The sequence below is a fragment of the Gracilibacillus dipsosauri genome, from assembly GCF_003176895.1.
Taxonomy (GTDB): domain Bacteria; phylum Bacillota; class Bacilli; order Bacillales; family Amphibacillaceae; genus Gracilibacillus; species Gracilibacillus dipsosauri.
Genome location: NZ_QGTD01000004.1, coordinates 401,593 through 459,263, shown reverse-complemented (window position 1 = coordinate 459,263; position 57,671 = coordinate 401,593). Strand labels below are relative to the sequence as shown.

Annotated in this window: 51 protein-coding genes and 1 pseudogene (2 of these 52 only partly in view); 37 read left to right on the top strand and 15 right to left on the bottom strand. The window is 37.3% G+C overall.

What is annotated here, in order from left to right; all coding sequences use genetic code 11:
* The 11 genes from pdxS to dnaA all read right to left on the bottom strand — a co-directional run.
* A protein-coding gene (gene pdxS, locus DLJ74_RS04010) for a pyridoxal 5'-phosphate synthase lyase subunit PdxS (protein WP_054860841.1) crosses the window boundary here: on the bottom strand, nucleotides 1-404 show its start. The gene continues 481 nt to the left of window position 1, outside the view; only the first 404 of its 885 coding nucleotides appear in the window; its start codon is at nucleotides 402-404; its stop codon lies beyond the left edge, outside the window.
* Nucleotides 405-523: 119 nt separating this feature from the next.
* Nucleotides 524-1,861 (bottom strand): serine hydrolase, encoded by a 1,338-nt coding sequence (locus tag DLJ74_RS04005; RefSeq protein WP_109983449.1) that lies wholly within the window; start codon nucleotides 1,859-1,861, stop codon nucleotides 524-526.
* A 210-nt stretch (nucleotides 1,862-2,071) separates the two neighbouring features.
* On the bottom strand, nucleotides 2,072-3,544 hold the full coding sequence (gene guaB, locus DLJ74_RS04000) for an IMP dehydrogenase (RefSeq protein ID WP_054788578.1): 1,473 nt from the start codon (nucleotides 3,542-3,544) through the stop codon (nucleotides 2,072-2,074).
* A gap of 399 nt (nucleotides 3,545-3,943) precedes the next feature.
* Nucleotides 3,944-5,011: an HD-GYP domain-containing protein gene (locus DLJ74_RS03995; RefSeq protein ID WP_245902252.1), complete on the bottom strand. Its 1,068-nt coding sequence runs from the start codon at nucleotides 5,009-5,011 to the stop codon at nucleotides 3,944-3,946.
* Between the two features lie 25 nt (nucleotides 5,012-5,036).
* Nucleotides 5,037-7,508, bottom strand: a complete 2,472-nt coding sequence (gyrA, locus tag DLJ74_RS03990; protein WP_109983448.1) for a DNA gyrase subunit A — start codon at nucleotides 7,506-7,508, stop codon at nucleotides 5,037-5,039.
* A 127-nt stretch (nucleotides 7,509-7,635) separates the two neighbouring features.
* On the bottom strand, nucleotides 7,636-9,558 hold the full coding sequence (gyrB, locus tag DLJ74_RS03985) for a DNA topoisomerase (ATP-hydrolyzing) subunit B (RefSeq protein WP_219987216.1): 1,923 nt from the start codon (nucleotides 9,556-9,558) through the stop codon (nucleotides 7,636-7,638).
* A gap of 102 nt (nucleotides 9,559-9,660) precedes the next feature.
* The gene (remB, locus tag DLJ74_RS03980) at nucleotides 9,661-9,948 is read right to left on the bottom strand and encodes an extracellular matrix regulator RemB (protein ID WP_109983447.1); all 288 of its coding nucleotides are present in this window, start codon (nucleotides 9,946-9,948) and stop codon (nucleotides 9,661-9,663) included.
* 13 nt (nucleotides 9,949-9,961) lie between these two features.
* Nucleotides 9,962-11,074, bottom strand: coding sequence for a DNA replication/repair protein RecF (recF, locus tag DLJ74_RS03975; protein ID WP_109983446.1), 1,113 nt, complete (start codon nucleotides 11,072-11,074; stop codon nucleotides 9,962-9,964).
* Nucleotides 11,075-11,191: 117 nt separating this feature from the next.
* Nucleotides 11,192-11,416: a S4 domain-containing protein YaaA gene (gene yaaA, locus DLJ74_RS03970; RefSeq protein ID WP_054860838.1), complete on the bottom strand. Its 225-nt coding sequence runs from the start codon at nucleotides 11,414-11,416 to the stop codon at nucleotides 11,192-11,194.
* A 289-nt stretch (nucleotides 11,417-11,705) separates the two neighbouring features.
* Nucleotides 11,706-12,848: a DNA polymerase III subunit beta gene (dnaN, locus tag DLJ74_RS03965; protein WP_054860837.1), complete on the bottom strand. Its 1,143-nt coding sequence runs from the start codon at nucleotides 12,846-12,848 to the stop codon at nucleotides 11,706-11,708.
* A 182-nt stretch (nucleotides 12,849-13,030) separates the two neighbouring features.
* Entirely contained in the window at nucleotides 13,031-14,383 is a 1,353-nt protein-coding gene (gene dnaA / locus DLJ74_RS03960) for a chromosomal replication initiator protein DnaA (protein WP_109983445.1), read from the bottom strand.
* Between the two features lie 516 nt (nucleotides 14,384-14,899).
* Here dnaA and rpmH point away from each other — a divergent pair.
* From rpmH to serA, 17 genes are all read left to right on the top strand, one after another.
* Complete coding sequence (rpmH, locus tag DLJ74_RS03955) at nucleotides 14,900-15,034, top strand: 50S ribosomal protein L34 (protein ID WP_054788573.1); 135 nt, start codon at nucleotides 14,900-14,902, stop codon at nucleotides 15,032-15,034.
* A 123-nt stretch (nucleotides 15,035-15,157) separates the two neighbouring features.
* Nucleotides 15,158-15,511: a ribonuclease P protein component gene (rnpA, locus tag DLJ74_RS03950; RefSeq protein WP_054860836.1), complete on the top strand. Its 354-nt coding sequence runs from the start codon at nucleotides 15,158-15,160 to the stop codon at nucleotides 15,509-15,511.
* A 97-nt stretch (nucleotides 15,512-15,608) separates the two neighbouring features.
* On the top strand, nucleotides 15,609-16,400 hold the full coding sequence (gene spoIIIJ, locus DLJ74_RS03945) for a YidC family membrane integrase SpoIIIJ (protein WP_054860835.1): 792 nt from the start codon (nucleotides 15,609-15,611) through the stop codon (nucleotides 16,398-16,400).
* Nucleotides 16,397-17,017 carry an RNA-binding cell elongation regulator Jag/EloR gene (gene jag / locus DLJ74_RS03940; protein ID WP_054860834.1) on the top strand — a complete coding sequence of 207 codons (621 nt, stop codon included), beginning with the start codon at nucleotides 16,397-16,399 and terminating at the stop codon, nucleotides 17,015-17,017. The genes spoIIIJ and jag overlap by 4 nt, the downstream gene beginning before the upstream one ends.
* 457 nt (nucleotides 17,018-17,474) lie before the next feature.
* The gene (mnmE, locus tag DLJ74_RS03935; protein ID WP_109983444.1) at nucleotides 17,475-18,851 is read left to right on the top strand and encodes a tRNA uridine-5-carboxymethylaminomethyl(34) synthesis GTPase MnmE; all 1,377 of its coding nucleotides are present in this window, start codon (nucleotides 17,475-17,477) and stop codon (nucleotides 18,849-18,851) included.
* Nucleotides 18,852-18,872: 21 nt separating this feature from the next.
* Complete coding sequence (gene mnmG, locus DLJ74_RS03930; protein ID WP_109983443.1) at nucleotides 18,873-20,765, top strand: tRNA uridine-5-carboxymethylaminomethyl(34) synthesis enzyme MnmG; 1,893 nt, start codon at nucleotides 18,873-18,875, stop codon at nucleotides 20,763-20,765.
* A 24-nt stretch (nucleotides 20,766-20,789) separates the two neighbouring features.
* On the top strand, nucleotides 20,790-21,506 hold the full coding sequence (rsmG, locus tag DLJ74_RS03925) for a 16S rRNA (guanine(527)-N(7))-methyltransferase RsmG (RefSeq protein ID WP_109983442.1): 717 nt from the start codon (nucleotides 20,790-20,792) through the stop codon (nucleotides 21,504-21,506).
* Nucleotides 21,507-21,738: 232 nt separating this feature from the next.
* On the top strand, nucleotides 21,739-22,614 hold the full coding sequence (gene noc / locus DLJ74_RS03920; protein WP_109983441.1) for a nucleoid occlusion protein: 876 nt from the start codon (nucleotides 21,739-21,741) through the stop codon (nucleotides 22,612-22,614).
* Nucleotides 22,615-22,820: 206 nt separating this feature from the next.
* Nucleotides 22,821-23,582 (top strand): ParA family protein, encoded by a 762-nt coding sequence (locus DLJ74_RS03915; RefSeq protein WP_109983440.1) that lies wholly within the window; start codon nucleotides 22,821-22,823, stop codon nucleotides 23,580-23,582.
* Nucleotides 23,575-24,417, top strand: coding sequence for a ParB/RepB/Spo0J family partition protein (locus tag DLJ74_RS03910; protein ID WP_109983439.1), 843 nt, complete (start codon nucleotides 23,575-23,577; stop codon nucleotides 24,415-24,417). The genes DLJ74_RS03915 and DLJ74_RS03910 overlap by 8 nt, the downstream gene beginning before the upstream one ends.
* Nucleotides 24,418-24,550: 133 nt before the next feature.
* A complete protein-coding gene (locus DLJ74_RS03905; RefSeq protein ID WP_109983438.1) occupies nucleotides 24,551-25,561 on the top strand; it encodes a hypothetical protein in 1,011 nt (336 codons plus the stop codon).
* A 48-nt stretch (nucleotides 25,562-25,609) separates the two neighbouring features.
* Complete coding sequence (locus DLJ74_RS03900; RefSeq protein ID WP_054788572.1) at nucleotides 25,610-25,807, top strand: DUF951 domain-containing protein; 198 nt, start codon at nucleotides 25,610-25,612, stop codon at nucleotides 25,805-25,807.
* Between the two features lie 202 nt (nucleotides 25,808-26,009).
* Nucleotides 26,010-27,110, top strand: a complete 1,101-nt coding sequence (gene ychF, locus DLJ74_RS03895; RefSeq protein ID WP_109983437.1) for a redox-regulated ATPase YchF — start codon at nucleotides 26,010-26,012, stop codon at nucleotides 27,108-27,110.
* A gap of 183 nt (nucleotides 27,111-27,293) precedes the next feature.
* Entirely contained in the window at nucleotides 27,294-27,584 is a 291-nt protein-coding gene (gene rpsF, locus DLJ74_RS03890; protein WP_054860830.1) for a 30S ribosomal protein S6, read from the top strand.
* Nucleotides 27,585-27,599: 15 nt separating this feature from the next.
* Nucleotides 27,600-28,100, top strand: coding sequence for a single-stranded DNA-binding protein (gene ssb, locus DLJ74_RS03885; protein WP_054788570.1), 501 nt, complete (start codon nucleotides 27,600-27,602; stop codon nucleotides 28,098-28,100).
* Between the two features lie 27 nt (nucleotides 28,101-28,127).
* Nucleotides 28,128-28,358 carry a 30S ribosomal protein S18 gene (rpsR, locus tag DLJ74_RS03880; RefSeq protein ID WP_054788569.1) on the top strand — a complete coding sequence of 77 codons (231 nt, stop codon included), beginning with the start codon at nucleotides 28,128-28,130 and terminating at the stop codon, nucleotides 28,356-28,358.
* Nucleotides 28,359-28,796: 438 nt separating this feature from the next.
* On the top strand, nucleotides 28,797-30,383 hold the full coding sequence (gene serA, locus DLJ74_RS03875) for a phosphoglycerate dehydrogenase (protein WP_054788568.1): 1,587 nt from the start codon (nucleotides 28,797-28,799) through the stop codon (nucleotides 30,381-30,383).
* Nucleotides 30,384-30,533: 150 nt separating this feature from the next.
* On the opposite strand, the gene DLJ74_RS03870 is transcribed toward serA, so the two are convergent.
* Entirely contained in the window at nucleotides 30,534-31,310 is a 777-nt protein-coding gene (locus DLJ74_RS03870; RefSeq protein WP_109983436.1) for an HAD family hydrolase, read from the bottom strand.
* 149 nt (nucleotides 31,311-31,459) lie between these two features.
* Here DLJ74_RS03870 and DLJ74_RS03865 point away from each other — a divergent pair, with 149 nt between their 5' ends.
* The 19 genes and pseudogenes from DLJ74_RS03865 (at nucleotide 31,460) to DLJ74_RS03770 (ending at nucleotide 54,206) form a co-directional block, all read left to right on the top strand.
* Nucleotides 31,460-32,401 (top strand): YybS family protein, encoded by a 942-nt coding sequence (locus DLJ74_RS03865; protein WP_054860828.1) that lies wholly within the window; start codon nucleotides 31,460-31,462, stop codon nucleotides 32,399-32,401.
* Nucleotides 32,402-32,431: 30 nt separating this feature from the next.
* Nucleotides 32,432-34,411, top strand: coding sequence for a DHH family phosphoesterase (locus DLJ74_RS03860; protein WP_109983435.1), 1,980 nt, complete (start codon nucleotides 32,432-32,434; stop codon nucleotides 34,409-34,411).
* Nucleotides 34,408-34,854: a 50S ribosomal protein L9 gene (gene rplI / locus DLJ74_RS03855; RefSeq protein WP_109983434.1), complete on the top strand. Its 447-nt coding sequence runs from the start codon at nucleotides 34,408-34,410 to the stop codon at nucleotides 34,852-34,854. Before DLJ74_RS03860 ends, rplI begins: the two co-directional genes overlap by 4 nt.
* Before the next feature lie 38 nt (nucleotides 34,855-34,892).
* Nucleotides 34,893-36,254 (top strand): replicative DNA helicase, encoded by a 1,362-nt coding sequence (gene dnaB, locus DLJ74_RS03850; RefSeq protein WP_054788566.1) that lies wholly within the window; start codon nucleotides 34,893-34,895, stop codon nucleotides 36,252-36,254.
* A gap of 176 nt (nucleotides 36,255-36,430) precedes the next feature.
* Complete coding sequence (locus tag DLJ74_RS03845; protein WP_109983433.1) at nucleotides 36,431-37,717, top strand: adenylosuccinate synthase; 1,287 nt, start codon at nucleotides 36,431-36,433, stop codon at nucleotides 37,715-37,717.
* Nucleotides 37,718-38,022: 305 nt separating this feature from the next.
* Nucleotides 38,023-39,450 carry a peptidoglycan DD-metalloendopeptidase family protein gene (locus DLJ74_RS03840; protein ID WP_109983432.1) on the top strand — a complete coding sequence of 476 codons (1,428 nt, stop codon included), beginning with the start codon at nucleotides 38,023-38,025 and terminating at the stop codon, nucleotides 39,448-39,450.
* A 246-nt stretch (nucleotides 39,451-39,696) separates the two neighbouring features.
* On the top strand, nucleotides 39,697-40,401 hold the full coding sequence (gene yycF, locus DLJ74_RS03835; protein ID WP_109983431.1) for a response regulator YycF: 705 nt from the start codon (nucleotides 39,697-39,699) through the stop codon (nucleotides 40,399-40,401).
* 6 nt (nucleotides 40,402-40,407) lie between these two features.
* A complete protein-coding gene (walK, locus tag DLJ74_RS03830; protein ID WP_109983430.1) occupies nucleotides 40,408-42,234 on the top strand; it encodes a cell wall metabolism sensor histidine kinase WalK in 1,827 nt (608 codons plus the stop codon).
* Complete coding sequence (locus DLJ74_RS03825) at nucleotides 42,231-43,586, top strand: YycH family regulatory protein (protein ID WP_109983429.1); 1,356 nt, start codon at nucleotides 42,231-42,233, stop codon at nucleotides 43,584-43,586. The genes walK and DLJ74_RS03825 overlap by 4 nt, the downstream gene beginning before the upstream one ends.
* On the top strand, nucleotides 43,567-44,508 hold the full coding sequence (locus tag DLJ74_RS03820; protein ID WP_181397424.1) for a two-component system regulatory protein YycI: 942 nt from the start codon (nucleotides 43,567-43,569) through the stop codon (nucleotides 44,506-44,508). The genes DLJ74_RS03825 and DLJ74_RS03820 overlap by 20 nt, the downstream gene beginning before the upstream one ends.
* The gene (locus tag DLJ74_RS03815; RefSeq protein WP_109983427.1) at nucleotides 44,498-45,289 is read left to right on the top strand and encodes an MBL fold metallo-hydrolase; all 792 of its coding nucleotides are present in this window, start codon (nucleotides 44,498-44,500) and stop codon (nucleotides 45,287-45,289) included. The genes DLJ74_RS03820 and DLJ74_RS03815 overlap by 11 nt, the downstream gene beginning before the upstream one ends.
* Nucleotides 45,290-45,313: 24 nt before the next feature.
* Complete coding sequence (locus DLJ74_RS03810; protein WP_109983426.1) at nucleotides 45,314-46,549, top strand: S1C family serine protease; 1,236 nt, start codon at nucleotides 45,314-45,316, stop codon at nucleotides 46,547-46,549.
* A 1,170-nt stretch (nucleotides 46,550-47,719) separates the two neighbouring features.
* Nucleotides 47,720-48,937 carry an MFS transporter gene (locus DLJ74_RS03805; RefSeq protein ID WP_109983425.1) on the top strand — a complete coding sequence of 406 codons (1,218 nt, stop codon included), beginning with the start codon at nucleotides 47,720-47,722 and terminating at the stop codon, nucleotides 48,935-48,937.
* Between the two features lie 101 nt (nucleotides 48,938-49,038).
* On the top strand, nucleotides 49,039-49,995 hold the full coding sequence (gene manA, locus DLJ74_RS03800; protein WP_109983424.1) for a mannose-6-phosphate isomerase, class I: 957 nt from the start codon (nucleotides 49,039-49,041) through the stop codon (nucleotides 49,993-49,995).
* Nucleotides 49,996-50,169: 174 nt separating this feature from the next.
* A pseudogene (gene tnpA / locus DLJ74_RS03795) lies at nucleotides 50,170-50,641 on the top strand (IS200/IS605 family transposase).
* 207 nt (nucleotides 50,642-50,848) lie between these two features.
* Nucleotides 50,849-51,157, top strand: a complete 309-nt coding sequence (locus DLJ74_RS03790) for a nuclease-related domain-containing protein (RefSeq protein WP_109983423.1) — start codon at nucleotides 50,849-50,851, stop codon at nucleotides 51,155-51,157.
* Nucleotides 51,158-51,913: 756 nt separating this feature from the next.
* A complete protein-coding gene (locus tag DLJ74_RS03780) occupies nucleotides 51,914-52,462 on the top strand; it encodes a sigma-70 family RNA polymerase sigma factor (protein ID WP_054860817.1) in 549 nt (182 codons plus the stop codon).
* Between the two features lie 3 nt (nucleotides 52,463-52,465).
* Nucleotides 52,466-52,915 carry a PadR family transcriptional regulator gene (locus DLJ74_RS03775; protein ID WP_109983421.1) on the top strand — a complete coding sequence of 150 codons (450 nt, stop codon included), beginning with the start codon at nucleotides 52,466-52,468 and terminating at the stop codon, nucleotides 52,913-52,915.
* Nucleotides 52,896-54,206 carry an FtsW/RodA/SpoVE family cell cycle protein gene (locus DLJ74_RS03770; RefSeq protein WP_109983420.1) on the top strand — a complete coding sequence of 437 codons (1,311 nt, stop codon included), beginning with the start codon at nucleotides 52,896-52,898 and terminating at the stop codon, nucleotides 54,204-54,206. Before DLJ74_RS03775 ends, DLJ74_RS03770 begins: the two co-directional genes overlap by 20 nt.
* A gap of 23 nt (nucleotides 54,207-54,229) precedes the next feature.
* Here DLJ74_RS03770 and DLJ74_RS03765 read toward each other — a convergent pair whose 3' ends face one another.
* The gene (locus DLJ74_RS03765; protein ID WP_109983419.1) at nucleotides 54,230-54,760 is read right to left on the bottom strand and encodes a DinB family protein; all 531 of its coding nucleotides are present in this window, start codon (nucleotides 54,758-54,760) and stop codon (nucleotides 54,230-54,232) included.
* Nucleotides 54,761-54,780: 20 nt separating this feature from the next.
* Nucleotides 54,781-54,993, bottom strand: coding sequence for a hypothetical protein (locus tag DLJ74_RS03760; RefSeq protein WP_109983418.1), 213 nt, complete (start codon nucleotides 54,991-54,993; stop codon nucleotides 54,781-54,783).
* A 275-nt stretch (nucleotides 54,994-55,268) separates the two neighbouring features.
* On the opposite strand from DLJ74_RS03760, the gene DLJ74_RS03755 reads away from it, so the two are divergent.
* Nucleotides 55,269-56,993 carry a methyl-accepting chemotaxis protein gene (locus DLJ74_RS03755; RefSeq protein WP_109983417.1) on the top strand — a complete coding sequence of 575 codons (1,725 nt, stop codon included), beginning with the start codon at nucleotides 55,269-55,271 and terminating at the stop codon, nucleotides 56,991-56,993.
* A 36-nt stretch (nucleotides 56,994-57,029) separates the two neighbouring features.
* Here DLJ74_RS03755 and DLJ74_RS03750 read toward each other — a convergent pair whose 3' ends face one another.
* Nucleotides 57,030-57,671: the 3' portion of an HAAS signaling domain-containing protein gene (locus DLJ74_RS03750; protein ID WP_109983416.1), read on the bottom strand. It continues 369 nt past the right edge of the window; 642 of the gene's 1,011 nt are visible here — the last part of the coding sequence; its start codon lies off the right edge, out of view; it ends in the stop codon at nucleotides 57,030-57,032.

The following is a 57,671-nucleotide window of genomic DNA, read 5'->3' as shown; positions in this document are numbered from 1 at the left end:
GCCTCGCCTAAATTACGACAACCACATACAAATGGAACGGTATATTCCTTTTTATTTAAGTGGAAAACTTCGTCAGCCGGTGTTAATACTTCACTTTCATCAATATAGTCAACACCCATCGATTCTAACACACGAGCCTCTACGATATGGCCAATACGCGCCTTTGCCATAACAGGTATAGTAACAGCATTCATTACCTCTTCTACAATTGTTGGGTCTGCCATACGTGCTACTCCGCCAGCAGCTCGAATATCAGACGGTACTCGCTCTAATGCCATTACCGCAACAGCACCAGCTTCTTCTGCGATCTTCGCTTGCTCTGCATTGACAACGTCCATAATAACGCCGCCTTTTTGCATTTCTGCCATACCTCTTTTTACTCTATCTGTTCCTACTTTAGACATGATTGTTTCCCCCTAATAAGATTTGCCTATCCTTAAATTTCATCCATACGAATCAGTTTATACTTCTTTTATTATATAACAAAAATTTAACAAATGCCAAGTGCTTAAGTTGGGATACTTTAACTAAAGAGACCTTTTACAAAATCGACAATAGTTGAAAAGATATTTCCAAAGAAGTCACCGATCGCCTCTAATGTGAGCATGAACCAATTAGACTTCTCTACTGCTTTTGAAGCGACCAAATCTACTGTTTGTTCATTATCTCCTTGTAGATAAGCATTTTCCCCTTCTCCCTTATATTGGAGAACTACTTCACCAAGCTTTTCTCCTTTCTTGATAGGGGCAGTCAACGAACCATCTTTATTTAATTTCTTTTCATCTAATTGATAAGTAACCTCATATAGGTCTTCTTCGCCTTTTTTAATCATAGAGGTAATACTATCTTTTGCCTCTACCTCTACTTGATCTTTCTTCCCTTTTTCAACAGGAATAACCGATTCTCCTTCGATTTGATAGCCTTTAGGGAATAGCTCTACTTGATCGAATTGAGTGAAACCATATTCCATTAATTTTTTCGTTTCAGCGAATCGTTCCCCTTCACTGCTTGTCTTCATCACTACCGTAATGACGCGACGGTCACCTTGCTGAGCTGTTCCTGTAAAGCAGTATCCTGCCTCTGTGGTATACCCCGTTTTAAGACCGTCTACTCCTTCATAACCATATTGCGTAAAGTTATTATCCTCCCATGGTAACATCCAATTGAGGTTTTGCAATGGTCTTCCATCTAATTCAGAGCGCATTTTACTAGAGAATTCCAATGCTTCTGGATAGTCATTGATGAGATGATAAGCTAGCTTTGCTGCCGAACGAGCTGACATTAAATTATCGGCATCAGGCTTTGTTCCTTCTGGATAATTTTCTCCTAAGTCGGCATTGGATAGTCCAGTGGAATTAACAAATTGATATTCCGGAAGCCCCAATTCCTCCGCTTTTGCGTTCATCATTTTTACAAATTCTGATTCTGACCCTGCAATTAATTCTGCTAGGGCGATCGTTGTAGCATTATCGGATATAATCGACATTCCTTCATACAGTTGGCGAACGGTATATTGCTTATCTTGAATGAGTCCGATTCCAGAAAAAGTTGGGTTTGCTGATATACTATATGGATAATCACTAATCTGTGTAGTTGTCTCCCAAGTAATCTCTCCATTATTAATCGCTTCTAATACTAAGTATTCTGTCATCATTTTCGTCATACTTGCAGGAGGTAACATTTGATCTGCATTTTTTTCATACAGTATTTTTCCTGTATTGGCATCAACGACGATGGCAGACTCTGCATTTACTTCCACGGTTCCAGCTGCTTGCGTTTCAAAAGGTTTTATAGCAAATGTAGCCATTGCTATGGTTACAATCATTAATAGTATACTAATTTTTTTTGACAAATTTCTCACTATTTCTACCTCCAACAATTTTTTGCACGAAAACATTTTACCACAACTCGTACAAATAGAAAATAACGCTATATAATCATTCTTGAAATAGACACAATCAAAAACAAAAAAAACCTGTTTCCTTAGCAATATGAAACAGGTGTTAATCGTCGGTAAGCCCCCTCTAATGGAAGTCTCACTTAAGATTAGTTTTTTTATAGCAATGAGGAACTAGGATATGGAATAATTTGGTGATTCCTTTGTTATTTGTACATCATGTGGATGACTTTCACGAAGTCCTGCACCTGTCATACGAATAAACCTTGCATCTTTCCGCAATGCTTCTAAATTCTCCGCACCACAATATCCCATTCCAGAGCGTAAACCACCTAATAATTGATGCACTGTATCCGCTAAAGGACCTTTATAAGCTACCCGTCCCTCAATTCCTTCAGGCACTAGTTTTTTAGTATCATCAGATTCTTGGAAATAGCGATCTTTCGAGCCTGATTTCATGGAGGTAATAGAACCCATTCCACGGTATACTTTGTACCTACGTCCTTGATAAATTTCCGTTTCTCCAGGACTTTCAGATACACCAGCAAATAGACTACCTAGCATAACGGCATGTGCACCTGCGGCAATAGCCTTTGCTATATCTCCAGAATACTTAATTCCACCGTCTGCAATGACTGGGACATTATATTTAGCCGCTTCTGTTGCACAATCATTAACAGCTGTAATTTGAGGTACTCCTACACCTGCCACTACGCGAGTCGTACAAATAGAACCAGGACCAATTCCAACTTTAATAATGTTCGCACCTGCTTCGATTAATGCTCTTGTTGCTTCAGCTGTAGCAACATTACCTGCAATGATATCTAACTCTGGATATTTCTCACGAATCACCTTTACCTGATCAATAACCCCTTTGGAATGCCCGTGCGCTGTATCTACGACGATCACATCCACACCAGCTTCCACAAGCTTTTCGATTCGTAACATGGAGTCACCCGTTACCCCAACAGCTGCACCAGCCAATAATCTACCTTGCTTATCCTTTGCAGAGTGTGGGAATTCAATCACTTTCTCAATATCTTTAATCGTAATAAGCCCTTTTAAGACTTTATTTTCGTCTACTAATGGTAATTTTTCGATTTTATGCTTTTGTAGAATTTTACTTGCTTCCTCTAAGGTTGTCCCAACTGGAGCTGTCACTAAGTTCTGACTTGTCATTACATCTGCAATTTTAATTGAATAGTCCTCTATAAATCGGAGATCACGATTCGTTAAAATACCAACCAATACTTGATCTTTTTCATTATTTACAATAGGCACACCAGAAATCCGGAATTTAGCCATTAAATGCTCTGCATCAAATACTTGATGCTCTGGTAGTAAGAAAAATGGATTGGTAATCACACCACTTTCAGAGCGCTTAACTCGATCTACCTTTTCGGCTTGCTCCTCAATCGACATGTTTTTATGAATAATACCTATTCCGCCTTGTCTTGCCATCGAAATTGCCATTTTTGCTTCTGTTACAGTATCCATCCCTGCACTGATAAATGGAATATTCAATGTAATGTTATCCGATAGCTTTGTTTGAACAGATACCTCTCTTGGTAGAACATTAGACTCTGCTGGCATTAGCAATACGTCATCAAACGTTAGACCTTCTTTAACAAATTTGTCTTCTCTCACAGATAGACCTCCTTCTTTTAATTGGGAATTCTATTAGAAAAACTCGCATTCGCTCGTCTTTTAGCGAATGCCTAGTTTTTCTTATACTTAGTACCTTAAAATCTCTGCTACATCGAATTTCTACTGCGTAGAGATTTTTATACTTTCTTAACGTATAAAACGAGGAAAAATCAGTTTTCCCTTTGATAGAAACTAGTGAAAACTAACGGTAATTGAGGGTTTTCTTCCTAAACTATTGTTATTTACAATACGACATGTTCATACGTTTTTCAAGCCTTTTTTCGGGTGAATAATCACCATAAAATTTAAAACACAACAAAATCAATGATGTAAGAGTTTACATGTTTGAATAAAAAAATAGAGCTGATCATAAAATCAACTCCTTACTCTTCCTTGTCTCTATTTTAATATCTTTTCAATAAATAACGTTGGTTTGTCTTTTAATGAAATGATTTTTGCATCCTCTACAAGTTGAACCACTGGTCTAACAGGTGTGTCTCTTTTGATCGATACAATGAGAGCTTCCTTCCCATTGGATAATAAGACCCTTGTTCCAATGGAATAGTAAAAAAAAGAATCTACGAATACTTGTAAAATAGTCGCATCCAATTTATGCTGCGAAAGCTTTAGCATTTCCTCCACCACTTTGAATGGTGACTGCTTCCTTCGGTATAACCGTTCCGATGTCATCGCATGATACGTATCAGTTATCGCAATTATTTTAGCATATAGATGAATTTCATCACCCTTGACACCTAATGGATAACCACTTCCATCCCCCCGCTCATGATGCTGTATGATTCCAAGCTTCACATCCTCACTTAATGAAGTTATATGCTCCACTAAACGATAGGAGAGTCTCGGATGATGCTTCACCTCATCGTATTCTTCTACAGTTAGCTTATCTTCTCGATGAAGAAAAGCTGGATTCAATTTGGCCATTCCACAATCTGCTAGTAAACCGGCAAGTCCGACTTTGTCCCATTCTTCTTTATATCCTAATTTTTTGGCTAAATAGGCTGAAATTAGTGCGATAGATATACCATGATGATAGAAATAATCTTTCTTTGAAGCATATTCATACAATAAAAAGAGATCCAAGGTTATTTTATCTACAAGCTCAAACAATGGTGTCATAAGTGTAGTTAATTCCTGTATATTAATCGACACACCAGTTTGCCAATTCGTAAAAAATTGCTTATAATGCTTCACTGCTTTCAGGTACAGTCTTTCAAAAGCCATTTCTTCTCTCTTTTTTTCTAATTGCTTTTCCCCTATCTTCTCTGGTTGAAAATCTAATCCTGTCACTAACTTGCTTGAGACTTCCACAGTAGAGATTCCAAAGTTTTTTAGTAACTTTATGTGATGTTCCTCAATGACTGTGTTACTTTCAATAATCGGATGATCGGATTTACCAATTACCGGCTCTAATACTATACATCCTGGGACTAACTGCTTTGGATGCACCTGCAATCGGATCACAACCCTTATCTTAATTTTCTTCTTGCACTTCTCCTTCTTCTTCGGAATCTTCCTCAGGGTCAATCTTTGCAACAGTTGCTACTTTTTCTTCTTCCTGTAAACGAATTAATCGAACCCCTTGTGTATTTCTTCCAGTTGTAGAGATACCCTCGACCTGCATTCTGATTAAAACACCAGAAACCGTCATAATCATAATATCTTCTTCGCCTGTGACTGTTTTAACGGCAATTACCTCTCCTGTTTTATCTGTAACATTACAGGTAAAAATTCCTTTACCGCCTCGGTTTGTTCTACGATAATCCTCTACAGGTGTACGTTTTCCATAACCATTTTCGGTTACATTTAGGACATAGTAGCCATCCTCAATAATTTCCATGGATACTACCTCATCATCATTTCGTAGAGAAATACCTTTCACACCTGCTGCGGTTCGCCCCATAGATCTTATTTGTTCTTCCTCAAAGCGAATAACATAACCATTTCTCGTACCGATTAAAATATCCTTCGTTCCATCTGTTAATCGAACCGAAATTAATTCATCATCATCCCTTAAATTTAAGGCAATTAAGCCACCTCTTCTAATATTAGAAAATTGTGTTAAAGAGGTTCTTTTGGATATACCGTGTTTTGTCGTAAAGAAGAGATACCAATCTTCATGGTATTCTGATACCGTAATCACTGCATTAATCCATTCACCTTGTTCAATTTCTAATAAATTAATAATCGGAATTCCTTTTGCTGTTCGATTAAATTCTGGGATTTCGTAGCCTTTTGCTCGATAGACCTTCCCTTTATTAGAGAAAAATAGCACAGTGTCATGAGTAGAGCATGATACTAGATGCTCGACAAAGTCATCTTCATTTGTGCCCATCCCTTGGATACCTCGTCCACCTCTTCGTTGTGCTCGATAGGTTGATGCTGGGAGACGTTTAATATAGCCACGATGGGTCAAGGTAATGACAATATTCTCTTCAGGAATTAAATCTTCATCCTCAATTAAATCAATGCCACCACTGACAATTTCGGTTTTTCTCTCATCATTATAGCGTTCTTTAATTTCGATTAATTCCTCACGAATGATTTCTAAAATCTTTTCTTCATTGGCCAAAATAGCCTTCAATTCTTCAATTAATGCTTTAATCTCTTGATATTCTTCTTCGATCTTTTCTCGTTCTAAACCAGTTAGACGTTGCAAACGCATATCTAAAATAGCCTGAGCTTGTTTTTCAGAAAGCTTAAATTCATTCATTAAGCCTTCTCGAGCTATTTCTGTCGTTTGAGATTGGCGAATTAACGCAATGATCGCATCAATATGATCAAGTGCAATACGTAACCCTTCTAAAATGTGGGCTCTTGCTTCCGCTTTGTTTAATTCATATTGTGTTCTTCTTGTGATGACTTCTTTTTGGTGTTCTAAATAATATTGTAAGCATTGCTTTAAGTTCAACACCTTTGGTTGTCCATCCACAAGTGCTAGCATATTAATACCAAAGGATGTTTGTAATGATGTTTGTTTAAAGAGATTGTTTAATACCACATTCGGATTGGCATCACGTCTTAATTCAATCACAATTCGCATCCCTGTTCGATCCGATTCATCGCGTAAATCAGTTATTCCCTCAATGCGCTTATCTCTTGCTAAGTCGGCAATCTTCTCAATTAGTTTCGCTTTATTCACCTGATAAGGAATTTCTGTCACAAGGATTCTAGCTTTCCCATTCGCTTGTTCCTCTATTTCCGTTTTGGCTCGAAGCGTGATCGCACCTTTTCCTGTTTCATAAGCTCTTCTAATTCCGCTTCTCCCTAGAATTTGCCCTGCTGTTGGAAAATCTGGCCCATGAATATATTCTTCCATTAATTCAGAAATAGTGATTTCAGGATTCTTACTGATGGCAAGAATAGCATCAATCGTTTCTCCTAGTTGATGTGGTGGGATATTCGTTGCCATCCCAACTGCAATACCTGATGCACCATTCACTAATAAATTCGGAAATTTAGCAGGTAACACCTTTGGTTCTTTTTCTGAGCCATCATAGTTATCCATATAATCAATCGTATTTTTATTAATATCTCGAAGCATTTCCATCGATATCTTGGACATACGTGCTTCTGTATAACGCATCGCCGCTGGAGGGTCACCATCTACCGATCCAAAGTTCCCGTGACCATCCACTAACATATAGCGAAAGCTAAAATCCTGTGCCATTCTAACCATCGCATCATATACAGCAGAGTCCCCATGTGGGTGATATTTACCTATAACATCTCCAACAATACGAGCAGATTTTTTATAAGCTTTATCTGCATGCATACCTTGGTCATTTAGTGCATATAATATTCTACGATGGACTGGCTTTAACCCATCTCTTACATCAGGAAGTGCACGGGACACAATAACACTCATCGCATAATCTAAAAAAGATGTCCGCATTTCTTGTCCAATATTTATTTCTTGTACTTGTGGACGTATATTATCCACCATAAATCATTACCTCCTATTCATTGCAGGAACAAAAGCATAGAAGCGCTAGGCTAACTCTTCTTCTCATTCCTTAGCGCTCAGAGTTGGATATGATCACCACCATCCAACATCTCGTTATTGCTAAACCTTAAATATCTAGATTTTTGACATATACGGCATTATCTTGAATAAAATTACGCCGCGGCTCTACCTTATCACCCATTAACATATCAAAAATTTGATCGGCATCCATTGCATCCACTAGATTGACTTGAAGTAATGTCCTTGTGTCTGGATCCATCGTTGTATCCCAAAGCTGTTCTGCATTCATTTCTCCAAGACCTTTATAGCGCTGGATTCCTGGCTTCGGTTGTCCTGGTAATTCCTGCAATAATTGATCCAACTCCCTGTCACTATATGTGTAATGAACCGCCTTTCCTTGTTTTACCTGATAGAGTGGTGGCTGTGCAATATAAACATAGCCATGCTCAATTAATGGTCGCATAAAACGAAAGAAAAAGGTTAACAATAGTGTACGAATGTGAGCACCATCAACGTCAGCATCTGTCATAATGATAATTTTATGGTAACGAGCCTTCGTGATATCAAATTCCTCACCAATACCTGTCCCTAATGCAGTAATAATGGTACGAATTTCATTATTGGATAATATTTTATCTAGTCTAGCTTTTTCCACATTGAGTACTTTCCCTCGTAATGGGAGAATTGCTTGGAAGTGTCTATCTCTTCCTTGTTTAGCTGAACCACCTGCCGAATCCCCCTCTACGATATAAAGCTCACTGATCGAAGCATCTCTAGAAGAACAATCCGCTAATTTACCTGGAAGATTAGAAACCTCTAATGCCCCTTTTCTTCTAGTCAATTCTCTTGCTTTCTTCGCAGCAATTCTAGCTCGTGAGGCCATCAGACCTTTATCTACTATTATTCTCGCGGTATTCGGATTTTCAAATAGAAACTTACTAAACAGTTCACTAAATGAAGCATCTGTAATGGTCCTTGCTTCACTATTACCTAATTTAGTCTTTGTTTGACCTTCAAACTGTGGATCAGGATGCTTAATCGATATAATGGCCGTTAAACCTTCTCTCACATCGTCTCCAGACAAGTTCGGGTCATTTTCCTTAAACAAATTATTCTTTCTTGCATAGTCATTAATCACACGTGTTAAACCTGTTTTAAACCCAGATTCATGGGTACCACCCTCATGTGTGTTAATATTATTCGCGAAAGAATAGATGTTACTAGCAAATCCTTCATTGTATTGTAAAGCAACTTCTACTTGAATGTTGTCTTCTTCTTTTTCTGCATAGAATGGTTCATGTAATACTTCTTTTGAACGATTCAAATGCTCGACATATGATTTAATTCCACCTTCATAATGGAATGTTTCCGTTTCTTTATCTTCTTCTCGATTATCTTTAATCGAAATAGTTAAGCCTTTATTTAAGAAGGCTAATTCTCTTAAACGAGTGGCTAGTATATCATACTGATAAACCGTTGTTTCCGTAAAAATCTCTGGATCTGGCTTAAACCTAGTGCGTGTCCCTGTTATATCTGTATCGCCAATAACGTGAAGATCTTCTTTTGGTTTCCCTTGGCTAAAGCTTATATAATGGATTTTTCCATCCCGATGCACATATACCTCTAGCTCCGTCGAAAGTGCGTTCACAACAGAAGCACCTACCCCGTGCAAACCACCAGAGACCTTGTAGCCTCCACCACCGAATTTACCACCTGCGTGTAGTACGGTCATAATGGTTTCTACCGCTGGACGACCTGTCTTCTCATGCAAGCTTACAGGAATCCCACGACCATTATCGACAACCGTAATACTATTATCTTTCTCAATAAAAACCTCGATATGATCACAGTAGCCTGCAAGTGCTTCGTCTATACTATTATCTACAATTTCCCATACTAGATGGTGAAGACCTCTTTCATTCGTAGAACCAATATACATACCAGGTCTTTTTCTAACTGCCTCTAGCCCTTCTAATACTTGGATCTGATCGGCATCATATACTTGTTGTCCTGTACTTTTTTCTTCCATTGTCATATCCATCACCCACATTCCTCTAATTAATAATGGAAAAATATTACTTATCATCACGATCAGTGGGAATGAAGAACACCCACTGATGAAAATCTCACTTTATGATTCTTCGTAGTTTTCTGAATAATCTTCTAGTTTGCTAATGGTAGAGATCATACTCGCTCTCTTTTTTAGTGTTAAAACAGAGAGTGGACTGTAATAAACTTTATTTGTTGTAATAACAATCGCTTTCGTTAGATCTTCCTCTGTTGCAATAATTTCTTTTTCCCTTCTCAACTCTTGTAGCATTTCCTCATTGATGGTAGATGAAGTGACTAAGCTATAATCTATAATGGCAATAACATCTTTAGATTGAATAACATGGTCGTCTCCAATATGAATAAACATTTTATCCCCACTTTTATCTCGTTATATTTCCATCATGAACCTTGAATATTTCCGCTTTTTTCAATGTTTGGTGATCAATGCCATCCACACTCGTCGTGGAGACAAACGTCTGAACCTTCCCTTCAATCGTATCTAATAAATGGGACTGGCGGTAATCATCTAATTCACTTAACACATCATCTAATAATAAAATGGGATAATCACCAATTTCTTGATGGATCAATTCAATTTCTGCAAGCTTTAACGAAAGGGCTGTTGTTCTTTGCTGACCTTGTGAACCAAAGGTTTGTACATTTTTACCATTGACGAAAAACGCTAAATCATCGCGGTGCGGCCCTATTAAGGTTGTCCCACGTTCGATTTCTTTGGATTCCATTTTTTCGAACGTGCTCAGGTAATGCTGTAAAATTTCTTCCTTTTGGTCGGAATTCGCTAAATCAATGGTGGCCTGGTATCGAATATCTAAATGTTCAAGGTTACGACTGATTCCACTATGTATATCAGCAGCCCAATTTCTTAAACGTTCAAGGAAATGGATTCGTTTTTCGATAATCATTCCTGCATGTTCGATCAGTTGGTCTGTCAATACATGTAGCATCGTAATGTCTACCTTTTGCTTTTTTTGCAATTGTTTTAATAAATGATTTCTTTGTTTTAAAATTTTGATATATTGCCCAAGATGATATATATAAACAGGCTGAATTTGCCCGATTTCCATATCAATAAAACGCCTTCGTATTTGTGGACTTCCTTTTACTAAATTCAAGTCTTCCGGTGCAAACATGACAATATTTAAAGCCCCAATATAATCACTAAGACGTTTCTGTTCCAGATGATTTAATTTTGCTTTTTTCCCTTTGTTCGTAATCGAAATCTCTAACGGAAATTGGCGGTTTCGTTTATAAACACTACCCTCTATTTTAGCATAATTTTGCTCCCATTGGATTAATTCTTTATCTTTTGTTGTACGATGAGATTTCGAAAATCCTAACACATAGATAGCTTCCATCAAATTAGTTTTACCTTGAGCATTTTCTCCTATAAAAACATTAACTTTATCATCAAATTCTATCGTTAATTTGGGATAATTACGATAATTTAATAATTGAAGTGATTGAATATACATACGAGTTTCCTTTCTAAAGAAACATGCTAGAAAAGCGGACGCCGTCCTTTCAAACAATAGCAAATGGACTGAAAAACGGAGATTATATACTTTATTTACACAGCGAAAATGATGGCACTAGTTTTCCTCTGCTGCAACAATAAAGGTTCCAATATCCTCAACATAAACCGTATCTCCAGGATATAATTTCCTACCTCGTCTGTTTTCTAATTCGTCATTCACATAGACTCCAGTTTCTTGAAGGAACACCTTCACCATTCCACCAGAATCTAAAATATTGGCAAGCTTTAAAAATTGCCCTAGCTGAATGTATTCTGTAGAGATTCCGATTTTTTCTTCCATCTTTCATTCACCTTCTTTTCCTACAATAGATAGCTCGAAACGATTCTACTATCGTTTTGTTAACTTGAATTGAATCTACCGTTAACTATTATAGCCCTTCTATCTATATTACTAAACATTTGGCTGTAAGAAAAGGAAACACTAATAAGTGGGGCATTTCATAGACATTTTTCCACAGGGTTATCGTTAAGGTTATCTATTTACTAAAGAAAGGTAATTATTTTTTTATCGTGTACAGCTGTCCAAAAAAGAAAAAGGAACAATTTAAACATTGTTCCCTTAAATCTCTTTAAAAGGTTCTTACAGGTAAAATAAGCTGGAGGATATGGTCATTATCCACAGGCTTTAGGATAAATGGCCTCATCGCACCAGTAAATTCAATTTTTATTTGATCTGTTTCCATGATCTTCAGGGCATCAATCATATATTTCGAACTAAATGAAATTTTTAAGTCTTCCCCTTCGATCGTATTTACCGTTAGATCTTCTTCTACATTTCCTATTTCCGGTGAATTACTAGATATTTCTATAGTGTTATTTTCTTTTGTTTGAAGACGAATCACATTATTTTGATTTTCTCTTGCTAACAAGGATGCACGATCGACAGTTTGTAAGAGTTGCTTTGTATTAGTATGAATTATTGTTTTACTTTCTTCTGGAATTAATCTAGACGTTTCTGGATATTTTCCATCAAGTAATCTTGATAAAAAGTATAGATTTTCCGTTTGGAAAGCTATTTGGTTATCAGAAATACTAATCGTAATTTTTTCCTCTGTATCCTCTAGTATTTTGCTTAGTTCATTTAAGCTTTTCCCTGGAATCACCACCTGATTAGAAGGAAAAGTATCGATGGGAGATTCCAACGGGATATTACTTGCAGCTAAACGATGAGAATCCGTAGCAATAAACTTTAACAAATCCTCTTCTGCACGTAAGTTCACTCCAGTTAAAATCGGTCTAGTCTCAGAAGTGGAGACAGCAAACACGGTTTGTTTAATCATATTCTTCAATAGGTTGATCGGTAATTCAAAGCTAGAATCTGTCTGTAATTGAGAAATTTGTGGATATTCCTCAGCGTCTTGTCCATTCAAATGAAATTCTGCACTACCTGAATGGATGGTTACTTGTAAATGATCATCCGTCTCAATTTGAACGGTATCCTGTGGTAATTTCCGAATAATCTCTGGAAAATACTTAGCATGAACGACGATTTCTCCTTGTTCAATTTCGTCAATAAATTGAATTCCTTCTTCTTCCATTGGTATGTAAGATTCTATCGTTATATCAGAATCACTACCTGTTAATTTTAATCCATTTTGTGTTGCTTGAATTTTCAAACCAGACAAAATAGGAATAGCTGTCTTGGAAGAAATGGCTTTGGTTACATGTTGTATGCTTTCCAATAATTTGGCTTGATTAATAATTACTTTCATTCTTAATCCTCCTTGAGGAAGTATATTATATATTATTAATAATAAAATATAGTAATAATAGTAATAGGGGCTGTGAATATGTGGATAACTGCCGTTTTTCCGAAATGAAATGAGTTATCCAGATGTGAATAAGTTGTTTATAGTTGTGCATCACTTATCCACAAAATTCACAATGATAGATTTTAAATAGATTTAAGCTGTTCTTTAATCTCGTCTATTTCTTTACTCAATAAGGAGTCTGTTGCAATCATTTTTGATATTTTTTCATGTGCGTGAATCACGGTAGTATGATCTCTACCACCGAATTCTTCCCCTATTTTAGGTAAAGAAAAGTCAGTTAGCTCTCTTGATAGATACATAGCTATTTGTCTTGGAAAAGCTATGGATTTTGTTCTTTTCTTGGCAGCAAATTCTTCTAATTTCACTTGATATCTCTTACCTACAGCTTCTTGAATATGATGGATCGTAATCACTTTCGGTTTCGATGCAGGAATGATATCCTTCAGTGCCTCTGCTGCTAAGGATGCATCTATATCTTGATTGATCAAGGACGAATATGCGACAACACGAATAAGTGCACCTTCTAGTTCGCGAATATTCGTATCAATTTGATTGGCAATATAAAGCATAACTTCGTTTGGAATATCAAGTCCATCTGCTTTGGCTTTTTTTCTTAGTATAGCAATTCTTGTTTCAAGATCGGGTGGGGTAATATCTGTAATAAGTCCCCATTCAAAGCGTGATCTTAAACGGTCTTCCAGTGTCGGAATTTCCTTTGGCGGACGGTCACTTGAAATAATAATCTGTTTGTTTTCTTCATGTAGAGTATTAAAAGTATGGAAAAATTCTTCCTGTGTTTGTTCTTTTCCAGCTAGAAACTGAATATCATCTATTAGAAGCACGTCGACGTTTCGATATTTATTACGAAAATTGACGGCCTTATTATCACGAATAGAATTAATAAATTCATTCGTAAATTTCTCGGATGATAGATAGACCACCTTTGCAGATGGATTATGATCGAGAACATAATGTCCAATTGCATGCATGAGGTGTGTTTTTCCTAAACCAACGCCCCCATAGATGAAGAGTGGATTATATGCTTTTGCTGGCGCCTCAGCAACGGCTAAAGATGCAGCATGAGCGAACCGATTACCAGAGCCAATAACAAATGTTTCAAAGGTATATTTATCATTGAGCATTGATTTTGGCGAAGTATGATTTCCCTGGGAAGAGATGATCGCCTTCTTTTTCGTTTGAGTTTCTTCTGCATTTAATATTTCTGCAGATTCTGGAATGATAAATTTAACAGATAGATCAGCACCTGTAAGCTCATAAAGCACTTCTTTTACAATTTTCGTATATTTAGATTCCAACCAATCACGAGTGAACTCATTTGGTGCCGATATAATAACAGTATCTTCTTGGATTTGGTCAATTAATGTGTTTTTAAGCCAGGTGTCATAGCTAGGCTTACTCACTTTTTCCTTAATCATTTCTAGCGTATTCTGCCAAAGATCCTCTATATTCTCCATTTGGAACCTCCTTTCCTTCATTTAAGAATAAGTTGTGGATAATATTATGCCGATAAAAAAGCGGAAAACTTTGAAATTCAGTTTTCCACATGTATGTGTATAATGTAATATACAATATGTGAATTATTGTCCACATTTTATCCACAGTTTGTGGATAAGGAAGGAATCTTATTTAGATATTAACAGTATAAAACAAATATATATTATCAAAAAAGGGCAATAATTGCAATGTTTTATTGTAGGTTATCCACAAGTTAGACAATTTGTGAGTATTTTCTTTCCCCAGGGTATAAACTTGTGAATATTTTGTCGACAAAAGTGGGAAGAAGTAGGAAAACGTAAAAATGTTATCCACAACCGGGTGTTATAGTACAAGAATAACAGAAGTTTGTTGTATAACAGATTGCGAGGAGAAAAAGGAAACAAAATATTGACTAGGTTTCTATTTATCAGTATAATGATTAGGACTGTCTATTCGGTTATGATTTTTAGTTTCCTCAGGGAGGTGCATATAGAATGAAACGTACATTTCAACCAAATAATCGTAAACGCAAAAAGGTCCATGGATTCCGTGCACGTATGAGCACGAAAAATGGACGTAGAGTACTTGCTCGTCGTCGCAAGAAAGGTAGAAAAGTATTATCTGCATAGGCCACTGACATTTCAGTGGTCTTTTCTACTATAAGGAAGTAATGTTATGCTAAGAATAATAAAAATGTGATGAGCAAGTGGAATCTGATCTGTTTGTTAGATATGATGGAGGCGCAAGTTGTTATGAGGAAAGCTTTTCGAATAAAAAAAAATATCGAATTTCAAGATGTTTTTAAAAAAGGCGCTTCTTTTGCGAATCGACAATTAGTGATATATTTTTTACATAAAAACGATCAAAGGCATTACCGAATAGGATTATCGGTAAGTAAGAAGATAGGTAATGCAGTAGTTCGTAACAAGGTGAAAAGATATTTAAGACAAGCTTTTTTAGAATTAGATGAGGAGATTAAATCGTCCTATGATATTATTATCATTGCGAGGAAGCCTGTGAAGGATCTGGACTATCATCAGGTAAAAAAGAGTGTCCAGCATCTTCTTTATAAAACGAAGCTTTTAAAAAATGCTCGAGCTAATTAATAAGTTTTTATGAAACCTTGCTAAAATTTTAGCAGTATATAATAATAACATGATAAAATACTTTTTAGGATATGTTATGAGTTTAAGGAGGAGAAAGATGCGTAAAAAGCTCCTAGTATTAATCGGCCTAATCGGCTTAGTACTATTCTTATCAGGTTGTACAGAAATCGATCAAGAGATTACAGCGGAAAGTGATGGAATTTGGAACAAGTATTTTGTTTATCCATTATCATGGGTAATTGTGAAGGTTGCCGAGTTTTTCCATGCAGACTATGGATACGGTTTATCGATTGTCATTGTTACACTTATTATTCGTTTAATTTTATTACCTTTAAATATTAAACAATTGAAAAGCTCTAAGGCAATGCAACAAATTCAACCAGAATTACAAAAAATTCGTGAAAAATATAGTTCTAAAGATCAGCAAACACAGCAAAAACTGCAACAAGAAACGATGGAATTATTCCAGAAGAACGGAGTAAACCCATTAGCAGGTTGTTTGCCAATTATTGTTCAAATGCCAATATTAATCGCCTTTTACCATGCGATCATGCGAACAGGTGCATTAGATGGTCACCATTTCTTATGGTTCCAGCTCGACCAACCAGATCCATATTACATCTTACCAGTATTAACGGCTGGATTTACCTTTTTACAGCAAAAGCTGATGATGGCTGGAACGACAACACAACAAAATTCAATGATGCCACAGATGACGATGATGCTTTATATCATGCCATTTATGATCGGGATATTTGCTATCTTTTTCCCATCTGCATTGGCACTTTATTGGGTAGTAGGTAATATCTTTATGGTATTACAAACATTACTAATTAAAAATCCAATGATGAGAAATAATGATGCAGCCACAGGAGGAACGAAAAAGTGAGACAAGTAACTGCTACTGGACAAACGGTTGATGAAGCGATCCAATCAGCATTAAAGCAGTTAAACATCACAGAGGATCAAGCGAGCATCGAAATAATTGATGAGGGTAAAAAAGGATTACTCGGTTTATTCGGATCAAAGCCTGCGATTGTTAAGGTTGTGATACAGAAGGATCCAGTTGAGAAATTGGAGCAATATATTCAAAATATTTTGGCAGAGTTTGACGAAGAATTAGACGTAGAAATAACGGTTGCTGATAATGTCATTAACTGTGAATTAAGTGGGGAGAAAATTGCCGTATTGATTGGAAAAAGGGGACAAACCTTAAATGCCATTCAATATTTGGCGCAATTAGCGATTCATCAGTATGCGGATAAATACTATACTGTCATTGTGGATGCTGAAGGTTATCGTAGCCGCAGAAAAGAAACGTTAATCCAACTTGCTAATCGCTTAGCAGATCGCGCCATCGAAACAAGCAAACATGTGAAGATTGAACCAATGCCGTCTTTTGAAAGAAAAATTATCCATACAGCCTTACAAAACAACGCTAAAATTACAACAGATTCAGACGGAGTCGAACCCAATCGTTACGTAGTAATCAAACCGGTAAAGTGAGACTTCCATCCGTGAGGGGGCTTTCTCACGGATGGTTAGCGAAACTTATCAGGATGCTTATTGTCCGTTGGCCTGCATGTAGCTTCAATGATCTTCTTAAATCTCCAAGTGGAGGTCTTACGGACGGTTGGCGCTGTGGTAAAGTGAGACTTCCATCCGTGATGGGCTTTCTCACGGATGATCAGGATGTAAAAATAAATAAGTGATGAAAACCCCGATGTGAGAAAACATCGGGGTTTTGTCATGAAGGAAGTCATAATCTTTATTGGAATATTTTTTAAAGATTGTCAAAACGTAAAGTTATACACATGTGGATAATTTGATTGATAAGATTTTTAGGATAAATAATGTGGATATCTTTTCAAGAGGGAATGGTTTGTGGTATTCTAATAAGTTAGTGGAGTGGAAATAATATTCGTTTGATATAGATGAAAAACAGAAACTAGGAGGTGAAATAATGGAGCAAGATACGATAACCGCCATATCGACACCTTTAGGAGAAGGAGCCATTGCCATAGTTCGATTAAGTGGAGATCATGCAATTACCATAGCTAATAAGATTTTTCAAGGTCAGGATTTAGTAGAAGTGAGCTCCCATACCATTCATTATGGAAAAATAATAGATCCGATAAAAGAAGAGATAATAGAAGAAGTAATGATTAGTGTGATGCGAGCACCAAAAACTTTTACGAAAGAAGATGTAGTGGAAATTAACTGCCATGGTGGAATTGCATCGGTTAACCGTCTGCTCGAGCTTGTTCTTGCAAATGGTGCACGGTTAGCGGAGCCAGGAGAATTTACGAAACGAGCTTTCCTAAATGGCCGTATTGATCTATCACAAGCTGAGGCTGTGATGGATTTAATTCGAGCTAAAACGGACAAGGCAATGAATGTAGCATTGAAGCAATTAGATGGGAAGCTGTCTACCTTAGTGAATCAATTGAGACAAAAATTAATTGAGACAGTTGCCCATGTAGAAGTAAATATTGATTACCCAGAGTACGATGATGTCGAAGAAATGTCGAATCATATGCTACGAGAAAAAACAGAGGAAGTATACCGAGAAGTCGAGCAGCTACTAAGCATGGCAAAGCAAGGAAAAATATTAAGAGAAGGAATTGCAACAGCAATTATTGGACGTCCAAATGTGGGGAAGTCCTCTTTACTCAATGCTTTAGTACAAGAAACAAAGGCGATTGTAACGGATATTCCAGGAACGACAAGAGATGTTATTGAGGAATATGTCAATATTAGAGGAATTCCGCTCCGATTAGTAGACACGGCAGGAATCCGAGAAACCGAGGATATTGTCGAAAAAATTGGAGTAGAACGCTCTCGACAAGCATTAAAGCAAGCAGACCTTATTCTGTTGGTTCTGAATAATGGAGAAGAATTAACCGAAGAGGACAGAAAGCTATTTGAAGCAATTAAGGATCTGGAATATATCGTGATCGTTAATAAAACGGATTTACCTACAAAGCTTGACAGACAAGAGGTGGAGCAATTAGCAGGTAAACAAAAGGTGATTACGACTGCCTTAATAGAAGATAAAGGTATTGATGCATTAGAGGCAGCAATTTCTGATACCTTCTTTGAAGGGGAATTAGATTCTGGAGATTTATCTTATGTTTCAAATGTCCGTCATATCCAACTTTTACAACAAACATTAAAGGCGCTAGATGATGCAAAAGACGCGATTGATGCCAATATGCCAATCGATCTAGTCCAAATAGATGTTACTCGAGCTTGGGAATTGCTTGGGGAAATAGTAGGAGATACGGTGCAGGATAGCCTAATAGATCAACTGTTCTCACAGTTTTGTTTAGGGAAATAATAAATAGAAGGGGGATCAGCGATGGCAACATATGAAGCTGGTCAATATGATGTAATTGTAATAGGGGCTGGACATGCTGGAGTAGAAGCAGCACATGCAGCAGCCAAACGCGGTGCTAGTACGTTAATGCTAACAATGAATTTAGATATGATTGCTTTTATGCCTTGTAATCCATCTATTGGAGGACCGGCAAAAGGAATTGTAGTAAGAGAAATCGATGCATTAGGTGGATTAATGGGAAAGGTAATTGACAAAACCTATATTCAAATGCGTATGCTGAATACAGGGAAAGGTCCTGCAGTTCGTGCCTTACGTGCTCAAGCAGACAAACCCTTATACATTCAAGAAATGAAAAAAACATTAGAACAAGAGCCAAATCTTACCTTAAGGCAAGGTATGGTTGAGAAGCTAATTGTAGAGGATGGCAAATGTCAGGGTGTCATTACAGAAACGAAGGCCATTTATCGCGCGAATTCCGTGATTATTACGACAGGAACCTTTATGCGTGGCCGTGTCATTATCGGGGATATCTCTTATGAGAGTGGACCAAATAATCAGCGGGCAAGTGTCAAACTAGCCGAAAACCTAGAGGAATTGGGCTTTGAGCTTGTTCGTTTTAAGACAGGGACACCACCAAGAGTTGTCAACCATTCGATTGATTATAGTAAAACAGAAATTCAACCAGGTGATGAACATCCGGAGCATTTCTCCTATGAAACAACGAAAGCAATCGTCGATCAAATTCCTTGTTGGTTAACCTATACAAATCAAAAAACACATGAAATCATCAACGATAATTTAGGTTTATCCGCCATGTATTCCGGAATGATTAAAGGTACAGGACCACGCTATTGTCCATCAATCGAGGATAAAATTGTGCGTTTCCATGATAAACCAAGACACCAAATTTTCTTAGAACCAGAAGGAAGGAATACAGAAGAGGTATATGTACAAGGACTTTCCACCTCACTACCAGAATATGTTCAAAAAGAAATATTACAAAGCATACCTGGTCTCGAAGAAGCGGAAATTATGCGTGCAGGTTACGCGATTGAATATGATGCAGTCGTACCAACCCAATTATGGCCAACTTTAGAAGTGAAAAATATTGTTGGTTTATTTACAGCAGGCCAAATCAATGGGACGTCAGGATATGAGGAAGCGGCTGGTCAAGGAATTATGGCAGGAATTAATGCTGCAGCTAAGGCGTTAGACAAGGATACGTTAATTCTGGATCGCTCCCAGGCTTATATTGGTGTGTTAATCGATGACCTTGTAACAAAGGGAACAAATGAGCCATATCGACTATTAACATCACGCGCGGAATACCGATTACTACTAAGACATGATAATGCAGATTTGCGTTTAACTGAAATAGGGTATAAGCTAGGATTAATTACGGAGGAACGTTATCAAAAATTCGAAGAGAAAAAACAGCTAATTCAAGAAGAAAAAGAACGATTACAAAGCATTCGACTAAAACCAACGGAGGAACTTCAAACCATTATGGAAGAAATAGGTGGTACAAGGCTAAAGGATGGTATATTAGCTTATGACCTATTAAAAAGACCAGAAGTTACCTATGAGGTTATCGAAAAAGTATGTCCGTCTGAGAAGGATTTGGCAGGAGATGTGAAAGAACAGGTCGAAATTCAAATTAAATATCAAGGATATATTGCTAAATCCAATCAACAAGTAGATCGTATGAAGAAAATGGAGAATAAGCTTATACCTGAAAATATTAATTATGATGCTATAAGTGGTATTGCTACGGAAGCAAGAGAAAAACTTAAAAAGGTTCAACCATTATCGGTTGCTCAAGCCTCTCGTATTTCAGGTGTTAACCCAGCAGATATATCCATCCTGCTCGTCTATATTGAACAAGGGAATGTCGCCAAGGTATCTAATGAATAAAATTAGTAAAAGGAGTCTAGGTCAATGGATATGAGTCAATTTTATGAACAGCTTAAAAGTAATGGAGTAGAGCTATCTGACCATCAGATAGCTCAATTCAACCAATACTACCAAATATTAGTTGAGTGGAATAAAAAAATGAATTTAACCGCGATTACAGAAAAGGAAGAAGTATTTGTCAAACATTTCTATGATTCCATTACGGCAGCCTTTTATTTTGATTTTAATCAGGAGGTTCATATTTGTGATGTAGGGGCAGGTGCTGGTTTTCCGAGCATTCCATTGAAAATCTGTTTTCCAGAAATTAAAGTGACCATTGTAGACTCCTTGCAAAAGAGAATAGGATTTTTAAATCATTTGGCAGCAAATTTAGGATTATCGGGTGTTTCCTTTTATCATGATCGTGCGGAATTATTCGGTAGAAACGAACAATTCCGACATCATTTTGATATAGTTATTGCAAGGGCTGTAGCGAGGATGTCAGTATTGAGTGAGCTGTGCTTACCGTTAGCACGTACAAACGGCATTTTTATAGCAATGAAAGGCTCAAATGCAGGGCAAGAATTAAAGGATGCGGATTCAGCTATTGAGCTTTTAGGTGGTAAAGTAGAAAGAATGGAGACGTTTGATTTACCAGATGACAATGGGGAACGAAACCTTATTTTTATCCAGAAAAAAAGAAAAACACCAAAAAAATACCCACGCAAACCTGGTGTACCGAATAAATCACCAATAGAATAAAAATAAATAAAATTGATTTTACTACCTTCTTTTAATTTTTTTATGATAAAATATAAGGGGAGATTATGTACGAATTGTTTCACGTGAAACATAAAGGAAGAAATAGCTACGTAGACTTGCTTGTATAAGAAGAAAGCAAGTTTTTCTCCTTTTCTATCATTATCCAATATGGAATTATTATATATTATATTTTTATATCATTCGCTTTAGTAAATAAAGGTGGTGTTTGTCTATGTTACACCCATTTGGCAAATTGTTTGGTTTAGGTGATAAAGTAGAAGATGAAGAGGAAGAATTAGAGCTAGACCCAGTAGAAACTACTAAACTACAAGACGAAGTAGTATTTATGGAAACTTCAAAGATTATAGCTAACCAGTACCAGCCTAGGTCTATTTTTGATGAAGAAAAAATACAAGAATTAGCTCAAACCTTACAAACACATGGGATGATTCAGCCTATAGTTGTCCGCCCATCAGATGAAGAGGGAATTCATGAAATAATTGCTGGTGAAAGAAGATGGCGAGCAGCTAAAAGTCTTGATTGGGAAAAGGTACCTGTCATCATTCGAGAAATGACAGATAAAGAAACAGCTTCTGTCGCTTTAATTGAAAATCTCCAAAGAGAAGAATTAACGGTGATTGAAGAAGCAAGGGCCTACGAGAAGTTAATAGAGATGCATCAGCTTACGCAAGAGGCGCTAGCTCAAAGATTAGGTAAAAGTCAATCAACGATAGCCAATAAGATGAGACTTTTAAAATTGCCGGAAGAAGTACATCAAGCAATATTAAATAAGCAAATAACCGAAAGACATGCTAGGGCACTTATAGCTATAAAAGATGAAGAGATTCAACTAAAGGTTTTACAACAAATTGTGGAAAAGGAATGGAATGTAAAGCAAGCTGAATCTTACATACAGCGACTCATGCAGGATAAAGAGCCTCCAAAAAAACCAAGACTGAAAGGTATTAATAAAGACATGAGGATTGCGATGAATACGATTAGACAATCCTTGAATATGGTAAGTGATACAGGAATCGACCTTGAAACAGATGAACAGGATCTCGATGACTATTACCAAATAACGATAAAGATTCCAAAAAAGAAATAATAAACATTCCCATCTTTTCTAGGAAAGATGGGTTATTTTTTTGTTTATACTTAACAGAATTTCGTGAAAATACGAGCCTATTCTAATTCTCAAGAAGTATTTTGACGAATTTTTTGTTTTTTGATCAAAAAAAAGAGAGTAGTAGTGTTATAATAGAGTAGCATGAAAAATTTTTTGAAGGAAAGGCGTAATAGGTAGGTGACGTCATGGGAAAAGTAATCGCGGTTGCAAACCAAAAGGGTGGAGTAGGAAAAACTACTTCCTCTGTTAATTTGAGTGCTTGTTTGGCTCATTTAGACCATAAAATACTTATTGTTGATATCGATCCACAAGGGAATTCTACTAGTGGTCTAGGAATAAATAAAGCTGATGTGGACACATGTGTGTATAATGTATTGGTAGAGGACATGGAGGTTTCTGATGTTCTTGTTAGCACAAATGTTCCAAACTTAGATATAATTCCTGCTACTATTCAACTGGCTGGTGCAGAAATTGAACTAGTTTCCACGATATCCCGCGAGATTCGATTAAAAAAAGCGATTGATAGTGTGAAAGAGGAATACGATTATGTCATCATCGACTGCCCTCCATCATTAGGGTTATTAACGATAAATGCATTAACAGCAGCAGATTCTGTTCTAATCCCTGTTCAATGTGAGTATTATGCACTAGAAGGATTAAGTCAGTTGTTGAATACAATCCGTTTAGTACAAAAACACCTAAATAATCAACTAATGATTGAAGGGGTATTATTAACGATGCTAGATGCTAGAACGAACCTAGGTATTCAGGTAATAGAAGAAGTTAAAAAATATTTTCAAAGTAAAGTATATCAGGCTGTTGTCCCTCGGAATGTGCGGTTAGGAGAGGCTCCAAGTCATGGGCAACCAATCATTTCTTATGACCCTAAATCCAAAGGGGCAGAGGTTTATCTTGAGTTAGCAAAGGAAGTGATTGCAAATGGCTAAAGGCCTAGGTAAAGGAATCAATGCATTTTTTCCAGACTTAGAGATAAATGAGCAGGACGAAAAGATTGAAGAAATTTTGCTTTCAAAATGCCGACCGAACCCATATCAGCCAAGAAAAGTATTTGAAGCAGATGCTATTGAGGAATTAAAGGAATCGATCCTTTTACACGGGATCCTCCAACCATTAATCGTTCGTAAAAGCATTAAGGGTTATGAAATTGTAGTTGGAGAAAGGCGTTATCGAGCAGCAAAAGAAGCAAATTTAGAGACAATTCCTGCTATCGTCAAGGATCTTTCTGATGAACAAATGATGGAATTGGCACTACTTGAAAATATACAGCGGGAAGATCTAACTCCTATTGAAGAAGCTAATGCTTATGACCGACTAATTAATGAGCTTGGAATCACTCAAGAAACACTAGCACAACGATTAGGCAAAAGTAGATCCCATATTGCGAATCTCATTCGCTTACTTAGTTTACCAGATGAGATTATTGCCAAGATTAATAATGGTGCCATTTCAATGGGACATGGTAGGGCATTGTTAGGACTTAAGGACAAAGAAAAGCTTATACCATTAGTGAATAAGATAACGACTGAAAAGCTAAATGTAAGACAAGTAGAATCGTTGATTCAAAGCATTAATGAAAAGAAAAAAGAGAAGAATGAAAAAAAGGTAAAAAAAGATATTTTCTTACAGGAAAGAGAAAATCATCTAAAAGATTATTTTGGCACCAATGTCAAAATAAATAAAGGAAAGAAAAAAGGAAAAATCGAAATTGAGTTTTATTCAGAGGATGACTTAAATCGTATCCTTGAGAAAATGGAAAAATAGCATAAGAAAAAAACAAGAAGTCTGATCATCACCGATTAGACTTCTTCTTCATTTAAAATATAAAACAAGCCTCATAGCTGACCCATTATCTGCATACTTTTAATATAGTATGTCAGTATTATGGAGGAAAGCTATGTGGAGATCAGGCCTTAAGTGGATGTTTTTAATTATTGGCACGATGGTAGGGGCAGGTTATGCTTCAGGGAGAGAATTATGGCAATTTTTTGGGCATGAAAGTGGACTTGCTATTCTCTTGTTTGTTGTATTTTTTACATTTTCTGTTTTTATTACGATGAAGATCAGCTACATCCATCAAACCACAGACTACTTATCCGTGTTGGAATTATTATTAGGTAGAAAAGTAGCAAAATATTATGATATACTCATTTTCTTTTATTTGATGTCCACGACCGTTGTGATGATAGCAGGGAGTGGGGCAACCTTTGAGGCGGTCAAGATTTATTCATGGGTAGGCATCGTATTTATATCCATCATTATTGTTTTAGTATTTATGAAAGGAATCAATGGAGCCGTTGTCCTCAACTCTTTTATTCTTCCATTATTAATTGTCGGATTGTTATCTATTCTGATCAAATATAATATAGATGAAGGCTTAAGCTATCTAATAGATTGGAAACATCAAAAAAATTGGTATACGGCGTTTACTTTTACAGCCTTAAATATCTTATCGATTATTGCGGTAATAAGTGCAGTCGGGGAGAAAATAAAGTCAACTGGTGAGATAATCATTGCAAGTGTAGGTAGTGGGCTTGTGCTTGGAATTATTTCTTATATTTATAACAATAGTTTAATTCAAATCTCAGAGGTTATCATTTTGTATGAGATTCCCTTGTTTGCGATTTTGAAAAACTACCCAACATATACTTATGTGATCATGTCGATACTATTATGGTTTGCCATTTTTACTACTGCAATTTCAAGTGTTTTAGGAATTGTCACGAGGATTAGGAAGGTCATTCCTATCGCTTTATGGAAGCTAGCCATCATTACGCTTATTATTTTAATCCCTCTGACAAAGGTTGGTTTTTCTAATTTAATTGCATGGCTTTATCCGCTATATGGTTTACTAAATTTATACTTACTTTTAGCCATTTTTCTTTATCCTTTTACGAAGAAAAGTTAATATATAGTATAATAAAGAAAGATATTGCAAAAAAGTAGGTGAAAAGAAATGGAACGGAAGGAATTTCATTTGAATGACATCGTAGAGATGAAAAAACCACATCCATGTGGAGAAAATCGCTGGAAGGTGATTCGAATGGGGATGGATATTCGAATTAAGTGTGAGGGATGTGGACATAGTGTCATGATTCCTAGAAGAAGGTTTGAACAAAAATTAAAAAAAATATTAGAGCACGCATCAGAATAAAATTGTTCCACGTGAAACAATTTATTATTTTCATATTAGTTGTATACTGAAGAACAATTTTTTTACTGAAAAGAAAGTAAGGATTTTCATGCTTAAACAATTGCAATTTGGCTTTTTAATAACTTGTCAAGTATAAAAAGTATTACTATAATTGGTATGACTGAAACGTTCAATTGGACGATATCCTTAAGGAGTGGAATGAATGGCTTTAACAGCAGGAATTGTTGGTTTGCCTAATGTAGGTAAATCAACCTTGTTTAATGCAATAACACAAGCTGGCGCAGAGTCGGCAAATTACCCGTTTTGTACGATAGATCCAAATGTAGGGATCGTAGAGGTTCCAGATACTAGGCTTCAAAAACTTACAGAATTAGTGAAACCGAAAAAGACCGTACCAACGGCATTTGAATTTACTGATATCGCAGGAATTGTGAAAGGGGCGAGTAAAGGAGAAGGCTTAGGAAATCAATTCCTCTCCCATATTCGCCAAGTGGATGCGATTTGCCATGTGGTACGTTGCTTTCAGGATGAAAATATTACACATGTATCTGGGAAAGTCGACCCTATTTCGGATATAGAAACAATCAATTTAGAACTCATTTTAGCAGATTTAGAAACTGTAACAAAACGCATCTCTCGAGTAGAAAAAATGGCGAAACAGAAAGATAAGGAAGCAATGGCTGAATTTGAGGTTTTAGCTAAATTAAGGGATGCATTTGAAGAAGAAAAACCAGCTCGAGCGGTTTCTTTTACAGAAGAGCAGGAGAAGCTTGTGAAAGGCCTACATTTACTAACAAGTAAATCTGTTTTATATGTAGCCAATGTAGGGGAGGACGAGCTACTCGATGCGGATAGCAATGAAAATGTACAAACAGTAAAAGAATTTGCCAAATCAGATCAAGCAGAAGTAATCGTTGTAAGTGCAAAGGTGGAATCCGAAATAGCGGAACTCGACGGTGAGGAAAAGGCAGAGTTTTTAGAAGAGCTCGGTATTCCTGAGTCTGGATTAGATCAGCTGATTAAAGCAACTTACCAATTACTTGGTTTAGCGACCTATTTTACTGCTGGTGAGCAAGAAGTGCGTGCTTGGACATTTAAAAAGGGAATCAAAGCACCACAGGCAGCAGGAATTATCCATACCGATTTTGAAAAAGGCTTTATCCGTGCAGAGACCGTATCCTATGATGATTTAATGGAAGCTGGATCGATGCAAGTAGCTAAAGAAAAAGGGAAAGTGCGATTAGAAGGAAAGGAATACTTGGTGAAAGACGGAGATGTTATGCATTTCCGCTTTAACGTATAGTCTGTATCACCTGTTTGACATCTTTATTCATACGCTCAAAATCCAAAATGGACAAGCCTTTTGAAATAAATTTGCAATGAGAAGGCTAATTTGGTATAATATCGTATTGTGAGTAATGAGAGTTGTTACTCCTTGCTCTATGATAATCATAGAGCCGCTAAGACCAAAAGGAGGTGTAAACGGATGAATAAATATGAAATTATGTACATCATCCGCCCAGATGTAGAGGAGGAAGCACAAACTGCTTTAATTGAGCGTTTCAATGGATTCCTTACAAGTAATGGTGCGGAGATCGAGAAAGTTGAAGAAGTAGGTAAGAAACGTCTTGCTTACGAAATCAATGACTACCGTGATGGATACTATGTAATTATTAACCTTAAAGGTGATGAAACAGCAATTAACGAATTCAATCGTCAAGCGAATTTCTCTGATGACATTCTTCGTTATATGGCAATTCGTGAAGACGATCAATAATAAGGAGTGGTTCTGATGTTAAATCGTGTCGTTCTTGTCGGCAGGTTAACGAAAGATCCAGACTTGCGTTATACACCAAGTGGAGTTGCAGTAGCTAACTTTACGATAGCAGTAAACCGTCCATTCTCTAATCAACAAGGTCAAAGAGAAGCAGACTTTATTAATTGTGTTGTTTGGAGAAGACCAGCAGAGAACCTTGCGAACTTCATGAGCAAAGGTAGTCTTATCGGAGTAGATGGACGATTACAAACCCGTAGCTATGATGACCCAGATGGAAAACGTGTTTTCATTACAGAGGTCGTAGCAGACTCTGTTCAGTTTTTAGAGTCTAAGGGTGGTTCCTCAGGTGGACAATCTGGAGGATCACAAAGCTATAATAATCAAAATCAGAACCAAGCAAGTCAAGCCAATCAATTTAACCAAAACAATTCAAATAATCAAGGAAATAAAAATGATAATCCATTTGAAAATAGTGGAGAACCAATTGATATTTCCGACGATGATTTACCTTTCTAATTCATAGCAAGAAGGAGGTTATGTATAATGGCAGCTCGTCGTGGACGCGCTAAGCGTCGTAAAGTGTGTTATTTCACAGCGAACGGTATTACACACATTGACTATAAAGATGTTGAGTTATTAAGACGTTTCGTTTCTGAACGTGGAAAAATTCTTCCTCGTCGTGTAACAGGAACTTCTGCAAAATATCAACGTAAATTGACTAGAGCAATTAAGCGTGCTCGTCAAATGGCTTTATTGCCATATGTAAGTGAATAAATAGGTTGAAGGCACTATAGGATAATTCCTATGGTGCTTTTTTCATACTGCATTAACCGTATGTAAGATCTTACCGAGCAAAGTCTTACTTTACATACTAATGACACATGCTATTATTAGCTCCTTTTAAACGATTGTAAACTTATTTCAGATCATATAATGTTCGGTTTTGGAGGCCTAATTAATAGAAAAATACAGTTTTATTATCTAGTTGAGAGCAAAAACACGAATTATATCAAGGAAATCAGTTGGAAACACCTTGACAATTAGCCTATTTCTGCTATGATAAAGAAAAGTTTTTTATAGAAGATGAGAACTTGCAATCTAGTATTTATATCGCGACAGAAGTGATATAATATTTATAGAATAAGATAAAAGTGAAAAGCTTCACGTTCATTTGGCTAACATGGAGTAATTCTATTATTTGGAGGGACAATCATGGCATTTAAAGTTTTAATTAGTGATCCATTAAGTGAAGATGGTATTCAACCATTAAGAGAAGCAGACAATATCGAGGTAGATGTACAAACAAGCCTTTCAGCAGATGAGTTGGCTGACAAAATTGGTGAATATGATGCTTTACTTGTTAGAAGTCAAACAAAGGTTACGAGAGATATTATTAGCCAAGCAACAAACTTAAAAATTATTGGTCGCGCAGGTGTTGGTGTAGACAACATTGACCTAAGTGCTGCAACAGAATACGGGATTATTGTCGTGAATGCACCAGATGGAAATACAAATTCTGCAGCAGAGCACACAGTGGCAATGCTTATGTCATTAGCAAGAAAAATTCCTCAAGCATTTTTAGCATTGAAAAATGGGAAATGGGATCGAAAAACACATGTCGGCGTGGAACTAAAAGGGAAGACTCTTGGCGTTATTGGAATGGGACGTATCGGAGCTGAGGTGGCAGCACGTGCCAAAGGTCAGCGCATGAATGTTATTGCATATGATCCTTTTTTAACAAAGGAAAGAGCGGATAAATTAGGCGTAGATTTCGGATCGGTAGAGGATGTTATTAAAGTAGCAGATTTTGTTACCGTACATACACCATTGATTAAAGATACAAAGCATTTGCTGAACAAAGCGGCATTTGCCAAAATGAAAGACGGTGTTCGAATCATTAACTGTGCTCGTGGTGGAATTATAGATGAAGAAGCACTATATGATGCCATTAAGTCTGGTAAAGTTGCAGGAGCAGCCTTAGACGTTTTCGAAGAAGAACCGGCAACGGATCATCGTTTATTGGAATTGCCAGAGGTTATTGCAACACCACATTTAGGTGCCAGTACAGTAGAGGCACAAGAAAATGTTGCCATTGATGTTAGCCATGATGTTGTACGTTATTTAACAGAGGGCGTTGCACGCAATCCTGTAAACCTACCATCTGTCCCTAAAGAAGTGATGAATAAGATCGAACCATATTTCCACTTATCAGAGAAATTAGGAACCTTCTTAACTTATTTTACAACTGGAGTTATTGAAGAAATTAATATTTCCTATTCTGGAGATTTGACAGAAATCGAAGTAGCACCATTAACACGTAATACGATAAAAGGTTTATTAAAGCGTCACATGGGGGACCACGTCAATGATGTGAATGCTTCTTATTTAGCAGAGAAGCGAGGCATTCAAGTGAATGAAAACAAATCCTCTACTCCGAAAGGCTTTACTAACTTACTACGTGTGGAAGTGAAAACAAAAGAAGTGACACGATCTATTGCAGGTACTTTATTAAACGGTCTAGGACCAAGAATTGTACAGGTAGATGCATATAGTGTGGACGTTGTTCCTGAGGGGAATTTAGTTGTCATTAAGCATAATGATAAGCCTGGTGTTATCGGAAAAGTGGGAAGTATGTTTGCAGAGAAAAATATTAATATCGCAGCAATGCAAGTAGGCCGTTCGGACATTGGCGGAGAAGCTATTATGATTCTAACTGTAGACAAATATTTAGAGGAAGAAGAGATAGAAGCATTAAAGCAAATCGATGAAATCGAAAAATTAACTGCAATGGAACTGTAATTCAAGTGATGTGAAGATATCGAGTGAATAATCAAGCTATTAAGCAGGATAACCAAGATAAACCTTGATATCATCAAAATGATAGAGATTTTCCCAATATAATCGCATAAAACAATCAAAGCTCTCCTGCATTAGGAGAGCTTTTTTCCATTATTGTAGTAATTCCAATAATTCTTCTAAGTGCTTGATCTCGTAGGTTGGCTTTACTTCATTGTATTGTTTGTTTTCGCGGTTGATCCAAACACTTTTGATACCTGTACGGTTGGCACCTAATATATCTGTCATCAAATTATCTCCAACCATGATGGCATGCTCCTTCTCTACATTTGCTACTTCTAGCACATGTTCAAATATGGAAGGATCTGGTTTTCCTTTACCGAAATCTCCAGAGATAATGATATGGTCAAAATAGTTCTTTAATTCTGGGGTGATCGTTAATTTGGTATTTTGTAAATCGGGAGAGCCGTTCGTTAACATAATTAATTGATAGTGCCCTTTTAGCTTGTTCAATACCGTAAAGGTTTCTTCGTAAACAAATGGGTTCTTTTTTCGGTTAATTGGGAATTGCTCGGCCAAATGTTCACCAAATTCTTCATCCTCTATGCCTACTTGCTTCAGTCCATTAATCCAAGCATCTCTTCGGTAGTTCGGTACGATTTCGGCCATTTTTTTAAAATATGTATGATCATCAAGGAAATTACCCCAGAGTCCTTCAAAAGGATTAATTCCAATCATTTGAGTGAATTCATAGGTTTCATAGCTTTGATATAGCTTACGGGCCTCTTCGCGAACTGCATCCTCTACTTTGAGAGCATCTACTCCATATTTTTCAGTTGCTAATAGGCAAGTATCTTCAAACGCTTGTTTCACACTTTTTTTATCCCATAGCAACGTATCATCCAGATCAAATATTATCGTTTTTATCATTTTATTCCTCCTCCTCACTTTTAATTAATCATACCATAATCATAATCATTAGGTGATAGGTGAATCTAGATGGTAAAATAGAAGCTAACAATCACTTCTCGTTTAGTGTAAAATGTATAATAGTTTAGCTTCCATAAGGGGGATGAAGATTGAAAAACAACAAAATAGACAAAAAATACTTCCTTTATATAAGTATTTACTTGTTGCTATATATGGTAACGATATTCTTACCATTTACAGAGATATTTACAATCATGCTAATGCCCATACCGATTATCTTACTCATGCTTCATGGTGAGCGTGTGTTATTTTATGTGACCGTGATGGTGCTGTTTTTTCTGTCTTTTATCATTTATCCGGCAGTTTCGATTCCGATTACCTTTCTTGCATTAATAAGCGGAATAATGATCGGTTTTTCGATTCAAAAAAAGCAACATCCGTATGAAACCTGGTTAAAAGGGACGGCTGGATATTTGTTCGGACTTGTTGGAGCCTATGCGTTTATCGAAATAGTGCTACAATATTCTATAGCAGATTCCTATAAGGAAATGATGAATGAGTCTTTAAATAGAACGAGAGAATTGTTTGAAACGTTTGGAATGATTCAGCTTTCTATCGAGGATTTTGAATTAATTCGTGAACAAATGCTAGGAGTTCTTCAGCTCATTCCTTTTATATTAGTCGTTATTTCTATGGTTTTGGCCCTTATTACACAATGGCTCACCTATAAATGGCTCAATCGCACAGCAGAAAAAAAATATGCTTTCCCAGCATTTCGAAATTTTCAGTTACCGAAGCTGATTTTGTGGATATATTTTATTACCTTAATGCTGTCATTAATGGGAGGGAATAATGATGCCACACTATTTTATGATATCATTATGAATGTATCTAATTTGGCAGGAACCCTCTTGATCTTACAAGGATTATCCTTTATCTTTTACTATAGCTATGTCAAAGTAAAGTCAACAGCTTTACCGATCGTTAGCATACTCGTCCTTGTATTTTTTCCTTTTATAGGTTTTTATTTCGTTCGAATCTTAGGTATAATTGATTTAGGATTTGATTTAAAAAAGAGGATTACGAAGTAGGATTTGTCACTTGGTTAGGAGCTGACAGCTATGCCAAAATTATGGAAGAAGCCGACGATGGGAAGACATATTATTGGAATATACCTTCTCTCGTTTATATTATTAGTATTTATTTTTTATTTTCAGTGGGTCATTGGCTTAATAATGACTGTTTTTTTTAGTCTCTCTCTTTATTATAGTATCCGAAGAGAAGAAAAATTACTCGATCAAACGGAGGCTTATATATCGACTTTGTCCTATCGTGTCAAAAAGGTCGGGGAAGAAGCGTTATTGGAAATGCCTATTGGGATTGTTCTGTACGATGAGGAATATCAAATCGACTGGGCGAACCCTTTTATGAATCAATTTACAGAAGAGGAAACAATGGTAGGAGAACCTCTCTCCTTGTTATCTGATAGTATTGTTTCCCAATTGCGAGAGGGAAAGGAATCCTTCTGGCTAAAATTTGATCAATTTGAGTATCAGGTGTATAACAAAAAAGAAGAACGTCTCCTCTACTTCTTTGATCGAACACGAGAAATAGAAATTCAAGCATTATACGAGCAGGAAAAGACGGTTCTTGGCATTATCTTTTTGGATAATTATGAGGAAATAACGCAGAACATGGATGACACGGCGAAGAGTCAAATTAATTCACAGGTAACCTCTCTTTTGAATAATTGGTCAAATGAAAGAGGGATTTATTTAAAGCGAACCTCACAGGAACGATTTTTAGCTGTTTTTAATCAAGATATTCTCACACAGCTAGAAAAAGAAAAATTTGAAATATTAGATGAAGTTCGTGAATTAATTACTGACAAAAATGTTCCATTAACGTTAAGTATCGGTATTGGTCTCGGAAGTGAATTGCTGCCAGACTTAGGAAAGCTGACACAATCCAGTCTTGATCTAGCATTAGGACGTGGAGGAGACCAAGTAGTTATTAAAGATGATGAGTCTGGGAAGGTTCGTTTTTATGGTGGAAAGACAAATCCAATGGAAAAACGAACGAGAGTAAGGGCAAGGGTTATATCTCATGCATTAAAGGAACTGGTAAAGGGCAGCGACCAAGTGCTCATTATGGGGCACAAGGCACCAGATATGGACTCTATTGGGGCAGCCATCGGTGTACTGAAAATTGCACAGGCCAATGATGTTGAGGGCTTTATTGTGTTAGATGAAAATGATATCGATACAGGTGTCCAGCGTTTAGTGGATGAAATTAGAGAAAGCGATGAACTTTGGTCCCATTTTATTGATCCAGATGGGGCATTAGATATTGTGACAAAGGATACGTTAGTCGTTGTAGTGGATACACATAAGCCATCCTTGATGCTAGAGGAAAAGCTTGTCCATAAAACCGAGCATGTGGTCTTAATCGATCATCACCGACGTGGAGAGGAATTTGTGGAAGATCCAACACTTGTTTATATGGAGCCATATGCTTCCTCAACTGCTGAGCTCGTCACAGAATTGTTAGAGTATCAACCGAGCAAATTAACGCTAAATATGTTAGAATCAACTGCATTACTAGCAGGAATTATTGTCGATACGAAGAGCTTCACACTTCGAACGGGATCGAGAACCTTTGATGCTGCCTCGTATTTGCGCTCAAGAGGTGCAGATACCGTGTTAGTGCAGAAGTTTTTAAAGGAAGATCTCGATATATATGTGAAGCGGAGTCGTTTAATTGAAAACACCAAGGTATATCGCCATAATATTGCGATTTCAGTAGGTAATTCGAGAGAAACCTATGGACCTGTTGTGATTGCTCAAGCGGCGGATACGTTATTAACAATGACAGGGATTGAGGCATCGTTTGTGATATCAGAGCGTAAGGATGGACGCATTGGAATTAGTGCAAGGTCGCTCGGTGAGGTCAATGTTCAAGTTATCATGGAAAGAATGAATGGTGGGGGCCATTTAACGAATGCTGCCACCCAATTGGATGATATCTCTGTCATTGATGCCTATGAATGGCTAAAGGATATAATCGATGAGTATTATGATGAGGAAGGTGAAGAGGAATGAAAGTAATTTTTACAAAAGACGTGAAAGGTAAAGGGAAAAAAGGCGATGTAAAAAATGTCTCTGATGGCTATGCCCGCAATTTCCTTTTTAAAAATAACTATGCTGTAGAGGCAACTCAGGCGAATATGAGTGCATTAAAGGCACAAAAAAATAAAGCAAAAAAGCAGGAGCAAGAAGAGATAGAACAAGCAAAGCAGCTTAAAGAAACACTAGAAAAGCTGGAAGTGAAGCTAACAGCTAAGTCTGGTGATGGTGGTCGTTTATTTGGCTCCATTACAAGTAAGCAAATAGCGGAGGAACTGAAAAAATCCCATAATATTAAAATGGACAAGCGTAAGATTGAGTTAGATCAACCAATCCGTTCATTAGGATATACCGAAGTTCCAGTAAAACTACATCAAGAGGTTTCTGGTACCATTCGAGTACACGTTGTGGAAGCATAAACAAATGCTTCCACATTCTTGCTAAAGGGGGGCAAATTATGAGTGAAGCATTACAGGGCAGAACGCCACCACATAATATAGAAGCAGAGCAAGCGGTGCTTGGTGCAATTTTCTTAGAGCCTGATGCGATCTCCAGTGCCTCTGAAATATTAATACCAGAGGACTTCTATCGCTCTAGTCATCAACAAATTTACCGAGTAATGATGAGCTTAGCAGATAAAGGAGAACCAATTGATCTTGTTACGGTTACAACGAGCCTATCGAATAGTAAGCTGTTGGATGATATTGGCGGGGTCTCTTATTTAAGTGATCTGGCGAATGCGGTGCCGACTGCTGCTAATATTTCACATTATTGTCGTATTGTTGAGGAAAAATCAATTCTAAGGAGATTAATCCGCACAGCGACAGATATTGTGACAGATAGCTTTTCTAAGGAAGATGAAGTGGAGGAAGTGTTAAACGAATCGGAAAAGAGAATATTAGAAGTCTCGAACCGAAAGAATGCCTCTGCTTTTAAAAATATTAAAGATGTCCTCATAGAGGTTTATGATAGTATAGACGAACTACACAAATCAACGGGAGAGGTTACTGGAATTGCTTCAGGGTTCCGTGACCTAGATCGAATCACTTCAGGCTTTCAACGCAATGATTTAATTATTGTTGCAGCCCGTCCATCAGTGGGGAAAACAGCCTTTGCCTTGAACATTGCACAAAATGTCGCGATTAAAACCAATGAAAATGTAGCCATTTTTAGTTTAGAGATGGGGGCAGAACAGTTAGTTTCTCGTATGCTGTGTGCCGAGGGGAATATCGATGCCCAAAGACTAAGAACCGGCGCATTACAGGAAGAGGATTGGCGCAAGCTCTCTCTTGCAATGGGTAGTCTATCAAATGCAGGTGTTTTCATAGACGATACACCAGGGATTAGAGTGAGTGAAATCAGATCAAAGTGTCGTAGATTAAAGCAAGAGCATGGACTCGGTATGATCTTGATCGATTATTTGCAATTGATTCAAGGGAGTGCGAATTCTAAGGAAAATAGACAGCAAGAGGTATCGGAAATATCGCGTTCCTTAAAGGGCTTGGCTAGGGAGTTAAATGTTCCCCTTATCGCCTTGTCACAGCTATCACGTGGTGTGGAACAGAGACAGGATAAACGCCCGATGATGTCCGACTTACGAGAGTCGGGAAGTATTGAGCAGGATGCCGATATTGTTGGTTTCTTATATCGTGATGATTACTATGATCAGGAATCGGAGAAGCAGAATATTATTGAAATTATTATTGCAAAGCAGCGTAACGGTCCTGTTGGTACGGTCGAACTAGCCTTTGTTAAAGAATATAATAAGTTTGTAGATTTAGATCACCGCTATGGGGATGATGATATCCCACCAGGATAAGGAGGAAAAAAACAGTTCCATTTCGTAACTAGAATGGAGCTGTTTTTTTATAATGCCAATTAACGAACATTCTATAAAACTACTATTCAAATGTTCGTGAATCAGATTGACATCCACTTTTTCGCTTGGTAAAATGGGTAACGTATTAATAAAACGTTAAGGCGGGGGTGCCGTATATGTCTTCAGTAGTCGTAGTGGGAACACAATGGGGAGACGAAGGTAAAGGAAAGATCACAGATTTTCTTTCACAAAACGCAGAGGTTGTTGCACGTTATCAAGGTGGAAATAATGCAGGTCATACGATAAAATTCGATGGTATTACGTATAAACTACACTTAATTCCGTCTGGGATTTTTTTTCATGATAAAATTTGTGTATTAGGAAATGGTATGGTTATTGATCCGAAGGCATTAGTAGAAGAGTTGGCTTATCTCCATGATAAAGGGGTGAGCACGGATAATTTACGTATTAGTAATCGTGCCCATGTTATTCTTCCTTATCATTTAAAGCTGGATGGCCTTCAAGAAGACGAAAAGGGTGCAAATAAAATAGGAACCACTCGTAAGGGTATTGGGCCTGCTTATATGGATAAAGCAGCACGTGTTGGAATCCGTATTGCTGATTTATTAGACAAAGACGCCTTCCGAGAAAAGCTTGAGATAAATTTAAAAGAAAAAAATCGTTTGTTTGAAAAAGTATATGAAACCGACTTAATGAAAATAGAAGATATATTAGAGGAATATTATGAATATGGACAACAGTTCAAAAAATATGTTGCCGATACATCTGTTGTGTTAAATGATGCATTAGATGATGGCCGTCGTGTACTATTTGAAGGTGCACAAGGTGTTATGCTCGATATTGACCAAGGTACTTATCCATTTGTTACCTCCTCTAACCCAATTGCGGGTGGAGTGACGATAGGTTCAGGGGTTGGCCCTTCAAAGATCGACCATGTGGTAGGTGTATCCAAAGCTTATACGACTCGTGTTGGAGATGGTCCATTCCCTACGGAGCTTGAGGACGAGATTGGGGATCAAATTCGCGAGGTGGGAAATGAATATGGTACGACAACTGGAAGAGCCCGTCGTGTTGGTTGGTTTGATAGTGTTGTAGTAAGGCATGCAAGACGTGTTAGTGGGATTACAGACCTTTCCCTTAATTCGATTGATGTTTTAACAGGAATCGAAACATTAAAGATTTGTACTGCATATAAATATAAAGGGGAAATCATGGAGGAATTCCCTGCTAGCCTGAAAATGCTAGCAGACTGTGAACCTGTTTATGAAGAGCTACCAGGCTGGACAGAGGATATTACGGGTGTCAAAAGCTTGCATGAGCTACCAGAGAATGCTCGTCATTATTTAGAGAGAGTATCTCAGCTTACAGGGATTCCGTTATCTGTGTTTTCTGTAGGACCAGATCGTTCACAAACTAATGTTGTCCGAAGTGTCTATAGCTAGAAGTGAAAATGACCAATTGGCTGACAGAACCCGAATGTTATCGGAAATGATAATATTCGGGTTTTATTTTTTCTCCCTTCTAATAGAAAAGAACTAAATTTGGCGAATTTTGTTAGTTAATTCTTCCTATTTTGCAGAAAAAATGAAGGTTTATGTAAATAAATGGATTTTATTATACAGTTATGTTACATCTCGATGTAAGCCCTTTTCACAATCTGATGATCTATGTTAGATTATTAGAGGTGGTTCCTTCGAATTAAAGATAAAGAAAAGAACCATGATAGGGAAATAGGAGGACTATTATCATGCGAGAAAGCAAGATTAGTAAGTATAAAAAGGTTGTGAAGCTTGCAACTATTGCGGGTGTAATAGCCATGTGTTTATCTGCTCAAACGGTTTTTGCCGACGAGAAGGAGCTTTCTACGATCTATCACGTATATGTAGACGGCGAGCACATAGGGGTAGTAGATAACCAAGAAGATGTGCAGCAATATATAGAGAAAAAAATAGAAAAGGTAAAAAAGGAAAGCAAGCAGCCTGATTATACATACACGATCGAAGGAGATATTACTTATATCCCTGAAACAGTGTTTGAAACCCAAACAAGTGAAGCGGAAGTTTTTGATTATATAGAGAAAGAATTAGCTGTACAAGTAGAGGCACAGTCCTTAACGATTGATGATAAGCTTGTTGGCTATTTTGCAGGCGAAGAAGCGGTGAAGGATGTCCTTCAGGCCTACAAAGAAAAATTTGTCAGTAAAGATGTTTTAGAACAGTTAGAATCGAAAAAGGAAGCATCGAAAGATCTAGCAGTTGGAGATAATCGTATTGTCGATGTGGAATTATCAGAGGATATTACCACCTCTGAGGAGGAAGTACAGGCAAGTGAGGTTCTAACAGTGGAGGAAGGTGTCACCTTACTTGAAAAAGGGACACTAGAAAATAAAAAATATGAGGTTCAAGAAGGGGATGTGCTTGGATCGATAGCAGCGAAGCATGACCTGGAGTTAGATACATTATTAGCTTTAAATGAAGGTTTAACCGAGGATTCTACGATCAAGGTTGGCGATGTTCTTCAAGTTACAGAACAGAAGCCTTTTGTGAAAGTGATTGTTACAGAAGAGAAGAAAGTCGAAGAAACGATTGAGTATGAAACAGTAACTGAAGAATCAGAGAAGATGTATAAAGGCGACGAAGAAGTGAAGCAAGAAGGAAAAGATGGATCCAAGGAAGTTCACTATAAGGTGCAAAAAGTGAACGGACAAACAGTCAGCACAGACGTCGTTGAAGAAAATATTACAGAAGAAGCAACCGATAAAATTATTGTTAAGGGTACGAAGGTGGTACCATCTAGAGGATCTGGAGACCTTGCTTGGCCAGCTGTTGGAGGATATATCTCAAGCTATGTCGGTCAAAGGTGGGGTGCATTCCATAAAGGGATAGACATTGCGGGTCCAAGCAATCGGACGATTAAAGCTGCCGATAACGGTACTGTCGTATCAGCTGGCTGGGATGACGGAGGCTATGGTAATAAAATCGTCATCAACCATAACAATGGGTATCGTACAGTTTATGCACATTTAGCTTCTATCAGCGTAAAAGCAGGACAAACAGTAGAAAAAGGAAGCAAAATTGGTGTAATGGGAACAACAGGTGATTCCACGGGGGTCCATTTACACTTTGAAGTATACAAAAACGGATCTTTAGTCAAGAGCCCTGAAGATTTATTATAATAACTAACCCTTGTTCGCGTAACTCTACGGAACAAGGGTTTTTCAATAGCTTGCCGATTAAAAACAGTGAAGAAAAGACATTTTTGCTTTTTTACGTTAAAATAGGTAACTAGGAGAAGTTTAATCCTTATGATTTTTGATGATGGGAAATTAACGACCATCCCTATGTAAAAGGATAACATGAGACACTCAGCAATAGAGATTTTCCGCTGTGATAAAATATATAAAGAAAAAGGACGTGCTTTTATGAGTCAGAAAATTTTAGTAGTAGATGATGAAAAGCCGATTGCCGATATACTGAAGTTCAACTTAGAAAAAGAAGGATATGACGTCATTTGTGCCTATGATGGTGATCAAGCGATTGAGTATGCGTTGAAGGAAGATCCTGATTTGATCTTGCTCGATATTATGCTACCCAAAAAAGACGGAAACGAGGTCTGCCGTGAGGTAAGAAAAACGCATAGTATGCCGATTATTATGTTAACAGCAAAGGATGCAGAAATTGATAAGGTGCTTGGATTAGAGCTAGGGGCCGATGATTATGTCACAAAGCCATTTAGCAATCGTGAATTGATCGCAAGGGTAAAAGCGAATTTACGAAGAATCAACCAAGAACCTGCGAATCAAAAACGCGATACCAATGATATTGAAATTGGATCCCTTGTCATTCACCCAGATGCATATACCGTAACAAGAGATGGGGAGTACATTGAATTAACCCATCGTGAATTTGAATTGCTACATTATTTAGCTCGTCATATCGGACAGGTCATGACGAGAGAGCATCTTTTAGAGACGGTTTGGGGATATGATTATTACGGTGATGTCCGTACGGTAGACGTAACGGTACGCCGATTAAGGGAAAAAATCGAGGACAACCCGAGTAACCCATTATGGATTGTGACACGTAGGGGTGTGGGCTATTATTTACGAAATCCTGAACAGGAGTAATGTTCTATGAAAAGAGTGGGCTTTTTCCAATCGATTCGTTTAAAAATAATTATCATTTTAAGCTTGTTTCTATTGCTTGCTGTTCAACTGATTGGAGCATATTTTCTTGATAAATTGGAAACGAATTTAAACACCAACTTTGAAGCGAACTTAGATGATCGCCTTACGGTTTTGAAAACAAATTTAGAGGAGGCATTTCAGGAAAAAAGGCCAGAAAATGGGGAAGAGCCGACCCTTCAAGAGGACGTTAGTGATATTATTGATCGCTATTCAAGGGATATTTTTACCGATCTCCAAGTAATAGATTCCCAATATCGTGTCATTGGGGCGAACTCAGACTTAGAGAGAATCGGAAAAAGAGTGACTGGTAATATTGCGATAAATGGTGCATTAAAGTTTGCGGAAGAGGAGAAGGAGAAATTCCGATACAGTAATGATCGTATGATTGCAAAAACGGTACCGATTATGGATAATGCCACTAATACACCAGTTGGGGCGGTAAGAGTCGAGGCCTCTATTGAAGATGTTTATGATCAGCTAGAGGAAATTAGCAAAATCTTTTTGAGTGGAACCATTCTTACGGTTGTTGTTTCGATTATTTTAGGGATTCTTGTAGCACGAACAATAACAAAGCCTATAACTGAAATGCGTAAGCAAGCAATGGTCATTGCCAAAGGCGACTTTTCCAAAAAGGTAAATGTTTATGGGGTTGATGAGATTGGCCAGCTTGCAACGACCTTCAATGATATGACTGATAGGTTGAAGCTTGCGAATCAGACGACAGAAGAAGAACGGAGAAAATTGAGCTCTGTTTTATCCAATATGTCAGAAGGTGTGATCGCAACAGATGAAAAAGGAAGAATTGTCTTAATGAACGACCCTGCTATTAACCTGATTGATACATCCTTTAGTGAGGCAAAGGGAAAACCTATTGCCGATGTCCTTCAAATCGAAGAAAAGGTATTGGATATTAAAGAACTAGAGGAAACGAACTCGCTAACGATTGACTTCAGTGATGATGACCAATTATTTTTGATTCGAGCTAGTTTTTCTGTGGTGCAGGATGAAGAGGAGAACTTTAATGGCTTAATCACGGTGATAAGTGATGTAACTGAACAGGAAAAGGTAGAACGGGAAAGAAGGGAATTCGTATCGAATGTTTCCCATGAATTAAGAACTCCATTAACGACAATGCGTAGTTATATAGAAGCTTTAACAGATGGGGCATGGGAGGACAAAGAAATTGCACCACAATTTTTGGAAGTGACCCAAAATGAGACAGATCGGATGATTCGTCTCGTGAATGACTTGCTCCAATTATCGAAGATGGATCATAAAGAAGGGGCGATGAATAAGCAAAAGGTCGAACTTGTCTCATTTGTCGAAAATATTTTAGATCGCTTTGATATGAATAAGACAGATGTAATCGGGATTGAAAGAAAGTTTCCAAAAGAACAGATCAAAACAAGAATTGATCAGGACAAGATCACTCAAGTAATTGATAATATTATGTCGAATGCGATTAAATACTCACCTGAGGGTGGTAAAATCACCTTTCAGCTCGCAAAAGAGCAAAATAGAGTGAAATTCAGTATTAAAGACCAAGGCTTGGGAATTGCCCGGGAAAAGGTAGACAAAATATTTGATCGTTTTTACCGTGTAGATAAAGCAAGGTCCCGTGAATTAGGAGGGACTGGATTAGGTTTGGCGATTTCCAAGGAAATAATTGAAGCACATCATGGTCATATTTGGGCGACAAGTAAGGAAGGACAAGGTACGACAATATACTTCACGCTACCGCTAAAGAATCGAAAGCGGGGTAATCAAAAATGAAATTCGAAGCGATTAAATCAATCCTACTAACTTTTCTCATTGCTTTAAGCTTATTGCTTACTTTTGCGATATGGAATTATGAAGGGGAATATGAAGAATCAGCGAATGACCGATCAACAGATGCACAGCTAGAAGGCTCGGAAGCAACAAAACAATCGTTGATTAAGCCTTCTCAAATAGTGTTCCATTGGGATCAAGAACATTTAGGCTTCCATCAGAAAACGGATGAGTTAGAAATCTTCCAAGCACTATCTGATTGGTTTCTATATGATTTTACTATGCTTGAAGAAGGAATTGGGGTAGACACAGAAAAAGAAAGGATAGAGATTGTTTTTCCGACGCCACTGCCATCCCAATATATTCCTGATTTATTTACAACAAATGAAACTATTCGCATTGATAATCAATTTAAACGGATTATTCTATACTTAGATGAAAATAGGACGACAAATCAGATTATTTTTGATAATAGTGATCCTAATGGAATTGATATTACAGCTCAGGTTCAAAACATTTCGCAGGTCATCCAATACGTTACCGATTTGCAAGCAGAGAAGGAATTCGACACTCTTGTCCCAGTAGAATTAAGTGAACAAACCGTATATCTTCCAACAGAACAAACGATTAAAGGTCGAAAATTCAGATATACCGAGATTCAAGCAGATACGAATTCTTTTAAAAGTATTTTCTTCCCGAACCCTTTCAGTGTACGGAGCTCTAGGAATGCAGAAGGCGGGACCGTTTATTCAGATGGAACGAGAGAAATGATCGTCAAAGGCTATCATGTAGAGTTTACCAACTTCTCGGTAACAGACGATCAAGCTCAGAATAACCAAAATGAATTAAATACAGTACAGGATCCAGCCGATTTACTGATCACAAGGTCGATCGATCATATTAATGCACATAAAGGCTGGCTAGTGGATGAGAGCATTCAATACCATTTATACGATGTAAATGCAGCCTATCAATTTGTGGAATATCGCATGATGTATGAAAATTTCCCAGTCTTTTCCAATAATGGACTTTCCAGTATGTCAGTAGTTATACAGAACAATACGATTTATCAGTATAATCGACCATTGATGAAGCTCACCTATCCTTATGATCGGGCAGAAACCGATTTAATGAGTGCGAAGGATTTAATCCAGTACTTAAAGGATAGTAATGATTTTTCACTGGAAGAAGTTTATGATATACAGCTTGGCTATCGAATAGAACAGCAAGCAGGTACGCAATTTTTTGACCTAATTCCATCATGGTGTATCGAAACAAGTACAGGCATGCAGTTTATTTCTAATAATGTTCAAAAGAATCAAGGAGGGAATTCGAATGCAATGGGGTCAAATTAAAACACTGTTTATCCTATGCTTTCTCATACTTGATATCTTTTTACTTCGACAATATATCGATAATCAACAGGAAGAGCTTTCTTACAACACAGAGGAAACTACACAGGAAGATTACCTTGCGACGAATTTAAAGGGACTAGATAATATTCCAGAAGAGCCGACTAAAGCGGCAACATTAAATGCAAAGAGTAAAGAATTCACCGAGGAAGAGATCAGTGAAATCGATAAGCTGCCAAATCAGAAATCCGTGATTATTGACGATACGATGATCGTTTCTCATTTTGATTCACCTGAGGCATTTGATTTAGATACTACAAAAGAGAGTATCAAAGAAAACATTTGGAATGATGAGCAATATAACTTAGAGGATTATGTTGTAGATGAGCAGACGAATACGTATATCTTTTTTCAAGAGTTGGACGATCCGATTTACTATAATCTAAGCGGTGTGTTGATGATCAAAGTTAATGAAAATGGCGAAATGACCCATTATGTCCAAACCATTCTAGAAAAAACGGAGGAACAGCCGGTAGAGGAATTAATCATGCCACTTACAGTAATCACAAAATTATTTAATAATGGCAATATTAGCCCTGGCTCGGAAATTACAGAAGTGGATTTAGGATATCATAACTTACTTCCATTACCTAATGGCGAACAAGTACTACTGCCTACATGGGAAATTGAGGTAGATGATAACACCTATTTTTATATTAATGCAGTAGAAGGTCACAACTCGAATAGGGAAGCACATGACTTTGTGATGGAAATGAAGAATTTGATTGGGGAATCTGTCGGAACCTCAGCTATTCAACCATTGGAGGAAGATTGGGGACAAACAGAAATCAACCATTTCATCAATCAAGTATTAGCAGAATTAATGTCAACAAGAGAAGTGGAGGAAGAGGACGATGCACTTTAGTGTATTAGCATCCGGTAGTACGGGGAATGCTTTTTATATCGGAACAGAAAAGGAAAAAATCCTAGTAGATGCTGGATTAAGTGGGAAAGAGCTAACAAGGCTATTTCATCAAATCCAAGTTGATCCAGCAGAGCTCTCGAGAATTCTTGTCACCCATGAACATAGTGATCATATAAAAGGCCTCGGAATTTTTGCTCGTAAGCATCGCCTTCCGATATATGCGAACGAAAAAACATGGAAGGCAATGGATCAAGCCATTGGAAAAATTGATCTAGATCAAAAATTTATTTTTAAAATGGAAGAAACGAAGAGCTTTGGTGACATAGATGTTGAATCATTTGCTGTGTCACATGATGCGGCTGAGCCAATGTTTTATACCTTTCATCATAACGGAAAGAAGGTTGCCCTTGTCACGGATCTGGGTTATGTGTCGGAAAGAATAAAGAAAACAGTAGAAGGAGCAGATGCCTTAATCTTTGAAGCTAACCATGATGTGGAGATGCTTCGGATGGGGCGCTATCCATGGAGTGTTAAGCGAAGAATTCTTGGAGATACTGGCCATGTTTCCAATGAAGATTGTGCCTTAGCATTAAGAGATATCATAGATGATCAAACAAAACGTATTTATTTAGCCCATTTAAGTAAAGATAATAATATGAAAGACTTAGCTCGTATGTCTGTGGAACATGGTTTATCCGAATACGGTTTCTCTGTAGGTGAAAGAATCACGCTTCATGATACAGATCCGAAAGAACCAACAGCATTATACGAGGTGGTTTAATTAACGAGTAGAGGATGATCCTAAATGGGTTATTATGATGGTCATGATATTTCGCGGAGAAAAAGTAGCAAGAGAAGTAGCTTTTGGATGCCATTTATCGTGGGATTAGTACTTGGAGCTTTTTTGTTTGCCTTAGTTTTACCAATGCTAGTAGAAAGAAATTGGTTACCGTATGAAATCGTGATAGGTGGAAAGCTAGATCAATCGAATGGTCAAACAGATGGAACGGTAGAACAAACGCCTCAGACATTGAAAAATGTGAAGGTAGATATCTCCACACGTGTAACTGAGATTGTCGCAGAGGTTTCTCCTGCTGTTGTTGGGGTGGTAAATATCCAACAACAAGCGAACTTTTGGGATCAGGATCAGTCAAATGGAGAACAAGGCACAGGCTCTGGTGTTATTTACAAGATTGATGGAGATACTGCCTATATTATTACCAATCATCACGTCATTCAAGGTGCTGATCAAGTAGAGATAATTTTGTCAGACGAACAGAAGGTAAATGCAACACTAGTCGGTAGTGACTTATTCACAGATTTAGCTGTGATCAAAATGGATGCAAGCAAGGTAGAAAAGACGATCCCTATTGGACAATCCCAGGATGTACATGTTGGAGAACCAGCAATTGCAATTGGCAATCCGTTAGGTCTTTACTTATCTGGTTCCGTCACCCAAGGGGTCATAAGTGGAAAACAGCGAGCGATTCCACAGGATTTTGACGGAGATGGAAGAGCAGATTGGCAGGCAGAGGTTATCCAAACAGATGCTGCCATCAATCCAGGTAATAGCGGTGGTGCCCTGATTAATTCCGAAGGACAGTTAATTGGTATTAACTCGATGAAGATAGCAGAATCGGCGGTAGAAGGCATCGGCTTTGCCTTACCGATCGATGATGTGTTGCCAATCGTCAAGGAACTCGAAGAAAATGGAAAAATTACGAGAGCCTTCTTAGGCGTAGAAGCCTATTCGCTAAATGATATTGCCCAAGTAGAGTGGGAGAGAAGTCTCAACCTACCAGAAGAGGTAACAGGTGGCTTATATATCCGCAGTGTAGAACCAATGTCACCAGCTGATAAAGGCGGATTAAAGCCTTATGATGTGATTACCGCAATGGATGGAGAGCCAATGGCAGATATCGTCGATTTGCGCAAGCATCTATATTCGGAAAAATCTGTAGGAGATACCGTTAAGATCACCTTTTACCGAGATGGAGAGAAACAAAATACAGAGGTAGAATTAACCACATTATCCTATTAACAATCAAATATATCCACAGTTATACAAGAATTATCCACAATTTGTGGATGAAACAAAAAGATATGTGTATATATCGTATAGGAATTTATGTTCTATACGATATATACCTTTTTTATTGTGAGTATGTGGATAAATCTGTGCATAACTTGTTAGAATTCTTATTAACATGTGGATAACTGCGTTTTGCTCGGTGAAATTGTGGAAAATTAGAGCTGAAAGCTGGTGTTACGACATAATTGTTGAGCTTTGCCAGTGCGTGTTGGGATTTTGGTAAGGATGTTGATTGAAATGTTTGACATGAAGAAGGTAAAGGTCGTTTTGTTAGATGGATGAATGAAAGAGTGGTGTTTATAGAAGTGGTAAAGTTTATTTTGCAAGGGGAATGAATGAAAGTGATGTTTATAAAAGTGATAAAGGTCGTTTTGCAAGAGGGATAGAAGGAAAGTGGTGTTTATAAAGAAGATAAAGGTCATTTTACAAGAGGAATAGAAGGAAAGTGGTGTTTATAAAGAAGATAAAGGCCGTTTTGCAAGAGGAATGGAAGGAAAGTGGTGTTTATAAAGAAGATAAAGGCCGTTTTACAAGAGGAATAGAAGGAAAGTGGTGTTTATAAAGAAGATAAAGGCCGTTTTGCAAGAGGAATGGAAGAAAAGTGGTGTTTATAAAGGAGATAAAGGTCATTTTGCTAGTGACGTGAATTTAAAGTGATGTTTATAACAGCAATAAAGTTTATTTTTACAGTGGGGTGGATTCAAAATGATTGTGAATATTAACGATTTCTCCATTTCTATTCCAAAATTCATGGAATTGTTGTAAACTATACTAAATCAAAAAGCGATGAAGAGAAGAGTATATGTGCTTAAGCATGTCAGAGAACTCCTTTTGCTGAGATGGAGGATGTAGAGGCACATGGAACCAAGCCTTGGAGCTGCATTTAGGATTATCTTGATGAGAAATGATGATGTGCCGGGTTCTCCCGTTATAGAGATAGAGTATATTCTACACAATTTTTAGCAGACGTACTCGAAAAGGTTATTGTGGCAACACAATAACAAACTGGGGTGGCACCGCGAACTTCTAAAATCAGAGAGTCTCGTCCTCAAGTCTAATAACTTGGGGGTGGGATTCTTTTTTTATCAATGCAAATAACGGATTTTAGGAGTGAAGCTGATGAAGTGGAAAAATCCTTTATTACTTCTGTTTGGAATTGGCGTATCCAATTTAGGTGCTTGGATTTATTTAATTGCGCTTAACCTGATTATTTTGGATAGGACAGGATCACCATTTGCCGTATCTGTTCTTTATATCCTTATACCGATCGCCACTTTGTGTACTAATTTTTGGTCGGGAAGCTTTATCGATAGGTTAAATAAAAGGAATTTAATGATTTTCTTAGATTTTCTTAGAGCATTCTTGATATATTTACTTCCATATATGGATTCACTCGTTCTCATTTATTTATGGGTTTTTATAATCAATTTGGCGAGTTCAATTTTTGAGCCGACATCGACGGTTTATATGACGAAGCTTATACCTAAGACAGATCGCCAAAGATTTAATGCGCTTAGAAATTTCATTCATTCAACGGGCTTTATACTAGGACCTTCCATTGCAGGTGTTTTGTTTATTCTAGGATCTCCTTATCTTGCTATTCAGTTGAATTCTCTAGCATTAGGTATATCAGCTGTCATTATTTTTTTACTCCCCAAATTGGAATTAGGAGGGAAAACGGTTGAAAAAGTAAGCTTGAGAGTCATTAGAAATGATTGGAGAGAACTCGTTATTTTTAGCAAATCAAACAGACATACGACATTCGTTTATGTTCTCTTTAGTGGATTTACCGTATTTATGACCGTATTAGACTCTCTAGAAGCTGCATTTGCAACAAAAGTACTTTCTTTATCCGAGAGTGCTTATGGGTTTCTTGTAAGTGTTGCAGGAATAGGAGTTATAGTAGGCTCATTAACTAATGCTTTATTCACTAGTCGGCTAAAAATTAATATCCTTATTGGATTTGGAGCCATCTTCACACCAGTTGGATATTTGATCTTTGCATTCTCCCAAAATTTTATTTGGGCATCTATAGGGTTTTTTACATTAACATTTGCTTTATCATTCGCAAATACGGGTTTCATAACTTTTTATCAAAATAATGTACCAACAGAAATTATGGGCAGACTTTCAAGTGCACTTAGCGTATTAGAGGCATTGCTCATCATTATATTTACAGGAATAGTTGGTATTTTTTCCGAATTACATGGAATTCGCTTCATCTATATCATAGGTTCCTTTGCTTTTATGGTCTTAGGACTTTTTATGAATTTGGTCGTTTTGGGTAAATCGAAAAAAGCTTTTTATCAAGAATATAGTGAAAGGGAGCATCGATAAAGCCAAATTCCAAGTTTTCATGCAGTAAGGGATACACTAATTTGCAATTGTTGGCATTAGATAGTATCTTTTTTATAGATGTGGAAAGGAGAATCGAAGAAATGTATCAAGAACCAATATTTTTACAGCCTGTATTTCAAGAACGAATTTGGGGTGGCCAAAAGCTAAACACAGAGTTTTCCTATACAATTCCTTATGAAAAAACAGGAGAGGCATGGGTGATATCTGCCCATCCAAACGGACCAAGTAAAATAACAAATGGTCCACTAAAAAATCAAACATTATTAGAAGCATGGAAAAATCATGGTGAATTATTTCGTAAACCAGCTGACAGTGAGGAAGAGTATCCTTTACTCATCAAAATATTGGATGCAAATGACAATCTTTCTGTTCAAGTACACCCAGATGATCAATATGCTCGTGAGGTGGCGAATGAAGCGTATGGTAAAACAGAATGCTGGTATGTGCTAAGTGCAGAACCAGATGCCGAGTTAATTATTGGCCATCATGCGCAAACACGTGAGGAATTAGAAAAGCTGATTGATGAGGGTCAATGGGACAAGCTATTACGCAAGGTAAAGGTAAAAGCAGGAGATTTTGTCTATGTTCCAAGTGGTACGATTCATGCAATCGGAAAAGGAATTGTTATTTTAGAAACACAGCAAAGTTCTGATATTACTTATCGTGTGTATGATTATGACCGTACAGATGCACAAGGAAATACACGAGAACTACATCTAAAAGAAGCTAAGGATGTGACGACTGTTCCACATGAAACACCACGACTTAACCAGAGTGATGAAATAGACCAAGGCCTAACTAGCAAAAAATTGGTCGAAGAAAAATATTTTACCGTTTATCACTGGGGCTTAGATGGTAAGGTGGCCAAAACGATGGACCAAGATTTCCTCCAGGTAAGTGTCATCGAAGGAGAAGCGAAGCTAACCGTTCATCAACAACAATTTGATGTAAAAAAAGGAGATCATTTTATTATTCCGGCAACTATTTCTGCTTATCAGCTAGATGGTGCTGCTGAAATGATCGTTTCCCATACGTAAGATTATCCTCAAGGACTATGCTCCTTGAGGATTTTTATTAATGGCTATGAAAACCCCTGGCTATGCCAGGGGATCCAGAAAGCTTTAAGCGAGGGATAAAAAATGCCTCACTTCATGGTAAGATTGAATTGGTTTCCCGACCACAAAATCTCACCAAAGAAGGAGGCGTGTCCAATGAAGGACAAGAATAGTTTAGCACATACCACATGGAATTGTAAGTACCATATTGTATTCGCTCCAAAGTATAGAAGACAAATCATTTATGGAAAATATAAAAGGAGCATCGGTCAAATCATCCGAGACTTATGTGAACGGAAAGGGGTTACCATACACGAAGCCAATGCATGCCGAGACCACATACACATGTTAGTAAGTATCCCGCCAAAGCTAAGTGTTTCCAGAATTTATGGGCTATTTAAAAGGAAAAAGTAGTCTCATGATATTTGATCGTCATGCCAATTTAAAATATAAATATGGAAATCGGAAATTTTGGTGCAGAGGTTTCTATGTAGATACAGTGGGCAGAAACAGGAAGCAAATACAAGAATACATTAGAAATCAGCTCAAAGAAGACTATATGGCGGATCAATTAACTTTATTCGAAGAGTTTGATCCATTTACAGGCCAAAAAAATAAAAAGAAATAAGAGATTCTTAAAGAATCAGTGAGTAAATGTGGTGCAAGAGGGAGACCCATTCGGTAGGCCTTTAAGGCCGAGGCCGGTAACAAAGGCTTTTAGCCGCAGAGCAAACCACCAGTTCACACTGGTGGTTTTGATTTATAATGCCTAGCTTGACTAACAGCTATCACTGTCTTAAACTGTCATGTAAATAATATAGAAAGGAAGTGGAACATGATCATAAAGGAGCGGAAAGAACCTGATGAGTTACGCGTATATTCATATTTGGATAGGCGGGCACCTTTGTCAGAAAAAGAAAAGCAATATTATAGAAGCATGCAAAAAGGCTTTGAGGTGGAAAAACATTTTGATTCCTTAATGAAACAGCTAACCTCTGAGCATTATATGTTGAATGATTTACTGTTAAAGCACCCAAATAATCATTTTCAAATCGATTCCCTCATGATTCAGGCAAACGAAATTTGCATCTATGAAATAAAAAATACCAAGGTGATTTTTATTATGACAATAACCATACATTAATGTACCGCAGTCCCCAAACAGAAGTTAGTAATCCCCTTATTCCACTACAAAAAAGCGAGTCCTACTGAGACAATTTCTCCAAGCGCATCATTATCAAATCCCCATTCATGGCTTCGTTGTTTTTGTCCACCCAGAATTCACCTTATATCAAGCCCCACTAGATAAGCCGCTTATTTTTCCTACTCAAATTAATCGGTACATTAAACGGATAAATCAAAACTCTGCTAAATTATCAAAACAACATGCTCAAATCTCTGAACTTCTCCAATCCAAGCATATCAAAACATCCCCGATAACAAACATACCAAATTATGATTTTGCACAGTTCAACAAAGGAATCCCATGCATTACATGTGATTTACTTTCTCTTCGTGTCCAAGGATATAAATGTATATGTCAAAAATGTGGCACAATGGAATCTATAGAAAATGCCGTGATGCGCAGTGTAGCAGAATTAAGGCTGCTTTTTCCCTCAGAAAAGATTACAACGAAAACCATTCATGAATGGTGTGGAATGATACCATCTAAAAAAAGAATTCAAAGATTGCTAGCAAAACACTTTATCAAAGAAGGTAATAACAAGGGAGCTTATTATAAATGAAGTGTGGGAAAGGTGATTTATTTTTTGTATATTGGACAGTGTGACAGAGATTTGCGCTCATGCTGTCCAATATCCGGACAATCTGGATCAAATAATCCTTTTTCAAACCAAATGCTAGCTAGCATCGTCTAAAATAGAGAAAGGGGGTTAGCTAGATGAATGAGCTTGAGCAAATAACGATCATAGATGACGTGATGGAGGACAAAGAACAACTCATCACGCAATTAATGGATGAATATAGTGATGGGATCCTGTATCTCGTTTATACATATGTAAAAAACCGTACGATTGCGGAAGATTTAACACAGGAGATTTTTTTGAAATGCTATGAAAAATTGGATCAATTTCATCACCAAGCTTCACTTAAAACCTGGTTATATCGGATAGCTAGTAATCACTGTAAAGATTACCTTAGAAGCTGGCATTACCGAAAAGTCAGTCTCACGGAAAAAATTTGGGACTATATTCCTTCTAAATCAAAAGAGGTGGAGGAGGAAGTGATTGCTAAACATCAAGGAGATAATCTATCTCAGGCAGTTATGTCTTTGCCGATTAAATATCGAGAAATCGTGTTTCTCCATTTTTATGAAGAGCTTTCATTCAGAGAGATCAGCAAGGTTACTACTGTCAATATTAATACGATAAAAACAAGAATGAAGCGAGCAAAGGAAATACTAAAGGAAAAGATGAAAGAGGAGGTTTAACTGATGACTGGCCCACTATTTAATTTAAAGAAAGCAATGAAAAAAAACGTTTTTCAAGACTTTTCTTTTTCGGAAGAGCGGAAAAATGCGGTAAAAGAAACGATAAGACGAAAACATTCTCAGCAGCAGCTTCATGTATGGCAGGAAAAGACTATCATTGCCGTATTAGAATTGCTGCAACTTCAGTCCAAGCACGGTTATGATATTTCCACACAACTTTTTCAGAAGCAGGAATTTAGTTTTCAAGGAGAAGAAGGACAGTTGTATACACTATTACACCTTCTCGAAAGTAAGAAAATGATCACTTCTGAATGGATAAATGAAAGAAAATACTATACCTTAGCATTAAAAGGGAAAAAATGCGTAACAGGCTATTACACAGAGAGCTCGAAGTCCTTCTTAGAGCTAAAACAGTTGATGGAGGAATGTACTTATGAATTCAAGTCTTATTAAAGAATTTTTAAGTAAAGTAATCTCCAAAGTGAAAGCAAAGGAAGCTCATAATTTGATTGAGAAAGAGCTAGTGGATCACCTTCAAGAGTTGAGTCTATCCTATCAACAAAAGCAATTGTCTAAAGAGGATGCTGAGAAGAAGGCGATTCAAGAAATGGGAAATCCGTATACCTTAGGAGAGAGTTTAAATAAAGTTCATCAACCTAAAATGGATTGGTTCCTGATTGTTCTATTTTTAGCTATTGCAGCAATCGGTTTTGTCCCTTTAATCTATGGAGAACCGAGAATAATAAACGCTACTTCGTCTTTTGTGATAAAGCAATTAATAGGGTATCTTATATCCATAACGGTAATAATTGGAATTATCAAGCTTGATTATCGAAAACTAAAAAATGGGTGGACGTTTTTCTATGGAATTGGCTTGATGCTTCAGTTGTGCACGGTTTTGTTTGGGGTTACAGTTAACGGTTCTAAGAGCTGGCTTGCCATTTTTGGGGTAGGTGTTGATATGACACTTGTCACTTTATTTTTCTATTTTCTCGCTTGGACAGGAATATTCAGCAAAATGCATGTATTTAATAGTTGGTTAAAACAAGGGGCTTTAGTTATATTATTTTGGCTTCCGATCTCCATCTATTTAATTTTTCCAAGTTATATGGTGATGTTACTTTATTTTCTTTGTCTAGCCGTAATGTTTGCATTTTCTAATGTTCATAGAAAACTTGCAATCAAATTAGTGGCAGTGAATCTAATAGCAAGTCTCTGTTTTATTAGTATCATGCTTGTGAGCTCTCAGGGATATTTTATGGATAGATTGTTGGGTTTTCTACATCCGAATAGTGATCCCTATGGAGAGGGATACATGTATCTTTTATTGAAGGATGCCTTTTTACAAGCTGGATGGTTTGGTCATGGATTGGAACAAGAATTAACCCTCCATACCATCGTGAACACACATACAGATTTTGCCTTCCCATACCTTGTCTCTACCCTTGGCTGGGCATTTGGTATAGCACTTTGTACGGTACTTTTAGCATTTATATCAAGACTCTCCATAAATGCCTTTAAAACAAAAGATCGATATGGAAGATTGCTAGTGATAGGAGGTGCAACGCTATTTACCGTACCAACCATTTACAATATCCTAATGGGAGTAGGAATAGTACCAATTATCGGTATATCGATCCCATTCATAAGTTATGGTGTAAGCATCATTGTGGTGTACACGGTGATCCTTGGACTTATTTTGAGTGTTTATCGTAGAAAGGATATGGTAGTGGAAACATGGTGAATGAAGAAAACCTGTATCTTGAGCTATAAGGTACAGGTTCTTCTGTTATACCACTTTCTGAGCTGATTTATATGAGCTTGATGATAGCGGTTGTGATCAGCCATATGCCAAAGCCCCCAGCGGATGGTTGCTTGTTTTTCGTTTTTATGACCAAAGAAGACGATTTTTTCTAGATCATGATCGGTCAATTCTGTACAAGTATCTTCTAGCATGTTTAAAACCGTTTCATATCTAGACATAAGCGTATGGATAGATTTCCCCTCAATCATCGGAAGCTTATTATTCGCATCGATCATTGGTCCGTATTCCTCTTTTAAGGATAGCGGAAGTGGTTGATCCTTTATCCGATAAACCCAATTTAAATCAACATATGTGAGGTGCTTGATTAACTGAGCCGTACTATTATCTTTGTTATTCGGTCCTTTATAATCTACTTCTTCTTGACTCAAGTCCTCTGTAATAGATTGAAGGCGTTCGATATTTTCCTTCACTGCAGAAAATAATATTCCTACAATAGGAGACATGCTTGCTTCCCCTTTTAAATCATAGATCATCTCATTTCCCCTCCTAAAAATTACCGAAAATCATAGCTTTCATCCTGAACCTTTAGCTTTACTTGTTCTGTCTCTTTCGTTAAATTACTTAAAAGAATCGTATCGCCATCAAGCCAATCAATCTCGAAATCATTTCCGCTTGGACCAATCCAGAATACTTTTATAGAATAATCATTCAAAAGAGACTTAGATTCACTGACTACTTGTTTATCCGTTACATCGATGTTCTCCAAATGGAATGGTCCCCAATGAAAGACCGAATAAAAAAGATAATCACTAAGATTAAGATCTTAACAGAAAAAATTAGTAGTCGCTTATTTAGAATTAACATATAATCAACTCCCCTATCTCTTCTTCTAAAATAATAATACCATATTTATACAAACAAAGAGATAAGCGTTAATACCTATTCATATTGTAAATTGTTTGTAAAGAAATGATGGTCTTTATTCCTATTACCCATGACCTTAGGTAAAATACTATTGTACAGGAAGAAGGGGGAAGGACAATGGGCTTCGAACAGTTATCCATGAGAGCAAGAATCTTTATTAGTTTCGGTCTATTTTTACTATTATTTGTTGGTTTTGGAGTATGGAATTATACCCAATTCCACACGATTGCGACGAATACAGAGGAAATAGATGAGAGACATTTCCCCGCAATGCTTACCTCCACAGACACCTTCAAAAAAATGTATCAAATACATAATCAATTGCAGGAAATATCCCAACCAGCGATGAGTGTGACAACAAAGAATTTACAGAAAGAAATAGAAGCAATGGTAGCAGATTTAAACAACAGCATTCAAAGTATGGAAGATTATGTAGGTAAGGTCAATCATCAAGAAATGACAAGCCTGTTTGAGGAATACAAAAAGGCTTTAGCACAATATCAAGAGGCAGGAAATCACGTTATGACAGCAGCCTTAGATAAAAATTGGAACGTATCACAGGATGAAATGTATAAAAGTATTGCCTTTTTTGATCAGGCTAGTAATCGTATAGAGGCAATGCAGGAATGGATGGAACAGCACATAGCAAAGCAAACAAATGCGACGGTAGCACAAAGTGAGAATGCGATGCAGTCCAGTGTGGTGGTGGGTATTATTGCAGTTGCTTTTGCTTGCTTATTAAGTATTTTAGTACAGCGTTATATTCGTAAGCCAACCCAGCTGATTTCTAACTATGTAGATCAAATTGCAGCAGGCGACTTATCCTTACCACCATTACGGACAAAAGTGCATGATGAGGTGGGAAGGCTTACTTCTGGTATTAATCAGATGAAAAATACGATTCAATCCATTTTTCTAGAGATTAAACACCATAATGAACAAACGACAGAATCAGCGAGTCAGCTAACCTCTCAAATGAATCGAGCCATAGAGGACATGGAGAATGTCTCTAATGCAATTCATGACATGGCCCATCAATCTCAAGAACAGCAGGAGGAAATCTATCATTCTTCCAATTATCTAGAAACCGTGAAGCGGGAAGTTCATACCGTAAGTGAGTATGCGATGAATTTAAAGCTCTTAGGTCAGGATGCGAAGGAACGAACAGGTACTGGATTAGAAGATATGAAGAGTTTGGCAGAAAAAACAGATCTGATGGAGCAAAGTGTTTATTCATCTGCTTCGCAAATAGAAAAGCTTGATCATCAAATGGACCAAATCGATCAAGTGGTGCAAACGATCCAAATGATTGCTAGTCAAACGAATCTATTAGCATTAAATGCACAGGTAGAAGCGGCGCGGGCTGGAGAGTATGGCAAGGGTTTTGGTGTGGTAGCAGACGAGGTTAGACAGTTAGCAGATCAATCGAAATTAGCAACCGATCAAATTCATGCGATTATTGTAGAGATTACACAGCAAAAGGATGTCGTCATGGAAGAGATGAATGCAACAAAGCGCCATACGGAGGAAAACAGATCCAATATCGAGCGATCACAGGCACATTTTCATTTCATTGATGAAATGACAGGGAAGGTGGCAGAACAAAATGTTACTATTGTCGATCTTATGGAAACCGTTAATCATCGAGTAAGTGAGGTCATGCAATTTTTTACAAAAGTAACCTCCACTGCAAACCTTCAAGCAACGCATGCGCAAACCGTTGCAGCTATTTCAGAGGAAATGCATGCAGTAGTCGAAGAGGTGAATGATGGATTACGAATGGTTGCAAATTCGAGTAAAGCCTTGCATGAGCAAATCAGTCAATATCGGTTAACAGAATGATTCAGAGCAGGTGTCCGCTCTGAATCTTCTTCATTTCTATCTGTCCTTTACCTTGATGTTTGCTTTTTTATAAACGTCATAAATAGCAATAACCGTATAGACTATCGAAATTGTAACTAATCCCCAAGTCATACTGGCTTCGATTTTGCTTGACGTCGTATCAAATAATTCACCCGTTTTTTGTAGGAACTCGGTTGTAAAGAGATTCGATCGTGTGATTATCACAACGAAAACAACGGTGGTTGCCAATTCATATAGTGCCTGCAAGGAGGCAAGTCTGTAGGTCCATTGTTTTTTCATATATTTATAGACAGTTAACGCTACTTCTCCGATGATTAATAATACTACCCATGGCCAAAAGGAAAGAAGTATGTCTTGGTCAAACGCTGGTGAAACAAGCCTGAGCCCATTATCGCCATTCTCATATACACCAATTAATCGATCGGCATAAAAATAAATGGCTGCCCAAATAACTGTCCATATTAAACCAAAATGGAACTCATAATTTTTAATCCGCTTCTCTTTAGGTAGATATGTGACCATTTTTAAATCATCAGGCGTCCATGGCTTGAAGTTCATAGAAATAGGTGACCTATTGTTTTCCTTATCTGCCCGTTCCACAATGGCAAAGGTGACCGTTATCCAAAAAAATGTATGAATGGCAACAGTAAGCATATG

Coding starts and splice junctions, on each gene's coding strand:
- gyrA (WP_109983448.1), bottom strand. CDS start 7,508: ATGGTGGATAATATACGTCCACAAGTACAAGAAATAAATATTGGACAA.
- gyrB (WP_219987216.1), bottom strand. CDS start 9,558: ATGGAAGAAAAAAGTACAGGACAACAAGTATATGATGCCGATCAGATC.
- remB (WP_109983447.1), bottom strand. CDS start 9,948: ATGTTTATTCATATTGGAGACGACCATGTTATTCAATCTAAAGATGTT.
- recF (WP_109983446.1), bottom strand. CDS start 11,074: ATGTATATTCAATCACTTCAATTATTAAATTATCGTAATTATCCCAAA.
- yaaA (WP_054860838.1), bottom strand. CDS start 11,416: ATGGAAGAAAAAATCGGAATCTCTACAGAATACATTCAGCTAGGGCAA.
- dnaN (WP_054860837.1), bottom strand. CDS start 12,848: ATGAAAGTAATTATTAATCAAGCCAAATTATTGGAAAGCATACAACAT.
- dnaA (WP_109983445.1), bottom strand. CDS start 14,383: ATGGAGAATATAGAGGATCTTTGGCAGAATACGCTAGAAATGATTAAG.
- rpmH (WP_054788573.1), top strand. CDS start 14,900: ATGAAACGTACATTTCAACCAAATAATCGTAAACGCAAAAAGGTCCAT.
- rnpA (WP_054860836.1), top strand. CDS start 15,158: ATGAGGAAAGCTTTTCGAATAAAAAAAAATATCGAATTTCAAGATGTT.
- spoIIIJ (WP_054860835.1), top strand. CDS start 15,609: ATGCGTAAAAAGCTCCTAGTATTAATCGGCCTAATCGGCTTAGTACTA.
- mnmE (WP_109983444.1), top strand. CDS start 17,475: ATGGAGCAAGATACGATAACCGCCATATCGACACCTTTAGGAGAAGGA.
- mnmG (WP_109983443.1), top strand. CDS start 18,873: ATGGCAACATATGAAGCTGGTCAATATGATGTAATTGTAATAGGGGCT.
- rsmG (WP_109983442.1), top strand. CDS start 20,790: ATGGATATGAGTCAATTTTATGAACAGCTTAAAAGTAATGGAGTAGAG.
- noc (WP_109983441.1), top strand. CDS start 21,739: ATGTTACACCCATTTGGCAAATTGTTTGGTTTAGGTGATAAAGTAGAA.
- DLJ74_RS03915 (WP_109983440.1), top strand. CDS start 22,821: ATGGGAAAAGTAATCGCGGTTGCAAACCAAAAGGGTGGAGTAGGAAAA.
- DLJ74_RS03910 (WP_109983439.1), top strand. CDS start 23,575: ATGGCTAAAGGCCTAGGTAAAGGAATCAATGCATTTTTTCCAGACTTA.
- DLJ74_RS03905 (WP_109983438.1), top strand. CDS start 24,551: ATGTGGAGATCAGGCCTTAAGTGGATGTTTTTAATTATTGGCACGATG.
- DLJ74_RS03900 (WP_054788572.1), top strand. CDS start 25,610: ATGGAACGGAAGGAATTTCATTTGAATGACATCGTAGAGATGAAAAAA.
- ychF (WP_109983437.1), top strand. CDS start 26,010: ATGGCTTTAACAGCAGGAATTGTTGGTTTGCCTAATGTAGGTAAATCA.
- rpsF (WP_054860830.1), top strand. CDS start 27,294: ATGAATAAATATGAAATTATGTACATCATCCGCCCAGATGTAGAGGAG.
- ssb (WP_054788570.1), top strand. CDS start 27,600: ATGTTAAATCGTGTCGTTCTTGTCGGCAGGTTAACGAAAGATCCAGAC.
- rpsR (WP_054788569.1), top strand. CDS start 28,128: ATGGCAGCTCGTCGTGGACGCGCTAAGCGTCGTAAAGTGTGTTATTTC.
- serA (WP_054788568.1), top strand. CDS start 28,797: ATGGCATTTAAAGTTTTAATTAGTGATCCATTAAGTGAAGATGGTATT.
- DLJ74_RS03870 (WP_109983436.1), bottom strand. CDS start 31,310: ATGATAAAAACGATAATATTTGATCTGGATGATACGTTGCTATGGGAT.
- DLJ74_RS03860 (WP_109983435.1), top strand. CDS start 32,432: ATGCCAAAATTATGGAAGAAGCCGACGATGGGAAGACATATTATTGGA.
- rplI (WP_109983434.1), top strand. CDS start 34,408: ATGAAAGTAATTTTTACAAAAGACGTGAAAGGTAAAGGGAAAAAAGGC.
- dnaB (WP_054788566.1), top strand. CDS start 34,893: ATGAGTGAAGCATTACAGGGCAGAACGCCACCACATAATATAGAAGCA.
- DLJ74_RS03845 (WP_109983433.1), top strand. CDS start 36,431: ATGTCTTCAGTAGTCGTAGTGGGAACACAATGGGGAGACGAAGGTAAA.
- DLJ74_RS03840 (WP_109983432.1), top strand. CDS start 38,023: ATGCGAGAAAGCAAGATTAGTAAGTATAAAAAGGTTGTGAAGCTTGCA.
- yycF (WP_109983431.1), top strand. CDS start 39,697: ATGAGTCAGAAAATTTTAGTAGTAGATGATGAAAAGCCGATTGCCGAT.
- walK (WP_109983430.1), top strand. CDS start 40,408: ATGAAAAGAGTGGGCTTTTTCCAATCGATTCGTTTAAAAATAATTATC.
- DLJ74_RS03825 (WP_109983429.1), top strand. CDS start 42,231: ATGAAATTCGAAGCGATTAAATCAATCCTACTAACTTTTCTCATTGCT.
- DLJ74_RS03820 (WP_181397424.1), top strand. CDS start 43,567: ATGCAATGGGGTCAAATTAAAACACTGTTTATCCTATGCTTTCTCATA.
- DLJ74_RS03815 (WP_109983427.1), top strand. CDS start 44,498: ATGCACTTTAGTGTATTAGCATCCGGTAGTACGGGGAATGCTTTTTAT.
- DLJ74_RS03810 (WP_109983426.1), top strand. CDS start 45,314: ATGGGTTATTATGATGGTCATGATATTTCGCGGAGAAAAAGTAGCAAG.
- DLJ74_RS03805 (WP_109983425.1), top strand. CDS start 47,720: ATGAAGTGGAAAAATCCTTTATTACTTCTGTTTGGAATTGGCGTATCC.
- manA (WP_109983424.1), top strand. CDS start 49,039: ATGTATCAAGAACCAATATTTTTACAGCCTGTATTTCAAGAACGAATT.
- DLJ74_RS03790 (WP_109983423.1), top strand. CDS start 50,849: ATGATCATAAAGGAGCGGAAAGAACCTGATGAGTTACGCGTATATTCA.
- DLJ74_RS03780 (WP_054860817.1), top strand. CDS start 51,914: ATGAATGAGCTTGAGCAAATAACGATCATAGATGACGTGATGGAGGAC.
- DLJ74_RS03775 (WP_109983421.1), top strand. CDS start 52,466: ATGACTGGCCCACTATTTAATTTAAAGAAAGCAATGAAAAAAAACGTT.
- DLJ74_RS03770 (WP_109983420.1), top strand. CDS start 52,896: ATGAATTCAAGTCTTATTAAAGAATTTTTAAGTAAAGTAATCTCCAAA.
- DLJ74_RS03765 (WP_109983419.1), bottom strand. CDS start 54,760: ATGATCTATGATTTAAAAGGGGAAGCAAGCATGTCTCCTATTGTAGGA.
- DLJ74_RS03755 (WP_109983417.1), top strand. CDS start 55,269: ATGGGCTTCGAACAGTTATCCATGAGAGCAAGAATCTTTATTAGTTTC.